The 55402-nt window shown below is 69.7% G+C and carries 56 protein-coding genes, 1 tRNA gene and 1 pseudogene (2 of these 58 cut by a window edge); 28 read left to right on the forward strand and 30 right to left on the reverse strand.

Features of this window, described 5'->3' with window-relative positions:
- The 4 genes from CK206_RS17210 to glmU form a co-directional block, all read right to left on the reverse strand.
- Positions 1–136, reverse strand: the 5' portion of a protein-coding gene (locus CK206_RS17210) for a 50S ribosomal protein L25/general stress protein Ctc (RefSeq protein ID WP_069389953.1). Its footprint begins 497 nt before the window's first position; 136 of the gene's 633 nt are visible here — the first part of the coding sequence; it begins with the start codon at positions 134–136; its stop codon lies beyond the left edge, outside the window.
- A 274-nt stretch (positions 137–410) separates the two neighbouring features.
- The gene (arsC, locus tag CK206_RS17215) at positions 411–770 is read right to left on the reverse strand and encodes an arsenate reductase (glutaredoxin) (RefSeq protein ID WP_096907123.1); all 360 of its coding nucleotides are present in this window, start codon (positions 768–770) and stop codon (positions 411–413) included.
- A gap of 1 nt (position 771) precedes the next feature.
- Positions 772–1749, reverse strand: coding sequence for a ribose-phosphate diphosphokinase (locus CK206_RS17220; RefSeq protein ID WP_067713365.1), 978 nt, complete (start codon positions 1747–1749; stop codon positions 772–774).
- Positions 1746–3242 carry a bifunctional UDP-N-acetylglucosamine diphosphorylase/glucosamine-1-phosphate N-acetyltransferase GlmU gene (gene glmU, locus CK206_RS17225; protein WP_096907124.1) on the reverse strand — a complete coding sequence of 499 codons (1497 nt, stop codon included), beginning with the start codon at positions 3240–3242 and terminating at the stop codon, positions 1746–1748. The genes CK206_RS17220 and glmU overlap by 4 nt, the downstream gene beginning before the upstream one ends.
- Positions 3243–3412: 170 nt before the next feature.
- Between glmU and CK206_RS17230 the strand changes: the two genes are divergently transcribed.
- On the forward strand, positions 3413–4696 hold the full coding sequence (locus tag CK206_RS17230) for an MFS transporter (RefSeq protein ID WP_096907533.1): 1284 nt from the start codon (positions 3413–3415) through the stop codon (positions 4694–4696).
- Here the strand turns inward: CK206_RS17230 and CK206_RS17235 are convergent.
- Positions 4693–5304: a flavodoxin family protein gene (locus tag CK206_RS17235; protein ID WP_096907125.1), complete on the reverse strand. Its 612-nt coding sequence runs from the start codon at positions 5302–5304 to the stop codon at positions 4693–4695. The two genes, CK206_RS17230 and CK206_RS17235, sit on opposite strands and share 4 nt — an antisense overlap.
- 133 nt (positions 5305–5437) lie before the next feature.
- Between CK206_RS17235 and CK206_RS17240 the strand changes: the two genes are divergently transcribed.
- Positions 5438–7243, forward strand: coding sequence for a thiamine pyrophosphate-requiring protein (locus tag CK206_RS17240; protein ID WP_096907126.1), 1806 nt, complete (start codon positions 5438–5440; stop codon positions 7241–7243).
- Positions 7240–7410, forward strand: a complete 171-nt coding sequence (locus tag CK206_RS19930) for a hypothetical protein (RefSeq protein ID WP_159147944.1) — start codon at positions 7240–7242, stop codon at positions 7408–7410. Before CK206_RS17240 ends, CK206_RS19930 begins: the two co-directional genes overlap by 4 nt.
- Position 7411: 1 nt before the next feature.
- Here CK206_RS19930 and CK206_RS17245 read toward each other — a convergent pair.
- Positions 7412–7483, reverse strand: a tRNA-Gln gene (locus CK206_RS17245).
- Between the two features lie 204 nt (positions 7484–7687).
- On the opposite strand from CK206_RS17245, the gene CK206_RS17250 reads away from it, so the two are divergent.
- Entirely contained in the window at positions 7688–8359 is a 672-nt protein-coding gene (locus tag CK206_RS17250) for a TetR/AcrR family transcriptional regulator (protein ID WP_096907127.1), read from the forward strand.
- Between the two features lie 145 nt (positions 8360–8504).
- Here CK206_RS17250 and CK206_RS17255 read toward each other — a convergent pair whose 3' ends face one another.
- Positions 8505–9071 (reverse strand): HdeD family acid-resistance protein, encoded by a 567-nt coding sequence (locus CK206_RS17255; protein ID WP_096907128.1) that lies wholly within the window; start codon positions 9069–9071, stop codon positions 8505–8507.
- 117 nt (positions 9072–9188) lie between these two features.
- Between CK206_RS17255 and CK206_RS17260 the strand changes: the two genes are divergently transcribed.
- Positions 9189–9851 carry a TetR/AcrR family transcriptional regulator gene (locus CK206_RS17260; RefSeq protein WP_096907129.1) on the forward strand — a complete coding sequence of 221 codons (663 nt, stop codon included), beginning with the start codon at positions 9189–9191 and terminating at the stop codon, positions 9849–9851.
- A 40-nt stretch (positions 9852–9891) separates the two neighbouring features.
- On the opposite strand, the gene CK206_RS17265 is transcribed toward CK206_RS17260, so the two are convergent.
- From CK206_RS17265 to CK206_RS17285, 5 genes are read right to left on the reverse strand one after another with little or no spacing between them, the layout of a single operon-like run.
- Positions 9892–10464 carry a trans-aconitate 2-methyltransferase gene (locus CK206_RS17265; protein ID WP_096907130.1) on the reverse strand — a complete coding sequence of 191 codons (573 nt, stop codon included), beginning with the start codon at positions 10462–10464 and terminating at the stop codon, positions 9892–9894.
- Positions 10461–11252: a PIG-L deacetylase family protein gene (locus CK206_RS17270; protein ID WP_096907131.1), complete on the reverse strand. Its 792-nt coding sequence runs from the start codon at positions 11250–11252 to the stop codon at positions 10461–10463. The genes CK206_RS17265 and CK206_RS17270 overlap by 4 nt, the downstream gene beginning before the upstream one ends.
- Complete coding sequence (locus tag CK206_RS17275) at positions 11249–12283, reverse strand: acyl-CoA dehydrogenase family protein (protein ID WP_371607020.1); 1035 nt, start codon at positions 12281–12283, stop codon at positions 11249–11251. Before CK206_RS17275 ends, CK206_RS17270 begins: the two co-directional genes overlap by 4 nt.
- 27 nt (positions 12284–12310) lie before the next feature.
- Positions 12311–13060, reverse strand: a complete 750-nt coding sequence (locus tag CK206_RS17280; protein WP_096907132.1) for a glycosyltransferase family 2 protein — start codon at positions 13058–13060, stop codon at positions 12311–12313.
- 6 nt (positions 13061–13066) lie between these two features.
- On the reverse strand, positions 13067–13798 hold the full coding sequence (locus CK206_RS17285; RefSeq protein WP_096907133.1) for a vitamin K epoxide reductase family protein: 732 nt from the start codon (positions 13796–13798) through the stop codon (positions 13067–13069).
- A gap of 129 nt (positions 13799–13927) precedes the next feature.
- Between CK206_RS17285 and mfd the strand changes: the two genes are divergently transcribed.
- The 4 genes from mfd (at position 13928) to CK206_RS20185 (ending at position 20917) form a co-directional block, all read left to right on the forward strand.
- Entirely contained in the window at positions 13928–17596 is a 3669-nt protein-coding gene (gene mfd / locus CK206_RS17290; protein WP_096907134.1) for a transcription-repair coupling factor, read from the forward strand.
- Positions 17593–18555 (forward strand): MazG nucleotide pyrophosphohydrolase domain-containing protein, encoded by a 963-nt coding sequence (locus CK206_RS17295; RefSeq protein WP_096907135.1) that lies wholly within the window; start codon positions 17593–17595, stop codon positions 18553–18555. The genes mfd and CK206_RS17295 overlap by 4 nt, the downstream gene beginning before the upstream one ends.
- A 478-nt stretch (positions 18556–19033) precedes the next feature.
- Positions 19034–20767: a sodium:solute symporter family protein gene (locus tag CK206_RS17300; protein WP_096907136.1), complete on the forward strand. Its 1734-nt coding sequence runs from the start codon at positions 19034–19036 to the stop codon at positions 20765–20767.
- Between the two features lie 18 nt (positions 20768–20785).
- Entirely contained in the window at positions 20786–20917 is a 132-nt protein-coding gene (locus CK206_RS20185; protein WP_096907137.1) for a putative transporter small subunit, read from the forward strand.
- Positions 20918–21069: 152 nt separating this feature from the next.
- Here CK206_RS20185 and CK206_RS17310 read toward each other — a convergent pair whose 3' ends face one another.
- The 9 genes from CK206_RS17310 to CK206_RS17350 all read right to left on the reverse strand — a co-directional run bounded on the left by CK206_RS17310 (position 21070) and on the right by CK206_RS17350 (position 29597).
- Entirely contained in the window at positions 21070–22398 is a 1329-nt protein-coding gene (locus CK206_RS17310; protein ID WP_096907138.1) for an alpha-hydroxy-acid oxidizing protein, read from the reverse strand.
- Between the two features lie 58 nt (positions 22399–22456).
- Positions 22457–23095 carry a GNAT family N-acetyltransferase gene (locus tag CK206_RS17315; protein ID WP_096907139.1) on the reverse strand — a complete coding sequence of 213 codons (639 nt, stop codon included), beginning with the start codon at positions 23093–23095 and terminating at the stop codon, positions 22457–22459.
- Positions 23096–23140: 45 nt separating this feature from the next.
- A complete protein-coding gene (locus CK206_RS17320) occupies positions 23141–23803 on the reverse strand; it encodes a CueP family metal-binding protein (protein WP_173674811.1) in 663 nt (220 codons plus the stop codon).
- Positions 23804–23893: 90 nt separating this feature from the next.
- Positions 23894–24577, reverse strand: coding sequence for a DUF305 domain-containing protein (locus CK206_RS17325; RefSeq protein WP_096907140.1), 684 nt, complete (start codon positions 24575–24577; stop codon positions 23894–23896).
- A 35-nt stretch (positions 24578–24612) separates the two neighbouring features.
- On the reverse strand, positions 24613–25053 hold the full coding sequence (locus CK206_RS17330) for a hypothetical protein (protein ID WP_096907141.1): 441 nt from the start codon (positions 25051–25053) through the stop codon (positions 24613–24615).
- Entirely contained in the window at positions 25050–25748 is a 699-nt protein-coding gene (locus CK206_RS17335; protein WP_096907142.1) for a hypothetical protein, read from the reverse strand. Before CK206_RS17335 ends, CK206_RS17330 begins: the two co-directional genes overlap by 4 nt.
- A 71-nt stretch (positions 25749–25819) precedes the next feature.
- Positions 25820–27814, reverse strand: coding sequence for a cation-translocating P-type ATPase (locus CK206_RS17340; protein WP_096907536.1), 1995 nt, complete (start codon positions 27812–27814; stop codon positions 25820–25822).
- A complete protein-coding gene (locus CK206_RS17345; protein WP_096907143.1) occupies positions 27811–28152 on the reverse strand; it encodes a helix-turn-helix transcriptional regulator in 342 nt (113 codons plus the stop codon). Before CK206_RS17345 ends, CK206_RS17340 begins: the two co-directional genes overlap by 4 nt.
- 215 nt (positions 28153–28367) lie before the next feature.
- Positions 28368–29597, reverse strand: a complete 1230-nt coding sequence (locus tag CK206_RS17350; protein ID WP_096907144.1) for an oxygenase MpaB family protein — start codon at positions 29595–29597, stop codon at positions 28368–28370.
- 45 nt (positions 29598–29642) lie between these two features.
- Between CK206_RS17350 and CK206_RS17355 the strand changes: the two genes are divergently transcribed.
- The 4 genes from CK206_RS17355 to CK206_RS17370 all read left to right on the forward strand — a co-directional run bounded on the left by CK206_RS17355 (position 29643) and on the right by CK206_RS17370 (position 35016).
- Positions 29643–30236 (forward strand): TetR/AcrR family transcriptional regulator, encoded by a 594-nt coding sequence (locus CK206_RS17355; RefSeq protein ID WP_241261671.1) that lies wholly within the window; start codon positions 29643–29645, stop codon positions 30234–30236.
- A gap of 122 nt (positions 30237–30358) precedes the next feature.
- A complete protein-coding gene (locus tag CK206_RS17360) occupies positions 30359–31108 on the forward strand; it encodes a lytic transglycosylase domain-containing protein (RefSeq protein WP_096907146.1) in 750 nt (249 codons plus the stop codon).
- 204 nt (positions 31109–31312) lie between these two features.
- Entirely contained in the window at positions 31313–33154 is a 1842-nt protein-coding gene (locus CK206_RS17365; RefSeq protein ID WP_096907147.1) for an ABC transporter ATP-binding protein, read from the forward strand.
- Positions 33151–35016 carry an ABC transporter ATP-binding protein gene (locus CK206_RS17370; protein ID WP_254050641.1) on the forward strand — a complete coding sequence of 622 codons (1866 nt, stop codon included), beginning with the start codon at positions 33151–33153 and terminating at the stop codon, positions 35014–35016. Before CK206_RS17365 ends, CK206_RS17370 begins: the two co-directional genes overlap by 4 nt.
- Positions 35017–35102: 86 nt before the next feature.
- Here the strand turns inward: CK206_RS17370 and CK206_RS17375 are convergent, their stop codons facing one another.
- A complete protein-coding gene (locus CK206_RS17375; protein WP_143337766.1) occupies positions 35103–35804 on the reverse strand; it encodes a hypothetical protein in 702 nt (233 codons plus the stop codon).
- Between the two features lie 57 nt (positions 35805–35861).
- Here CK206_RS17375 and CK206_RS17380 point away from each other — a divergent pair, with 57 nt between their 5' ends.
- The 3 genes from CK206_RS17380 (at position 35862) to CK206_RS17390 (ending at position 39533) form a co-directional block, all read left to right on the forward strand.
- Positions 35862–37115 (forward strand): alpha/beta fold hydrolase, encoded by a 1254-nt coding sequence (locus CK206_RS17380; RefSeq protein ID WP_096907149.1) that lies wholly within the window; start codon positions 35862–35864, stop codon positions 37113–37115.
- Positions 37116–37149: 34 nt separating this feature from the next.
- Complete coding sequence (locus CK206_RS17385; RefSeq protein WP_096907150.1) at positions 37150–37665, forward strand: hypothetical protein; 516 nt, start codon at positions 37150–37152, stop codon at positions 37663–37665.
- 263 nt (positions 37666–37928) lie between these two features.
- Positions 37929–39533 carry an ABC transporter substrate-binding protein gene (locus CK206_RS17390; RefSeq protein ID WP_096907151.1) on the forward strand — a complete coding sequence of 535 codons (1605 nt, stop codon included), beginning with the start codon at positions 37929–37931 and terminating at the stop codon, positions 39531–39533.
- A gap of 43 nt (positions 39534–39576) precedes the next feature.
- On the opposite strand, the gene CK206_RS20625 is transcribed toward CK206_RS17390, so the two are convergent.
- Entirely contained in the window at positions 39577–39705 is a 129-nt protein-coding gene (locus tag CK206_RS20625) for a hypothetical protein (RefSeq protein WP_256385636.1), read from the reverse strand.
- Positions 39706–39836: 131 nt separating this feature from the next.
- Between CK206_RS20625 and CK206_RS17395 the strand changes: the two genes are divergently transcribed.
- On the forward strand, positions 39837–40025 hold the full coding sequence (locus tag CK206_RS17395) for a hypothetical protein (RefSeq protein WP_096907152.1): 189 nt from the start codon (positions 39837–39839) through the stop codon (positions 40023–40025).
- Positions 40022–40423, forward strand: a complete 402-nt coding sequence (locus CK206_RS20630; protein WP_007633541.1) for a helix-turn-helix domain-containing protein — start codon at positions 40022–40024, stop codon at positions 40421–40423. The genes CK206_RS17395 and CK206_RS20630 overlap by 4 nt, the downstream gene beginning before the upstream one ends.
- Positions 40424–40637: 214 nt before the next feature.
- Here CK206_RS20630 and CK206_RS17405 read toward each other — a convergent pair whose 3' ends face one another.
- The 3 genes from CK206_RS17405 to CK206_RS17415 form a co-directional block, all read right to left on the reverse strand.
- On the reverse strand, positions 40638–42539 hold the full coding sequence (locus tag CK206_RS17405) for a cation-translocating P-type ATPase (RefSeq protein WP_031265396.1): 1902 nt from the start codon (positions 42537–42539) through the stop codon (positions 40638–40640).
- Positions 42536–42895, reverse strand: coding sequence for a helix-turn-helix transcriptional regulator (locus CK206_RS17410; RefSeq protein ID WP_007633539.1), 360 nt, complete (start codon positions 42893–42895; stop codon positions 42536–42538). The genes CK206_RS17405 and CK206_RS17410 overlap by 4 nt, the downstream gene beginning before the upstream one ends.
- 89 nt (positions 42896–42984) lie before the next feature.
- On the reverse strand, positions 42985–43338 hold the full coding sequence (locus CK206_RS17415) for a hypothetical protein (protein ID WP_017838553.1): 354 nt from the start codon (positions 43336–43338) through the stop codon (positions 42985–42987).
- Positions 43339–43607: 269 nt separating this feature from the next.
- Here CK206_RS17415 and CK206_RS17420 point away from each other — a divergent pair, with 269 nt between their 5' ends.
- From CK206_RS17420 to CK206_RS17430, 3 genes are all read left to right on the forward strand, one after another.
- Positions 43608–44390 (forward strand): recombinase family protein, encoded by a 783-nt coding sequence (locus CK206_RS17420; protein WP_096907153.1) that lies wholly within the window; start codon positions 43608–43610, stop codon positions 44388–44390.
- 68 nt (positions 44391–44458) lie between these two features.
- Positions 44459–44737 (forward strand): putative quinol monooxygenase, encoded by a 279-nt coding sequence (locus CK206_RS17425; protein WP_031265402.1) that lies wholly within the window; start codon positions 44459–44461, stop codon positions 44735–44737.
- 6 nt (positions 44738–44743) lie between these two features.
- Positions 44744–44989, forward strand: a complete 246-nt coding sequence (locus CK206_RS17430) for a hypothetical protein (RefSeq protein ID WP_017838556.1) — start codon at positions 44744–44746, stop codon at positions 44987–44989.
- An 87-nt stretch (positions 44990–45076) separates the two neighbouring features.
- Here the strand turns inward: CK206_RS17430 and CK206_RS17435 are convergent, their stop codons facing one another.
- Positions 45077–45610: a hypothetical protein gene (locus CK206_RS17435; protein ID WP_017838557.1), complete on the reverse strand. Its 534-nt coding sequence runs from the start codon at positions 45608–45610 to the stop codon at positions 45077–45079.
- A gap of 260 nt (positions 45611–45870) precedes the next feature.
- Between CK206_RS17435 and CK206_RS20190 the strand changes: the two genes are divergently transcribed.
- The 3 genes from CK206_RS20190 to CK206_RS17450 all read left to right on the forward strand — a co-directional run bounded on the left by CK206_RS20190 (position 45871) and on the right by CK206_RS17450 (position 48712).
- Positions 45871–46314, forward strand: coding sequence for a hypothetical protein (locus tag CK206_RS20190; RefSeq protein WP_096907154.1), 444 nt, complete (start codon positions 45871–45873; stop codon positions 46312–46314).
- Positions 46315–46887: 573 nt separating this feature from the next.
- Positions 46888–47268, forward strand: coding sequence for a hypothetical protein (locus tag CK206_RS17445; protein ID WP_017838560.1), 381 nt, complete (start codon positions 46888–46890; stop codon positions 47266–47268).
- 133 nt (positions 47269–47401) lie between these two features.
- Positions 47402–48712: a DUF4185 domain-containing protein gene (locus CK206_RS17450; RefSeq protein ID WP_216824148.1), complete on the forward strand. Its 1311-nt coding sequence runs from the start codon at positions 47402–47404 to the stop codon at positions 48710–48712.
- 431 nt (positions 48713–49143) lie between these two features.
- On the opposite strand, the gene CK206_RS19735 is transcribed toward CK206_RS17450, so the two are convergent.
- From CK206_RS19735 to CK206_RS17460, 3 genes are all read right to left on the reverse strand, one after another.
- On the reverse strand, positions 49144–49584 hold the full coding sequence (locus CK206_RS19735; RefSeq protein ID WP_143337767.1) for a hypothetical protein: 441 nt from the start codon (positions 49582–49584) through the stop codon (positions 49144–49146).
- A gap of 854 nt (positions 49585–50438) precedes the next feature.
- Positions 50439–51410, reverse strand: a complete 972-nt coding sequence (locus tag CK206_RS20825; RefSeq protein ID WP_096907155.1) for a hypothetical protein — start codon at positions 51408–51410, stop codon at positions 50439–50441.
- 631 nt (positions 51411–52041) lie between these two features.
- Positions 52042–52392, reverse strand: a complete 351-nt coding sequence (locus CK206_RS17460) for a helix-turn-helix transcriptional regulator (RefSeq protein ID WP_159981198.1) — start codon at positions 52390–52392, stop codon at positions 52042–52044.
- A 100-nt stretch (positions 52393–52492) separates the two neighbouring features.
- On the opposite strand from CK206_RS17460, the gene arsB reads away from it, so the two are divergent.
- The 4 genes and pseudogenes from arsB to CK206_RS17475 form a co-directional block, all read left to right on the forward strand.
- Positions 52493–53620 (forward strand): ACR3 family arsenite efflux transporter, encoded by a 1128-nt coding sequence (arsB, locus tag CK206_RS17465; RefSeq protein WP_096907157.1) that lies wholly within the window; start codon positions 52493–52495, stop codon positions 53618–53620.
- A pseudogene (locus CK206_RS20830) lies at positions 53617–54000 on the forward strand (low molecular weight phosphatase family protein); the annotation flags it as partial. The gene arsB and the pseudogene CK206_RS20830, both read left to right, overlap by 4 nt.
- Before the next feature lie 42 nt (positions 54001–54042).
- Positions 54043–54441: an arsenate reductase ArsC gene (locus CK206_RS20835; protein WP_371607113.1), complete on the forward strand. Its 399-nt coding sequence runs from the start codon at positions 54043–54045 to the stop codon at positions 54439–54441.
- Positions 54438–55402, forward strand: the 5' portion of a protein-coding gene (locus CK206_RS17475) for an FAD-dependent oxidoreductase (RefSeq protein WP_096907159.1). It continues 370 nt past the right edge of the window; the window shows 965 of its 1335 coding nt (coding positions 1–965); it begins with the start codon at positions 54438–54440; the stop codon falls past the right edge of the window. The genes CK206_RS20835 and CK206_RS17475 overlap by 4 nt, the downstream gene beginning before the upstream one ends.

Consider the following 55402-nt stretch of genomic DNA (forward strand, 5'->3'; position numbering starts at 1 on the left):
GCAGCAGGTGGCGGGGCTCGGTGTGGTGGCCGTACAGCACCGCGGGGACCTTGCCCTCACGACGGGCGCGGCGGGCGGAGCCCTTGCCGAACTCGGTGCGGGTGGAGGTCTTGAGGTTGTTGATTTCCTTGGCCATGATCGCCTTTTCGTCGGGTGGGAGAGCGGGACGCCCTGCGGGTGATGACCTCCTCGGCGATCGAGACGATCGCCGGGCCGGTCCACCGGGACCACGCCGACAATGATCGCGTCGATAACGGAGTAACCCGGGTTGATGCGGGTCCTCCCTCGCCGAGATGACCCGACCAGCCTAGCGCCGAGGGGTGCGGGGCCCAAAATCGCGTCGAGCCCGCCGCTCTCGGATGAGAGCGCAGCGGGCTCGACGCAGGCGACGCGCCGTCAGCGGCGGGACGTCAGAGGATCTCCTCGACCGCCGCCGTGGGACGCGCGAGGCGGGTGCCCTTGTCGGTGACGACGAAGGGCCGCTCGATGAGCCGGGGGTGGGCGACCATCGCGGCGAGCAGGTCGTCATCGGAGGCGTCGATGAGGCCGAGCTCGGTGAACTCGGCCTCCTTGACGCGCACCGCCTCCCGCACCGTCAGACCGGCGTCGGAGATGAGGGTGCGCAGCTGCTCGACGTCCGGGGGAGTGTCGAGATACTTGATGACGGTCGGCTCCGCACCCCGCTCGCGGAGCAGCTCCAGCGCCTGCCGGGACTTGGAGCAGCGGGGGTTGTGGTAGATCGTGGCGCGCCCCGCCGGGTCCGCGGTCATGTCAGGCGTTCCCGTTGAAGAGGCTGGTCACCGACCCGTTCTCGAAGACCTCGTGGATGGTCCGGGCCAGCAGCGGCGCGATGGACAGCACGGTGAGGTTCTCGAACCGCTTCTCCGGCGGGATCGGCAGCGTGTCGGTGGTGATGACCTCCTTGGCCCCGCAGTTGGCGAGACGCTCGGCGGCCGGATCGGAGAAGATGCCGTGGGTGGTGGCGATGATGACGTCCCCGGCACCGGCGTCCTTGAGGACCTTGACGGCGCCGGCGATGGTGCCACCGGTGTCGATCATGTCGTCCATCAGGACGCAGGTCTTGCCCTCCACGTCACCGACCACGCGGTTGGACTTCACCTGGTTGGGCACGTTGGGATCGCGGGTCTTGTGGACGAACGCGAGCGGCGCGCCGTCGAGGGCATCGGCCCACTTCTCGCCCACCTTGACGCGGCCGGCGTCGGGGGAGACCACGACGATGTTGTCCGTCCCGTAGTGCTGCCGGACGTAGTCCGAGAGCTGGCCCTGGGCGTGCATGTGGTCCACGGGACCGTCGAAGAAGCCCTGGATCTGGTCGGTGTGCAGGTCGACCGTGATGATGCGGTCCGCGCCGGCGGCCTTGAGCAGGTCCGCGATGAGACGGGCCGAGATCGGCTCGCGGCCGCGGTGCTTCTTGTCCTGCCGCGCGTACGGGTAGAACGGCAGGACAGCGGTGATCCGCTTGGCGCTTCCCCGCTTGAGCGCGTCGATCATGATGAGCTGCTCCATGATCCACTTGTTCAGCGGCGCCGGGGCACTCTGCAGCACGAACGCGTCACAGCCGCGGACGGACTCCTCGAAGCGGACGAAGATCTCGCCGTTGGCGAAGTCCCTGGCGGTCTGGGGGGTGACCTCGACGCCCAGTTCGGCGGCGACCTGGTCGGAGAGTTCGGGGTGCGCGCGCCCCGCGAAAAACATCAGGTTCTTCTGGTTGTCGATCCACTCGCTCACTGCGTGAGTCCGTCCTTCTGGGAGTCGTTCCGGGCACGACGGGCGGCCTCTGCAGAACCGGAATCGGGCCGGTTCTCGATCACCCAGTCGTCGATGTTCCTCTGCCGTCCGCCCGAGACCGCGAGGGCTCCGGGTGGGACGTCGTCCTTGATCACGGTACCCGCGCCCGAATAGGCCCCGTCTCCGACGGTCACAGGTGCGACGAACATGGTGTCCGAACCGGTGCGGCAGTGATCGCCGATCACTGTACGGTTCTTGTTCACCCCGTCGTAATTGACGAACACGCTCGACGCCCCGATGTTGGTGTGCTCGCCGATCGTCGCGTCGCCCACGTAGGTCAGGTGCGGCACCTTGGTGTTCGCCCCGATCGTCGACTTCTTGACCTCGACGAACGTGCCGATCTTGCTCCGCTCGCCCAGGTCCGCCTCGGGCCGCAGGTAGGCGAACGGGCCCACCTCCGCGCCAGCCCCGATTGTGGCGCGCACCGCATGTGAACGCACGACCGTGGCGCCGTCGCCGACCACGGTGTCCTGCAGCGTGGTGTCCGGCCCGACGGTCGCACCGTCGCCGATCTCGGTGGCGCCCGTCAGGTGGGTGCCCGGCAGGATCGTCACGTCGCGGCCAGTGGCCACGCCGACGTCGAGCCACGTGCTGGACGGGTCGACGATCGTCGCGCCGCCCCGCATCGCCGACTCGCACAGGCGACGGTTCATCTCGCCGGACAGGGCCGCGAGCTGCACGCGATCATTGACGCCGGCGACCAGATCGGGGTCCTCGACACGGTGCCCGCGGATGAGGCCGTTGTCGCGTCGCGCGAGCTGGATGACGTCCGTGAGGTACAGCTCGCCCTGCGAATTGTCCGTGCTCAGCTGCCCGAGCTTGTCCCGCAGGACGAGGGCGTCGAAGGCGTAGATGCCGGAGTTGACCTCGTCGATCGCCCGCTCGTCCTCCGAGGCGTCCTTGTGCTCGACGATCCGCAGCACCTCGCCGTCGTCGTTCCTCACGATGCGGCCGTAGCCCGTGGGGTCGGGCGCCGTCGACGTCAGGACGGTGACCGCGGCGCGCGGTCGCAGGTCGTGGCGCGTCACGACCTCGCGCAGGGTGTCGGCGTCGAGCAGGGGGATGTCCGAGGTGGTGACGAGCACGGTGCCGGAGAAGTCGGCGGGCAGTCCCGACATCCCGGCAGCGACGGCGTCGCCCGTCCCGTTCTGCTCCTCCTGCACCGCGGTGGAGACCGGCACGCCGAGCTCGGCCGACAACTCGTCGACCGCCGCCGAGACCTGGTCGCGCTGATGGCCGACGACCACGACGATCGCGTCCGGTTCGAGCCCCGCCGCGGCGTGCAGTGCGTGGCCGAGCATCGTCCGCCCGCACACTCGGTGCAGCATCTTGGGCGTGGCGCTCTTCATGCGGGTGCCGGAGCCGGCGGCCAGGACGATGACCGCGGTCTGCGTGTGTTCGGGCGCTGAACGGTCGGTCTCGGGTGTGGTCATCAAGTCTCCTCGGGCGTGGCAGCGCCGTGTGGGGGATGGGCGTAGTGCAACGTTAGGTCAACTTTGCGTCAACTCACTGTCAAAGTAGCGCGGACCCCTATGCGGGATCGAGTGTGACTCCGACGATTCGAACCGTCTTGAGGCGGAGTAGCCTGCCCCGCGTGTCAGTCCTGAGGCGCCAGTTGGCGGATACGCGGCCACTGCGGCAGCCGGACTTCCGCAGGCTGTGGCTCGCCAACATCGTCACGGTCATCGGGGCGCAGTTGTCGATCGTCGCGGTGCCGCAGCAGGTCTTCGAGATCACCCGCAGCTCTGCGTATGTGGGGCTCACCGGCGTGTTCGCGCTGGTGCCGCTCGTGGTGTTCGGCCTGTGGGGCGGTGCGCTGGCCGACGCCCTCGACCGGCGTCGCCTGCTCATGGTCACCACCACCGGGCTGATCGTGACCTCACTGCTGTTCTGGGCGCAGGCCGCGGCGGGCAACCGGAACGTGTGGGTGGTGATGGTGCTCCTGTCCGTGCAGCAGGCGTTCTTCGCGGTCAACCAGCCCACCCGCTCGGCGATCATCCCGAGGATCGTCCCGTCCGACCAGCTTGCCTCCGCCTCGGCCCTGAACATGACCGTGATGCAGTTCGGGGCGATCGTCGGGCCCCTGTCCGCGGGCATCCTCATCCCGGTCCTGGGGCTGTCGACGATGTACCTGTTCACCGCCGTCGCGCTGCTGGCCACCCTGTACGCGGTGTTCCGGCTCCCGCCGCAGCCGGTGGCGGGGGAGCGGGGGTCGGTGGGGCCGCGGTCGGTGATCGACGGGTTCGCCTACCTGGCCACCCGCCGCATCCTCCTGGCCTCGTTCCTGGTGGACATCATCGCGATGGTCTTCGGCATGCCGCGGGCCCTGTTCCCGCAGATCGCCACCGAGTCCTTCGGCGACCCCGCGACGGGCGGGACCGCCCTCGGTCTGTTGTTCGCCGCGATGAGCGTGGGCGCCGTGGCCGGCGGGGTGTTCTCCGGGTGGATCCCTCGCGTGCGCCGGCAGGGCCTGGCGGTGCTGGTGTGCGTGGCGCTGTGGGGCGCGGCGATGGTCGCGTTCGGGGTGTTCGTGGGCGCGGCCTCGCCCGGCGGCTCCGCGTGGTGGCTGTGGCTGGCGCTCGCCGCGCTGGCGTTCGGCGGAGCCGTCGACATGATCTCGGCCGCGTTCCGCCAGGCGATCCTGCTGGATTCGGCCACCGACGAGATGCGCGGCCGTCTGCAGGGCGTGTTCATCGTGGTCGTGGCCGGTGGCCCGAGGATCGGCGACGTCGCGCACGGCGTGGCGGCGGCCTCGGTCGGCACGGCGGTCGCCGCGTCGGGTGGTGGCGTGCTGGTGGTGATCGGCGTGGTGATCTGCGCGATCGCCTTCCCGGCGTTCCTGCGCTACACCGTCCGCAGCGCGGTCGAGCGGAGCACCAAGGGTTAGACCGCCGGGTACTGCTCGCGGCGCAGGAACCGCGCCAGGTGCACCGCGTTGGACGACAGCGTGGTGATGGTCGAGGCCACGGCCGACGGCGTGGAGTCGAGGTCCTTGTAGTCCACCGGGTTCATGGCCTCGTTGTTCCAGTAGGTGCAGCCCTGCGCCGGGATCGTGAACCCGATGTCGTTCAGGCCCTGGAACATGTCGGCGACGATCTTGTGCGCGCCGTCCTCGTTGCCCACCACCGCGACCACGGCGACCTTGCCGAACATCGCGGGACGGCCCTCGTCGTCGGCGGCCGACAGCTGCGCGTCGAGACGCTCCAGCACCCGCTGCGCGATGCTGGACGGATTGCCGAGCCACGTCGGCGTGGACAACACGAGGACGTCGGCGGTTCGGACCTTCTCGAGGATGGCGGGCCACTCGTCGCCGTCGCCCATGTCGTCGTCGACCCCCGGACGGACGTCGAAGTCCGCGACCCGGACGGTCTCCCCGGTCACGCCGTGACCGGCGAGTTCGTCGAGGACCTGCCGGGCGATGAGGTCGCTGCTCGACTCGGCGGGCGAGGCCTTGAGCGAGCACACCAGGGCGAGTGCCTTGAGATCGGTGTCCATGCCCGGACGATAGGACCACCCCACCCGCCGGACAACCGGTTCCGCGGGCCCGGGCCACCATGACCGGTGGAGGGCCGCGGGTGCGCCCCCTACGGTGGGGCCACTACGGCTGACGAGCGGAAGGGGCACGCGTATGACCACGGACAGGACGGTGGCCGACCTCGTCGTCGAACGACTGGTGGCCTGGGACGTCGAACGGATCTACGGCTACGCCGGGGACGGCAACAACCCACTGCTCGGCGCGTTGCAGCGCGCCGAGATCGCCCCGACGTTCGGGCGGGCCCGCCACGAGGAGTCGGCGGCGTTCATGGCGGTGGCCGACGCCAAGTACTCGGGCGCGGTCGGGGTGATGACCTCCACGCAGGGCCCCGGCGCGATGCACCTGCTCAACGGCCTGTACGACGCCAAACTCGACAGCGTGCCCGTGGTGGCGCTCGTCGCGCAGCAGCACACCAGCGTGCTCGGGTCGGGCTACCAGCAGGAGATCAACCTCGGCAACGTCTTCGCCGACGTGGCCGGGCCGTACCTGCAGACGGTGTCGTCGGCCGAGCAGGCGCCCATGGTGATCGACCGGGCGTTCCGCTCCGCGCTGACGCACCGGACCCCCGTCGTCGTCATCCTTCCCCACGACGTGCAGAACGCCGAGGCCCCGGAGCTGGGCGAGGACCTCGACCAGGAGCACGGGGTGGTGGTCACCGCCCCCGAATGGACCCACGGGGTCACCGTCCCGCGCGATGACGACGTGGCGCGCGCCGTGGAGGTGCTCGACGCGGGGGAGCGGATCGCGATCCTCGCGGGGCGCGGCGTCGCCGGTGCGCAGGCGGAATTGATGGAGCTCGCCGAGCGCCTGGACGCCGGCGTGACGATGAGCCTGTTGGGTAAGCCCTACGTGGACGAGTCCTCGCCGTTGGTGGGCGGGACCATGGGCCATCTGGGGACGACGGCGAGCGCGCGCATCCTCCAGAACTGCGACACCCTCCTCATCGTCGGATCGAACGACCCCTGGACCGAGTTCTACCCGGAGCCCGGGCGGGCGCGGGCCGTGCAGATCGACCTGGACCCGGTGCACCTGGCCAACCGGTATCCGATCGAGGTCGGCATGGTGGGCGACGCCGCGGCCGCACTGCGAGAGCTCACCGGACGCGTGGCCGACCGCGACCGCTCCGCCTGGCGCGGCGACGTGGAGACGTGGGTGGGGCAGTGGTGGGAGATCTCCCGCATGCGCTGCGAGGTGCCTGCCCGGGGGCTCAATCCCGAGCTGGTCGCGCGGCGACTGGGCGAGCGCCTGCCCCACGACGCACGTCTCGCCGTGGACGTGGGCAGCAGCGTCTACCACTACGTCCGACAGATCAGCCTGCCGACGACCGTCCCTGCGCACCTGTCGAGCACGCTGGCATCGATGGGCTGCGGGATCCCGTACGCGATCGCCGCCAAGGCCACCGCGCCCGCCAAGCCCGTCGCGGTCCTGGCCGGCGACGGGGCAATCCAGATGCTGGGGATCAACGAGCTCATCACCGTCTCCGAGGCGTGGCCGAGCTGGGAGGACCCGACGATGGTGATCGTGGTGCTCAGCAACCGGGACCTGGCGGAGGTGAGCTGGGAGCAGCGCGAGAGCGAGGCCCAGCCGCGGTTCGCCCGGTCGCAGGACGTGCCGCCGTTCGACGTGGCCGGCTACGCCGAACTGCTGGGGCTGCGCGGGGTGCGCGTCGAGGACCCCGAGCAGCTCGTGCCCGCCTTGGAGGAGGCGTTCCTGGCGGACCGGCCGACCGTGATCGACGCGATCACCGACCCGGACATTCCGTTGCTGCCGCCGTTCCCGCACGGTAGGGAGATGGTGGAGTCGATGCGTACGGGCCTGCGCGCGGAGGGTGTTGCCGGAGAGCACGCCCTCGAGCTGCTGGAGGCCTACGCCCGGATGGAAGAGGAGCGATTCACGTGACCGGAATGAACGGACCCGGGCAGCCCGGGCAGGACCCGGCCTTCCAGCCCGATGCCGAGGTGGAGAAGAAGCCGCGGCGTGCACGGCAACCGGCGTTGGCGGTGTTCGCGATCATCGCGATCCTGTTGCTGGTGCTGGCCGTGGGGATCTTCGGCGGGATCTTCTGAGCTCCCCCGCCAGGACTCGAACCTGAAATGCCTGAACCAAAATCAGGAGTGTTGCCGATTACACCACGGGGGAACGGCCCGCGAACGGGCCGTCACCAGTCTGGCACATGAGATCGGGCCCATCGGTGCGCACCTGCGCACCGATGGGCCCTGGCCGCCGTGAGCAGCAGTGTTGCCGCCGGTCGGGGGGAGCGGAATTCGCGCGTGGCTATCCTCGGGGTATCAGAAAAAGGGGTGGGGCATGACGGGCGCGGGCGTACCGACACCGAGGACCAGGATGTCCGCCGCCAAGCGGCGGCAGCAGCTGGTGGAGGTCGGCCGACGGATCTTCGCCGAGAACGGCTACGACGCCGCGACGGTGGAGGACATCGCCGCCGCGGCGGGGGTGTCCAAGCCGGTGGTCTACGAGCACTTCGGAGGCAAGGAGGGGCTCTACGCGGTCGTGTGCGACCGCGAGCTCGCCTACCTCGGCGCGGAGATCACCGAGGCGCTGCAGGGCGAGGGGTCGCGGCGGCGCATCGAGCGCGCGGCGATGGCGCTGCTGCGCTACGTCGAGGAGCGCACGGACGGCTTCCGCATCCTTGTGCGCGAATCGTCCCCGGTGGGTGGGGGCTCGTATTCGACCCTGCTCAACGACGCCACCGCCAGCGTGACCTACATCCTCGAGGAGGAGTTCGTCGCCCGCGGGTTCGACCCCATCACCACCAGTGTGTACGCGCAGGCCCTGGTCGGGATGGTCTCCGGGACCGCCCAGTGGTGGCTCGACGCCCGCACGCCGCCCAAGGAAGAGGTCGCCGCGCACATCGTCAACCTCTGTTTCAACGGGCTCTCGCACCTCGATCCCTCGCCGACGCTGGAGGTCGACGTCCTCGAGAAGTACAGCGTGCCGAGCCACCCCGGTGGCACGCCGCAGGGGCGCGACATGCGCCCGGGGCCCGGAAGCCCGTAGTAGGTCGCTCCCCGTCGCGCGAGGCCGGGCCCAGCACGGTCGGGCGACGGACTCGGTCACCTGGCGGGGCACGGTCACGGTGCAGGAGGGCCGGGCGTCGCACTCGCGACGCCCGGCCCTTGCCGGGGGATGAGGGTGGCGCGGTTCAGGCTGCCACGGCCACCCGGCGCTCGAGCCGGTCGGAGTCGGCGCGGAGTCGGAACGCCACGGCGGCCATGACCGCGCCGACGGCGAGACCGAACCAGCCGGCGAAGGTGACGAACGTGTCTACCGCTGCGGGGCCCACGACGCCCAGCCCGAGTCCCACCACCGCCAGGACCACGCCGAGCGTCACCATGACCCACGAGTCGGGGATCTCGGAGCGCAGGGTCTGGGCTCCGTAGGCGACGAGGGCGCCGGAGGCCACCAGCCAGGCGGCGAACAGCAGGATCAACGCGGTGGTCGAGATGCCGGGCCAGAACAGGACGACCAGCCCGAGAATCATGAATCCGGCGCCGGCGAGGATGAGGCCACCGCGGCCGGGGGTCCGTTCCGGAAGTGCCACTCCGGTCGTCATGGTCATGGCGCCGTCACCGATGGCGAAGGCCGCCACGAGGAACACCGCGAGCGTCATGCCCGTGGTGGGGGAGGCCAGTGCGGTCGCGCCCAGGGCGATCGCCAGTGCTCCGCGGATGAGTTGGACCCACCAGTTCCGGGTCAGTGATTCGATCATTTCTCCACCTTTCCTGCGCTGGCGTCTGCCGTCGCGCGGTACTGTAGTGATCACTACGGTAAGTCTGATCCGGGGCGATTCGCAATGAGTCGCCGGACACAGGGAGCGGGGGAGCGGATGGCGGGGAAGCCGACGGGGTCCACTGGCAGGCGCACCCGTGCCAAGGGCCGGGAGTCCCGGCGCCGGATCATCGAGGCGGCCGCCGAGGTGGCCGGTGAACGCGGGTATGAGGGGACCTCGATCGCGCAGGTCAGTAAGGCGAGCGGGCTCCCGGCGAGCTCGATCTACTGGCATTTCGCGGACAAGGACGCGCTGCTGGCGGCGGTTGTCGAGGAGAGCGTCGAGCTGTGGCTGGGCCAGGTCACCCGCGGGGAGGGCGAAGCCCTGCGGGAGCGCGTGACCGCCTTCTGCCTGGGCGTGGCCCGGACGTTCCGCGAGTCCCCGGACTTCCTCCGGCTGGGCCTGATGCTGGCGCTGGAGCAGCGTCCCGTGGAGCCGGCCGCCCGGGGAATCTATCTGCGTCTGCGCGGGGACGCCCTGGAGCGCATCGCGGCGGAGTTCCGGCGGGTCCGTCCGCGGCTACCCGAGGCGGATGCCCGGGTGCTCGCCACCTATGCACTCGCCGGCGGCGACGGGATTTTCCTCGCGTCCCTGACCGGGGACGCCGACGTGACCGAACTGTTCCGGCTCCATACCGAGGCGATAGTGCACCTCGTCACTCGGGCCGAGGCGGAGGCTGAGGCGTCGGCGTCCGAGTCGGCTTCGAAACCGCAGCCGTAGTCGACGCCGGAGACGCAGGCGGACTAGTTGCAGCCGGCCATCAGGTGCGACGGAAGACCTCGAGGACGAAACCCTCCTCGCGGTGGTGGACGAGCCGCGTGAGGTCGACGCGGCGTGCGAGTGCGGCGTGGACGTCCTCGCCGTGGCAGGCGTGGTCGTCCGACCGCCCCAGCCAGTGGCAGGCCGCGACGGTCCCGCCGGGTTCGGCCAGCCGCAGCAGCGCCGTGAGTAGGTCGTCGAGCCCGTCGACCGGCGTGTAGTAGAGGAACTCCGAGAGCACCAACAGGTCGCAGGACCGCCCGGGCCACGGGTCCGACGCGTCGGCGGTGCGCACGTGCACGTGGTCCAACCCCGCGCGGTCGATGCGCGCGCGGGCCTGCCCGGCGGCGGTGTCGACGACGTCCACCGCGTGCACCTCGTCGCACCGCCCGGCGAGCATCTCGGTGAGCACCCCCACCGAGCAGGCGGGCTCGAAGCACACGCGGTACCGCTGTTCGGGGAGAGAGGCGACGAGGAGCCCGTAGCGCCGCAGTTCGTACCACGAGCCGGCGAAGTCCCAGGGGTCTGCCGACCCGGAGTACATCTCCTCGAAGTAGTGGCCCGGGGTGCTCACCAGAACACCGTCTCGGAGCGCGTGACCAGGCGGTCGAGGATCCAGTCGGGCAGGATCGCCTCGTCCCCCGGCCGATCGGACAGCGGAGCGACCTGGGTGACGAACTCCGCCACCGCCGCCTGCTTGGCGGCGAGCTCGGCGTCGGTGAGCACGACGCGACGCCGCCGGTCCCAGGGCACGCGCCGATCGCCGGGCTCGGCCCAGTGCCAGGTCCACACCGGGTACTCCGCCAGTCGCGCTCCGGTGGCGGCGCAGGACCGGGCGGCCGCGCGTCCGGAGGCCTCGTGATCGGGGTGGCCGTCGCCGCGCCACGTGCTGAGCACCACGCAGTCCTCGCCGGGGACGTCACCGATCGCCTCGGCGAGCGCGTCGGCCAGACGCGTCTCGTGCCCGTGAACGCCGCCGTCTGGCAGGCCGACCCGCACCGGCTCGGGAAGGCCCAGCGCCGCGCAGGCGCGCCGGCTCTCGGAGATCCGCAGCGCGGCGAGCCGCGCGGGCGTCACCGTGGGGGAGTCGGGGTGCGAGGCGTCGCCGTCGGTGACGGCCACGATCACCACCTCCACCCCGGCTGCGGCGAACCGGGCGGCGGTGACGCCCACGCCGAGGATCTCGTCGTCGGGATGCGGCGCGACCACGACCACCCGCCGGACCCCGGACGGTACGGTCAGCTCCGGGTCGGCGGCACGCCCGCCGAACCAGGCGTCCCAGGCGGCGCGGGGAGTGCCGCGGTCGTCGAGCCCGATGCCGGTCCAGTGGGTGGAACCGCCCTCGGCGGGATCGGTGGTCATCGCGCCCACCCGCCGTGGGTGCTGGCGGTGGCGCCCAGCCCGGCGAGGTCACGCTCGGCGTGGAACTGCCGGATGTACACCTCGGCGTCGAGGACGTTCTGCCCGTGGCGCGGGTCCATCGCGAGCGGTCCCGGGCCGAGCGCCCGGCCGACGCGTCGGATGGTCTCGTCCACCGCGGCCTCGACCATCGCCCGCACGCGCACGGCCCGGTGGCGCGCGACGGTGAGGTCGGCGCCGGGTCCGTCGCGATCGACTTCCGCGGCGGCGGCGTCCAGCGCCCACGACGCCCCTCCCAGGGCCACGTCCACGGCGCCGAGGTGGGCCAGCGCGTGGGGGTCGACGTCGGGCCGGGTCGCCCGCGCGATCAGGGGCCGGGCCACGGCGATCCCGGCGCCCAGCCAGCAGGCGGCAACCCCGATCCCACCGTGCCAGAACCCGGCCCGCTCGAGGTAGGAGCGGTGGTCCCCGACGGAGCGGGCCGGCACGTCGGTGAATTCGACGGAGGTGGTACGGCTGCCCGCCATCCCCGGGTGCGCCCAGCCGCCCGCCCGGGGCGCGACACCGGGCTGGCGCAGGTCGACGGCGAAGAGGCGCGGCTCGTCGTCGTCGAACGCGGTGACCAGGGCGTGCGTGCACACGTCGCCGCCGGAGCACCAGGCCTTGACCCCGTCGAGCACCCACCCGCCGCCCGAGTCTCCGCCCGAGCCCCCGCCCGAGCCCCCGCCCACGCGCCGGGCGCGGAGCACGGGCATCGGCGGTTCGGCAGCCCACACGCCCCACAGTTCGTCGCGCCCCACGCGGGTGCCGGAGATCTCGGCGAGGATCGCGTCGGCGTCGGCGTGGGCCTCGACCAGGCGGCCGGCGGAGACGTCCCGGGTGCACATCGCGGTGAGCTCGGACCATCTCGTCCGGGTGTCGCCGCGGGCGGGCAGGGGCAGGTCGGCGCGGCCGGCGCGGACCCATTCGCGGGCCAGGTCGGCGGACGAAGCGGCGTCCGGGGAGCCGCCGGGGGGCACGTCAGTGTTGCTCACGGGGCCTCCTTGCTCGCGGACACGCGGTCATGACGCGGTGGTCCCTGCGCTGGCGGCGCGTTCGGTGGCGGCGCGTTCGGTCGCGGCGCTCTCCGTGGCGGCGAGGTGACCGGCGAAGCCACCGGGGGCGCGCGCGGTCCGGCGGGCCGAGGTCATCACCGGCGCGGCGGTGGACCACGCGACCGTCAGCCCGGCCGCCTGCGCGCGCCGGACCAGCTGGACGTCCTCGTGCACGGGGAGCGGGTCGAAGCCGCCGAGCTGCCGGTAGGCGCGGGCGGAGATGCCGATGTTGGCGCCGTGGATGTGCCGGTGGCCGGGACCCGGGTGGTAGCCCTCGAGGTAGCTCAGCCGGGTGGCGGGGGTCCAGTCCGACCAGTCGTCGACCGCGATCAGGCCCGCCACCACGTCGGCGCCGGAGCGGGCGACCGCCAGCTGGTCGGTGAGCCACGTGCGGGGCACGCGGGAGTCGGCGTCGGTGGTCGCGTACCAGCGCCGCGAGGGGGACGGCACGGAGCCGGGCGACGACGATGGGGGCCGCCGCAGCGAGTCGAACCCGCGCGCGCGGGCGATGCCGACGTTGCGGGCGCTCGTCCGCACGATCCGGGCCCGCCCCCGCGCGATCTCCTCGGTGGCATCGCGGCAGGAGTCCAGCACGACCGTCACGGTCACCGGGACCGGGGTGGCGGCGATGCAGTCCTCGAGCGCGTCGAGGCAGCCCGCCAGCAGGTCCTGCTCATCGTGGGCGGGGATCACGACGTCGACCCCGGTGTACTCCACGGCCGGTCAGAGGTTGGCGAAGAAGTCGGCCCAGTAGAAGTCCCAGAACGCCCACAGGATGACCCCGGCCACCGCGAGGTACCAGACCACCACGGGCACCAGGTGCCACCGCTGCAGTGCGCGCACCCACCGCGCCCGGGTGAGCTTGGCCAGCACGTGCAGCAGCGTGTACCAGAACATGGGGATGGTGGCCGCCCACACGACCATGCACCACGGGCACAGCACCTGGATCTGGAAGATCGACTGGTAGGCCAGCCAGTGGACGAATCCGGCGGCGAACGTCAGCCCGAGCAGCGCGCCCACCCAGTACCAGCGCGGGAACCGCACACCCGTGGCGGCGGCGACGCCGATCGCGATCACGATGCCGAACCCGATCAGCCCGATGAACGGGTTGGGGAACCCGAACGCCGCCCCCTGCTCGGAGTTGATGACGCTCTTGCAGCTCATGAGGATGGAGAAGTTGCACGCCGGCGTGTAGTCCGGGTTCTCCAGCAGCCGGATCTTGTCCAGGCTGAGCTGGAACGACGCGACCAGCGCGAGGGCCGAACCGAGGGTGAGGAGCACGCCGATCCACCGGTCGGTGAACACGCGCGCGCCGATCGTGTCGTGGGCGGCGTCGTCGGCGGTGGCCGGGGCGGGGGAGATCGTCACCGGGCCCGCGGGGGCGCCCTGGGTGTCGCCGTGCCCGGGGGCGACGGGCCGGGGGTCGACGTGCTCGGCGTCTGTGGTCTCGCGCATACGCACAGGCTACCGGGGCGGGCGCGCGGTTAGAGTGGTGGATCTGCGGCCCTTCAGGTGTGCGTCCCACCACCCGTGCGACCCGCACACCCCCGCTCGACGAACCCCCTACCCGGAGGATCCACACGCGTGACCACCACCGCCACCGCCACCACTCCCGCGACCGCCGCACTGTCCGGTCTGGCGGGTGCGGTCCTGGCCAACCCGGCGCTGGCCGACCTGCGCGACGGTCTGGACCGGGACATGGCGGTGGTCCGCGCGCCCGAGGCGCTGCGGCCGTTCCTCGTCGCCGCGGTGGCGCAGCGCGCCCCCTTGTTGGTGGTGACGGCCACGGAACGCGAGAGTGAGGAACTGGCCGACGAGCTGTCGGGGCTGTACGACGACGAGGTCGCGCAGTTCCCGAGCTGGGAGACCTTGCCCCACGAGCGTCTCTCGCCGGCGGCGGACACGATCGGTCGCCGGCTCGAGGTGCTGAACTCGGTGTTGTCGGGGCGGCCGCCGGGGATCGTCGTGGCGGCGGCGCGGTCGGTGGTGCAGCCGATCTCGCCCGGCGCGGCCCGCCGGGAGCCGGTGCGGCTGGCCAGGGGCGCCGAGCTGGACCCCACCGACCTCCTGGTTCGGCTGGCCGAGTTCGCCTACCTGCGCGAGGACATGGTGGCCCGGCGCGGTGACGTGGCGGTGCGCGGCGGCATCGTGGACGTCTTCCCGACCACCGCCGATCACCCGCTGCGCATCGAGTTCGACGGGGACACGATCGCCGAGATCCGCGAGTTCTCCGTGGCCGACCAGCGCTCCCTGCCCGACGGCGAGGTGGAGTCCGCGGTGCTGTTCCCGTGCCGCGAGCTCCTGCTGGACGACGCCGTGCGGGCCAGGGCGGGGGAGCTGGCGGCCGAGCACCGCGCCAACCCGACGCTCGCCGAGCTGCTCGACTCGCTGGCCGAGGGCATCCCGCGCGACGGCATGGAGGCCCTGACCTCGGTGCTCGTGCCGGAGGACATGACGACCCTGCCGATGCTCATGCCCGCCGACACCCGCGTGGTGGTGTGCGACCCGGACAAGGTTCGCCGCCGCGCCGCCGACCTGGCCTCCGCCGGCCGGGAGTTCCTCGAGGCCTCGTGGACCGCGGCCACCATGGGCGGCGACGCCCCCGTGGACAGCGAGACGCTGGACCTGTCCGGCTCGGGCTACCGCACCTTCTCGGCCGTCCGCTCCGAGGCCACCGAGGCGGGCCGTGCGTGGTGGCAGCTCGTCCCGCCCGGGTTCCTCACCGACCCCGAGGACGGCGCGGTCATCACCGTCCCCGCCGGTGACCCGCCCGCCCCCCGCGGCAAGGACTCCGAGATGGAGGCCATGTTCGTCCGGCTCCGCGCCCTCGTCGGCGGCGGCGGACGGGCCGCGATGGTCGTGCCCGGCCACGGCACCGTCGCCCGAATCCTGGAACGCCTGTCCGAGACCGAGGTCCCCGCCACGGCCGCGACGGCGGGATCCGCACCGGCCTCCGGGCTCGTGTCGGTCTATGAGGCGGTCCTGCACGGCGGGTTCTCGCTCACCGAGGGCGCCGCCGGGGTGGCGGACGACCTCGTCGTCGTCTCCGAGACGGACCTCACCGGCAACCGCCTCGGCTCCACCACCCGCCCCAAGGCCCGCCACTCCAAGCGCCGCAACCAGGTCGACCCGCTGGCACTGAAGGCCGGCGACTGGGTGGTGCACGACCAGCACGGCATCGGCAAGTTCGTCGAGATGGTCGAGCGGCAGGTCCGCGGCGGCGACGGCTCCTCCCGGCGCGAGTACCTGGTGATCGAGTATGCGCCCGGCAAGCGGGGCGCGGCCGGCGACCGGCTCTACGTGCCCATGGAGTCGCTCGGGCAGCTCAGCCGCTACGTCGGCGGCGAGGCCCCGACGCTGTCCAAGATAGGCGGCGCCGACTGGCAGAACACCAAGCGCAAGGCCCGCAAGGCCGTCCGCGAGATCGCGACCGAGCTGGTCCAGCTGTACGCCAAGCGGCAGTCCGCGCCCGGGCGCGCCTTCGGCCCCGACACCCCGTGGCAGCGCGAGATGGAGGACGCGTTCCCCTTCACCGAGACCGTCGACCAGCTCACGGCGATCGAGGACGTCAAGGGCGACATGGAGAAGACCGCCCCCATGGACCGCGTGGTGGTGGGCGACGTCGGCTACGGCAAGACCGAGGTCGCCGTGCGCGCCGCGTTCAAGGCCGTGCAGGACGGCACCCAGGTCGCGGTGCTGGTGCCGACCACGCTGCTCGCGCAGCAGCACCTGGCCACGTTCGCCGAGCGGATGACCGGTTTCCCCGTGACGATCCGTGGACTGAGCCGTTTCACCTCCGACGCCGAGGCCAGGAAGATCCTCGCCGGGTTGGCGGACGGGACAGTGGACGTGGTGATCGGGACACACCGGCTGCTCGCCACGGGCGTGAGGTGGAAGAACCTCGGCCTGGTGATCGTGGACGAGGAGCAGCGCTTCGGCGTGGAGCACAAAGAGCACATCACCTCCCTGCGCACCCACGTGGACGTGCTCACCATGTCCGCCACCCCGATCCCGCGCACCCTGGAGATGTCGCTGGCGGGCATCCGCGAGATGAGCCAGATCCTCACCCCGCCCGAGGAGCGCCTGCCGGTCCTGACGTACGTGGGCGCGCACTCGGACAAGCACGTCGCCGCCGCCATCCGGCGCGAGCTGCTGCGCGAGGGGCAGATCTTCTACGTCCACAACCGCGTGCGGACCATCGACTCCACCGCCGCGAAGATCCGCGACCTGGTGCCCGAGGCGCGCGTCGTGGTGGCGCACGGGCAGATGGGGGAGGAGCAGCTCGAGCAGACGGTCGGCGGCTTCTGGAACCGCGACTATGACGTGCTGGTGTGTACGACCATCGTCGAGACGGGCCTGGACATCTCCAACGCCAACACGCTCATCGTGGACCGCTCCGACCAGCTTGGCCTGTCGCAGATGCACCAGCTGCGAGGCCGCGTGGGCCGGTCGCGTGAGCGCGGGTACGCCTACTTCCTCTACGACCCGGAGAAGCCGCTCACCGAGACCGCGTACGACCGGCTCGCGACGATCGCGCAGAACAACGACCTCGGCGCCGGCATGGCCGTGGCGATGAAGGACCTCGAGCTGCGCGGCGCCGGCAACGTTCTGGGTGCCGAGCAGTCGGGGCACATCGCGGGCGTCGGGTTCGACCTCTACATCCGTCTCGTGGGCGAGGCGGTGGAGGCCTACCGCGCGATCGCCGACGGGGAGAAGGTCGAGGTCGAGGAGGAGGTCGGCGAGATCCGCATCGAGCTGCCCGTCGACGCGTACATCCCCGTGGAGTACGTCGACGGCGACAGGCTGCGGCTGGAGGCGTACCGCAAGCTGTCGCAGGCTAGGGAGGCCGCCGATATCGACGCGGTGGTCGAGGAGCTGCTCGACCGCTACGGGCCGCTTCCCGCCGAGGCCCGCCGCGTGGTGTCCGTCTCGCGGCTGCGGTTGGTCGCGCAGAAATACCGGGTCCGCGAGATCGTCCTGGCCGGCTCGCGCCTGCGCGTGGGGCCGCTCGACCTGCTGGACTCGCAGCAGATGCGGCTCAAGCGCATGTACCCGGCCGCGCAGTACCGGGCCACGCAGAAGACCGTGCTGCTCCCGCTGCCCAAGGCCGCAGGCGCGCGTGCGGGTGCCGGCGGGGAGAAGGCGCGCGACGACGAGATGCTGCAGTACGCCGCCGACTTCCTCACCGCGATGGCCGGGGATCCGGAGGGGTCGAACCCGGTGATCCAGCCGGAGACGGTGCCCGCGCGATGAGCCCGGGCGGCGGGCGGCCCGACTCAGACGCGGACCCGGGCGGCGGGGGCGGGCACGGAAGCCCCGGCGGCGCCCGCGGCCCCAGTGGCCCCAGCGGCCCCGGCGGCGCCCGCGATCCCCGCCGAGAAGAGGATTTCGCACGAGTCCACTCGACCGATACGAGCGAAACCCTCTTCTCGACGGGCGCCGGGGACCGGCTGGCCGAAGCCATCGAGGTGATGGCCCGCATCCGCCGCGACGGCGAGTGGGAGTCCGCCCAGACCCACGCCTCCCTCCTGCCGTATCTGCTCGAGGAGTCGTGGGAGCTGGTCGACGCAGTGGCGGACGGCGACCGCGACGAGCTGGTCTCGGAGCTCGGCGACCTGCTGCTCCAGGTGCTGTTCCATGCCGCGATCGGGGCCGAGCGGGACGAGTCGCCGTTCGACGTGCAGGACGTGGCCGGGGCGTTGCTCGACAAGCTCCGACGCCGGGCGCCGTACTGGTTCACCGACGGGCCCGGTCGTGGGCCCGGGGCCCTCGATGCCGCCGAGCAGGACCGACTGTGGCAGGAGGCCAAAGCCGCCGAGCGCGCCGGTCGCCTACCGCGCGGTGTGGTCGAGGGAATCTCCTGGGACATGCCCGCACTGGCACTGGGGCAGAAGGTTCTCGAGCGCGCCCGGTCGGCCGGGATCCCCGACGATCTCGTGCCCGATCGGATGCGGGTCGTCCACGTCGGTGCCGGGGGGTTGTTCCGCGCCGCCGCCAGCGACACCGCTGCCGACGCCGACGCTGCCGCCCACGCCGCCGACGAGGCCTCCGACGCCGACGGCTCCGGCTCGGCGGAGGTCGAGTACCGACGGGTGGTCCGCGAGTTCGCCGAGACCGTCAGGGCCGCGGAGTCGCGGCTGCCCGTGCCCGCGGCCGAGGCCGGCGCGGATGAGTGGCGTGCCGCGTGGCACCGCCGCACCGACCGGCACTGATCCACACCTCGGAACACCCGCCTCCCGCACGCCGCCGACCAGCCCGCCGCCGACCCGCCCACGGGTGCGCCCGGCCGAGGGGTGGTCCTCGCAGTCACCTGCTGAGGGATGTGAGCCCACTCTTAAGTTGACGGCGCTCAGTCCGCGGAGCGCACGCTCGCCGGGGTCGACCGCTGCCGCTTGATCTTGGGCCATCGGCGCAGGCAGGACCCGCAATGTTTGCATCCGTTCGCAACTTTCTGGGGTCGGTGATCTGGCAACGTTCATCCACAACATTCCCTGAGCATCGGCCTCGGCCCCGAGGCCCGTTTGGGGTTTTCCTCCATCTTGTGGCCGGGTCGCAGGCCGTCGAACGGTGGGGAGCGGGCTCCATTTTGGACCTCCCGACAATGCCTCTTACCTTGGTGATTCTCAGTTTCCCGTCAGGGTTCTCTATGCTGGGCCCGTTGTTCTGACAATAAGAGAGAGAAAGGCAGATATGGATTTGCTCGGCTCTCCCGCGCTGAGTGCGACTGCGCTTGTATTGCTACTGCTGCTGTTCTACGGCGGCACCATGGTCATGTCCATGCGGATCGCGCGCAAGGACGAGAACGCTGACAACTACATGACGGCCGGTCACCGGATCGGATTCGGCATCTCGGCGGCGTCGATGACGGCCACCTGGATCTGGGCCTCGTCGATGTACGCCTCGGTCAACTCCGGCTACCTCTACGGTGTGTCGGGACCGATCCACTACGGGCTCTGGGGTGCCCTGATGATCCTGTTCATCTACCCCTTCGGTCGACGCATCCGTAAGGTCGCGCCCCAGGCTCACACCCTGGCCGAGGTCATGTTCGCGCGCCACGGGCGCTCCTCCCAGCTGATGCTGGCCGGCTCCAACATCCTGGGCTCGGTCATCTCGCTGACGTCGAACTTCATCGCCGGTGGCGCCCTGATCGCCATGCTCAGCCCGTTCAGCTTCATGCAGGGCATCGTCGTGATCGCCGCCGGTGTGCTGCTCTACACACTGTGGTCCGGCTTCCGCGCCTCGGTGCTCACGGACTTCGCCCAGGTGCTGGCCATGCTCGGCGCGGTCATCATCATCGTGCCGTCGATGTTCTTCTTCCTCGGCGGTGTCGAGGTGTTCTCGAGCGGTGCGGCCAACCTCACCCCGCAGCAGAGCAACTTTTTCTCCTCGGACGCGTTCCTCAACCAGGGCGCGCCCTACATCGCTGCCGTGCTGGCCTACGCGATCGGCAACCAGACCATCGCCCAGCGCCTGTTCGCGGTGCGCGAGGACCTGATCAAGCCGACGTTCATCACGGCGACGATCGGCTACGGCGCCACGATCATCGGCATCGGCATGGTGGGCGTGCTCGCCCTGTACGCGGGTATCGATCCCGTGGACGGCGACCCCAACAACATCCTGCCGCAGGTGGCCGCGGAGTACCTGCCGGGCGTCCTGGTCGCGGTGTTCTTCATCATGATCATCGGTTCGCTGTCGTCGACCGCGGACTCCGACCTGTCGGCCATGTCGTCGATCGCCATGACCGACGTCTACGGGCAGAGCCTGCGCAGCAAGGGCAAGGTGCCCAACCCGCGCACGATGCTCATCGTGGGCCGGCTCACGATGGTCGTCGCCACCGCTGCGGCGCTGGTGTTCGCCAACATCCGCTTCAACATCCTCGACCTGTTGGTCTTCGTGGGTGCCCTGTGGGGTGCCCTGGTGTTCCCGGTGATCGCGAGCTTCTACTGGAAGAAGGTCACCAACATGGCCTTCACCGTGTCCGTGCTCGCGGCGCTCGCGGTGTTCCTGCCGACCCGTTTCGGTGCCATCCCGGACAGCGGCGTGCTCGCGTACGGCATCGAGGCGCTGGCAGTGGTCGGCGTGGGCGTGGTGCTCGGGCTGATGGTCTTCGGGTTCTTCGGCCTGCGCCCGGCGCTGGTCGTCGGCGCGATAGCAGCCCTGGGCAGTGCGCCGTTCATCTTCGGCTTCCTGCGTGACTACGACACCCTGACCGCCTCGCTCGTGGCGTACGCGGTGAGCACGATCGTCTGTGCCGCGATGTCCTTCCGTAGCTCGATGGACTTCGACTTCGCCAAGATCGCCGCCCGCACCGCCGACTACGACACGGCGGAGTCGGCGGAGGCCCTCGAGGCGCAGTCCGACGACGACGGCCGCGACCAGAACGTCCGAACCGATGACGACGACGACGACCTCGTCCGCGTCTAGGAAGGAAGGCAGCTGACAATGACACCGATCCTTCTCACGATCTACGTCCTGATCTGGCCCGTCATCGTGGCCGGCGTCCTCGCCGTCCTCGTCCGTGGCTTCGTCAAGGAGGCCGCCGAGGCCAGGCGCGAAGGCGACCCGATCATCTAGGTCGCCACAGAGCTGGCACGTTGCAGAGCTGGCCAGCCACGGAGCTGGCCCGTTGCAGAGCAGAGCCCCCGGTAGGCAGTCGCCGACCGGGGGCTCTGCTCATGCCCGAACCACGACCACGCCGAGAGCGAGCCCCGGGCCGGGCGCGAGTCTCAGGCCAGGAGTGAGGCGTCTACCTCGTCCCACGAGCTGGCGCCGCTCAGCGACATGGTGAGGTCGATCTCGGCGAGCAGGTTGTCGAGCACCTCGCCGACGCCGTGTTCGCCGGCGATGGCCAGGCCGTAGACGTGGGGCCGGCCGATCGTCACCGCGTTCGCGCCGCACGCCATGGCCTTGACGACGTCGGTGCCGTTGCGGATGCCGGAGTCGAGCAGCAGTGTCGGCTCCGGGCCGACCGCCTCGCGGATCGCCACGAGGGAGTCGAGGGTGCCGATCGACCCGTCGACCTGGCGGCCGCCGTGGTTGGACACCATGACCGCGTCGACACCGGCATCGAACGCCTGCCGGGCGTCATCGGGGTGCAGGACGCCCTTGAGGACGATCGGCAGCCTCGTCCGGTCCCGCAGGGTCGCCAGGTGGTCCCAGCTCAGTGCCGGGTTGGAGAACGTGTCGAGGAACGTCTGCACGGCGGCGCGGGTCTCGGGGGCGCGCAGATTCTCCCGCGTCGAGCCCGGGTGGTTGCGCGCCATCTCGAGCAGCGTCAGCGCCGCCTGCGGGGTGACCTTGACGGCAGCGGCATCGGCATCGGCATCGGCGCCCGCCGCGGCCTCGCGCTCGACCCGCTCGGCGACCAACTGCCGGAAACGCGGGTCCGAGGTGTACTGCGCTATCCCGACGCCGCGGGTGAACGGCAGCGAACCGAGGTCGAGGTCCCACGGCCGCCAGCCCAGCGTGGTGGTGTCGAGCGTGACGACCAGGGCCCCGGCGTCGATCGCCTCGGCGCGGGCGATGAAGCTGTCGACCAGCTGCTCGTCGCTGCTCCAGTACAGCTGGAACCAGCGGGGGCTGTCCTGCATCGCCGCGGCCGTGGCCTCCATGGGCGAGGAACCCTGCGAAGAGAAGATGTACGGAAGTCCGCGCCGGGCGGCGGCCCGGCCGACCATGACGTCGGCGTCGCGACGGATGAGTCCGGCGGCGCCGATCGGAGCCACCAGGACGGGCGCGGGGAGCGTCTGCCCGAGCACCGTGGTGGAGATGTCGCGCCGGGAGGTGTTGCGGAGCATGCGCGGCACCAGTCGCCGGCGGTCGAAGGCCTCGCGGTTGGCGGCCATCGTCTGCCCCGAGCCGGCGCCTCCGTAGACGTAGGCCCAGGCCTTCTTGCCGCCGGGTCGTCGCAGGAGCGCGCGGCGGGCGGCGGCTTCGAGCTTCTCGGCGCCGGTCGGTACCGCGGGGGTGATCCCGGAGACGCCGGAGCGGTAGATGATGTTCTGGCGCGCGCGGCCGAGGGTGCCTGTGATGGGGGTCACGAAGTCTGCCGTCATAGCCGTGAGCGTACTGAGGCCTTCATCGCGTGCGCGGAGGAGGTGCCGCCCGGCGGGTCTACTCCGCGCGTCCGTCGGGCCGGTCGGACCGGTCCGCGCTGTCGACGAGCCGACGGACCATGGCGGTCGAGGACTGTCCGGGAAGCGTCGGCACGGAGCCCACTGCCTCGAACCCGAACCGCTCGTAGAGGCGACGGCTCGCCGGGGTGGTGGATTCGAGGAACGCCAGCGGGTTCGCGGAGTGGTCGACGACCCTCAGGCGGTGCGCCAGCAGTGCCGATCCGACGCCCTTGCCGCGGGCCTGGGGACCGGTGCCGATGTCGCGGATGTACCAGTGCGGTTCGGTGGGCCGATAGGCCTCGATCTGGAGAGTGTGCCGTGCGCCGCGGCCCAGGGGGAGCCGGCCCAGCGTCCACAGGGCCGCACCGGAGATCGCTCGCCGGGCGGTGCCCAGAGCGCCGGGCGCGGCAGGGGGCTGCCACAGGACGGCGCCGACGACGCGGCCGTCGTCCATCGCGATGTCGGCCCACTGGGGGTGTCGCCGCACCCGGCGGAGGTAGTACAAGGTGAGTTTGGTGTGCCGGGTCTCGTCCTCGGGCAGCGTGACCGACCATGCGGGGTCGTCGCGGAACGCCTCGCTGAGGATGCGGGCGATCGCGGGTGCGTCGGCGCGCGTGGCGGTTCGGACGGTGACCATGGGCGGGGCTCCTGGCGGGTGCGGGTCGGGTGCGGCGTCGGGCTCTTACGTCAGGTGCGCCGTGGTCAGGCAGGTGAGGTCGTCGTCGCCGGTGGCGATCGGCACCGTCGAGGACTTTCCGTCGTGCTCGACGGTGAGGGTGCCGGTGAGGTCGCGGGTGAGCCACAGGCCGACAAATCCGTTGTTGTAGGCCGTGCGGGTCTCGTCGACGACCGTCCGCCCCGTCTCGTCGGTCACGGTGATGTCGACGGGCTCGCCGGCCATCTCGCCGAGGCAGGTCGTCAGACTGTGGAAGAGACAGTCATGGGTCTGGTCCTCGTAGGGCGCGACGGACAGGTAGAACTGCTCGTCCGGCATCGGCAGGGTCGCGATGGAGCCGGCGGCGGTGTCGGTGAGGACGAGCTCGGTCGGCTGGACCGAGGCGAGGAGGGTGTCGGGGCGCTCGGCGACGGGCATGGTGTCGAGCCGCTCGATCACCCCGCGGGCGTCCATGTCGGTCAGGCCGTACCGGTCGAGGACCTCGGTCGCCGCGGCCTGGCTCGACTCGCTCTGGTTCTGCCCGCTGTGGTTCTGCCCGCTCTGGTTCTGCCCGCTGGGGCTCTGGTCCGCCTGGCCGGGTGGGGTGGCGCCGCAGGCGGTGAGGGTGAGCCAGCTCGCGGTGAGGGCCGCGGCCAGGGCCCGGCGACGCAGTCGAGGGGTGGTGGTCATTGCTGGGCGGGCTCCTTGTCGGGTATCACGCTGTCGGGTATCACGCTGCCGGGTGCCGCGTGGCCTGTCAGGCCTCACAATGCGCAGGCCTCACATCGCGGCGAGCATCTCACGCATGCGCGCGATCTCCTGCTGCTGGGTGTCGATGATCGACCGGGCCAGGTCGACGGTCGGCTGATAGGTACCGTCCGATACCTCCCCCTGTGCCATGTCGATGGCGCCCTCGTGGTGGGCGATCATCTGCTCCAGGTACAACCGCGCGGCGTCGGTGCCCTCGGCGTCGAACAACTGCTGGAGCTCGTCGGCGGAGAGCATGCCGTCCATCATCGACATGTCGTTGCCCATCACGGGCATGCCGCCGCCCCCGTGACCCCGGTGGTCGTCGCGCGGTCCGGGCGGCTGGCCCCATTGATCGAGCCACGCTTCCATCTGATCGATCTCGGGGTTCTGTCCGGCCTTGATCTCCTCGGCGAGGGCGGTAACGTCGGCGGGCACGTCGGGCTTGGCGAGCATGATGTCGCTCATCTCGATCGCCTGCTCGTGGTGCGGGATCATCATCCGCACGAACATCACGTCGGCGGCCGAGCGCTCACCCTCATCGGCGGGAGCGTCGGCGCCGGGTTCGGGCGGAGCGTTCGTGCCGGACTCCGCGCTGGCGTCGGCGGCGGTGCCGGCCGGGGCGGTTGCGGTGTCGTCTCCGCCCCCGGCGCAGGCGGTCAGGGCCAGCGCGGACGCGGCCACCGCGGCGGAGACCAGGAGCTTCGTGCGGGTCATGGCGGGTGTCCTCTCCTCGGGGATCGGTACCGTGCTCAGCCCAGGGTATGCAGAACCGCGAGTCCGAGCGCCCCGCACGCGGCGGCGACGAGCAGGGAGGCGAGCGTGCCGATGATGAACCGCTCGCTCACCGCCGGGTTCTCGCGGATCTCGGGGTAGCGGCCGAGGGCCTTGATGGCCACGACCACCGCGGCGAGTTCGAAGCGTCCGGCGAGGATGGCGGCGGTGAGGCCGACGCGTTCGAGGATGCCGATCCACATCCCGCCGCGCAGGACCTCGCGGACCGCGGGGGCGGGGTCGTCGCGTCGGCGCATCACCGGGGTCCGCGCGTCGCCGCTGACCTCGACGGTCGGGGGTTCTGGCACCCGCGCCGAGCGCAGGACGAGCGACGCGATGGGCGAGCCGAGTGCGACGGAGGCGATCAGGCTCAGCGCCACGACGATCGCGACGAGGATCCAGTCGGGCCAGCTGCTCATCGGTCGGCCTTCCCACGCCCGCCGTCCGCGGCCTTCCCGCGCTGGCCGCTCGCCGGGCTGCCGGACTCGCCCACGGCCGCGTCGTGCGCGCCGGCGAGCAGCCGGTCGAGCACCGGGTACGCGGCGCGCTCTTCGCGGATCTCCGACAGCCGCAGCGCCCCGGTGACCGAGGCGGGCGTGATGCCCAGCTCCTCGGCGGCCGCCACCTGAGTGGGGGAGCGATCGACGGCGTCCACCACCCGCCACTGCGGCTCGGTGCGTCCGAGCACGAGTGGCGCGACCAGTGCCCACACCGCCTCGCAGTCGGCGGCCCACGCCGTCGCCGAGCCGCGGTCGTCCCGCGATCCGGGGTCGCCCGGCACCCGTATGGCCACCGAGCCGGGGAGGCCCTTCGCGGCGTCGACGGCGTCGCGGGCGGCGAGGTAGGCGTCCCCACGTCCGGCTCTGGTCCCGGAGGAGTAGGACTCGTCGTCGACGTCTCCCGCCCCGACACCGCAGTGCCAGTCACCTTCGCGCAGGGCGACGAGCAGCGCCGACCGCACCGCGGCAGGGTCGTCGAGCAGGCCCTGGACCTCGTCTCCGGCCGTGCGCTCGAACGCGGCCGCGGTCGGGATGTCCGCCAGTGCGTCGATCAGGGCGGGTACCCGGTCGGCGCTGCTGCGGCTGCGGCGTTGGTCGATGGTCACCACGTACATGAGGCGATCGTGCCACACACCGCCGACATAAGGTGAAAACACCTAAAACCGGCAAATTAGCCGTTATCGGCTCATTTGACGATCTGAGGCGTTCGGGCCTCACGCACGGGCGCCGTCGCCGCAGGTGTCGACGGCGTCCGCGCCGCCCGCAGCCCGTTGAGGATCACGATGACCTCGGCGATCTCGTGGACGAGGACCACCGCGGCGAGCCCGAGAACCCCGGTGATCGCCAGCGGGACCAGGGTCGTGATGAGGATCAGTGAGAGGACGATGTTCTGGTTGATGATCCGGCTGCCCCGGCGGGCATGCGCGAGGGCCCGGGGGAGGAGCCGCAGGTCGGTGCCGGTGAAGGCCACGTCCGCGGACTCGATGGCGGCGTCGGATCCGGTCGCGCCCATCGCGATTCCGACGTCCGCGGTGGCCAGTGCCGGGGCGTCATTGATGCCGTCGCCGATCATCGCCGTGCGCCGGGTGCGGGCGAGCTCGGCGATCGCGTCGGCCTTGTCGCCGGGCGAGAGGTCGGCGCGGATGTCACCGATGCCGGCCTGCGCGCCGAGCGCGGCCGCCGTGCGCGGGTTGTCGCCGGTCAGCATGCTCACGCCGATGTGGTGGTCGGTCAGGGTGGCGACGACGACGAGGACCTCCGGCCGCAGTTCGTCGCGGATGCCGATGGCGCCGATCGGGCGGCCGTCGCGGTGGACCACCACCACGGTCATGCCCTCGTGCTCCAGGGCCGTGATCTGCCCGGTGAGCTGTCCGGCGGCGAGCCGGCGTGGTGAGCCCACGGTGACGAGGTGTCCGTCGACGGTGCCGCAGATCCCGTGCCCGGCGGCCTCCTCGACGTGCTCGGCGTCTGTGGTTCCCGGCCCGGAGACCCGCTGGCCTGCCGGGTCCTGCCGGGCGGCTCCGGCGAGGGCGGCGGAGGTGATGGCGGCCGCCAGCGGGTGGGTGCTGTGGCGCTCGACGGCCGCGGCCAGGGAGAGCACCTCGGACTCGCTGGTGCCCGGGGTGGTGAGGACTCGGACGACCGACGGTTCGTTGCGGGTGAGGGTCCCGGTCTTGTCCACCGCGAGGTGACGGATGGTGCCGAGCCGTTCGAACGCCGCCCCGGACTTCACGATGACACCGAACCGGCTGGCCGCGCCGATCGCGGAAACCACGGTGACGGGCACCGAGATCGCCAGGGCGCAGGGCGAGGCGGCGACCAGGACGATCAGCGCGCGGGTGATCCACAGCTCCGGGTCGCCGAGCAGCGAGCCGATGCCCGCGACGAGCAGGGCCAGCACGAGCACCCCGGGGATCAGCGGTCGGGCGATCCGGTCGGCCAGGCGGGACCGGTCGCCCTTCTCGGTCTGGGCGCGCTCGACGAGGTCGACGATCGTGGTGAGTGTGTTGTCGGTGCCCGGGGCGGTGGCGGTGAGGTCGAGGAGGCCGGAGGTGTTGATCGACCCGGCGAGGACGCGGTCGCCGGGCGCCACCTCGACGGGCATCGACTCGCCCGTGACCGCGGAGGTGTCGACGCTGCTGCGGCCGTGGGCCACGATCCCGTCGGTGGCGACGCGCTCGCCCGGCGCCACGACGAGCGTCTCTCCGACCCGGAGTTCGGCGGTCGGGATCTCGGTGGTGTCGGCGCCCCGGCGGACGGTGGCGGTGTCCGGGACCAGGCGTAGGAGAGAACGCAGGCCGGAGCGGGCGCGGTCCATCGCCTTGTCCTCGAGCGCCTCGGCGATGGAGTAGAGGAAGGCCAGGGCGGCGGCCTCCTCGACGTAGCCGAGGATCACGGCGCCCACGGCGCTGATGGTCATGAGCAGCCCGATGCCGAGCCGGCCGCTGGTGAGCAACCCGCGGATCGCGCCCGGTGCGAACGTCGAGCCGCCGAGGATGAGGCCGATCCAAAACAGGGTCTGGCCGGCCGGTCCGGCGCCCGACCATTCCGCGGCCAGGCCCGAGACGAACGCGACGCCGGACGCGGCCGGGATGAGGATCGCCGGGTCCCGCCACCACGGCCGGTCCTGCTCCTCGGGCTCGTCGGGCGAGGTCGCCTCGCACCCGCACGCGGACGTCATGATGCCGCGCAGGTGGGGCAGTCGGAGACCGCGCACTCGGCGTCGCGGTCCACGGCGAGCGTGACGTCGAGCAGCGCGGTGAGTGCGGCCTCGAGGTGTGGGTCGGCGATCTCGTAGCGCATCTGCCGACCCTCGGCCGCGGCCACGACGATCCCGCAGTCCCGCAGGCACCCGAGGTGGTTGGAGACGTTGGGCCGGGTCAGTTCGAGTTCGCGGGCGAGGTCGGCCGGGTACCGGGGCCCCTCGAGCAGGCACAGCAGGATCCGGGACCGGGTGGGGTCGGCCATCGCCCGGCCGAGCCGATGCATCATGTCGAGGCGGGTGGCACGTGTCAGCATGCGCTGAACTGTACAGCGCGCGCTGAACTGACGCTGAGCCACCAGGCGGCTGTCTGACCTCCTCGCCGCCATAGCCCGCCGACAAGAGGAATTCGTGCACCCGTCTCTCGGGCGATACGCGCGAAATCCTCTGCTCGGCAGGCAGGCAGGAAGGCAGGCAGGCGGGAGGGCAGGCGGGCGCGGGTCGGGGCGGGCCCCTCGGGGGGAGTCCGGCGTCAGGTGGTGGCGGGGCGGCCGATGTCGGGCCGGGAGTCGCCGAAGGTCTCCTTGCGCTCGCGGGCCCGGACCTTCTCGCCCCACGACTCGAGCCGGGCCCGGCCCCACGGCGTGCGGTAGCGCAGGGTGTTGAGCGGGACGAGGTAGGCGTGCGCCCACGGCGGGCGGACCGGCAGGCCGAACTCCCGCATCGATTCCGGGCCGAGGAGCACGGTGAGCATGCTCAAAAGCCGCTCATGACCCACCCGGGCGCGTAGGCGGGGCAGCGGCCCGCTGCGGTGGCGGCGTCGTTGGGACTCCACCAGTGCCTGCGTGAGCTTCGGCCCGGCCTCGGAGATGCCGGCCTGGGACAGCAGGATGTGGTAGTTGACGCGGTGGCGTTCGCGCTCACCCTCGACCAGGTAGTGGTCGGCCACGCCCATGAGCCAGCCGACGTAGCGCCACATGTGCATCACCGCGTCCGAGTCCCTGCGGCTCACAGGCACGCCGAGGGTGCGCACCCCGAGCAGGACCACGGCGTCGAACAGGCCGAGGGTCGAGGCCAGGTCGCTCTGGTTGATGGGCAGGCCCCAGCGCTGGCTGTCCCAGCGCGGCTCCATGGCGTTGTTGACCACCGCGTGCATGGCCCGCACGTGGCCGGTCAGTCGCCACGCCTCACCGCCCGGCCGCAGCCCGTCCGGGATGGACAGCGACATGGTCCAGTGGCTGGTCTCGGCCAGGCGGCGCAGCGTGGTCTCGCCGGTCAGGCCGCCGGTCGCCACCAGCAGGTCGGTGGGTCCGCCGAACCGGTAGCCGCCGATGAGGGACAGCTGTAGCAGGATGTCGGCGGCGTTCTGGCCGAAGCGCAGATAGGCCTTCTGTCCTCGTTCGACCTTGTCCCAGTCGACCCAGTCCGGGGTGCCCTCGAGGTGCGCGATGTAGTCCCGCAGGATCTGAGGCGCGTCGTCGGGCAGGCCGGCCGAGCCGGAGTGCAGCGCCTCATCGAGCTGGCGGCGGGTCACCGCGCCGGGCTCGCCGGACCGCAGCCGCATGGCGCGGGCGAGCTGATCGCCTAGATCGTCGCGTTCGAAGTAGTCGCGGCCGATCCGGTCCATGAGCTTCTCATCGAGGTGGCCCACGCCGGCGATGGGCTTGAGGGCGCGTCCGAGGCGACGGCCACGCTCCTCACCCTCGCGGAAGCGCTGGGGGTACGGCATCACGGATGCTGTCTTTTCGGACGTAGCAGTCATGCCATGACTATGACGCGAGTTTTTACTCGCATACAATTCGCGTTTATGAGAAGGGTGCCCAAGCAGGCCAGATCCCGCGCGATGGTGGAGCGAATCGTGGAGGCTGCTCGCGTTGTGCTCGTGCGCGACGGCTACGAGTCGTTCACCACCAACCGCGTCGCCGACGAGGCGGAGGTCAGCCCCGGCTCGCTGTACCAGTACTTCCCGGACAAGTCCGCGCTGGTCGCGGTGGTCATGGACCGGTGGTCGGCCGAGATCTCCGACCGGGTCGCGGCATCGCTCTCGGCCACGGGCCCGGTCGACGTGAAGAGCCCGGCGACGGCCCGGTCGATCGCCGACGCCCTGCTCACCGCGCTCGAGGCCGACGCCGGACTGCTGCGCATCATGTGGGAGGAACTGCCCGCGGTACGACACCGGGCGGCGCAGCACGCCCTCGAGCAGCGGGTCCGCGAACTCCTGGCGGTCTACCTCGCGGCCGCCGGCGCCACGAGCGGGGACCCGGCGGCCCGGGCGTGGGTGATCGTCATGGCGGTGGAGAACATCGCCGTGCGGTGGGTGCTGGACCGTCCCGCCATCAGCCGGGACGCGCTGCTCGACGAGCTCACCGCGCTGGCCGGGGGATTCGGTGGGCGCGGCTGACACGGTCGCCCGCCGCTTACCTCGGCGCCCGCGGCTGCCCGGACGCGCGCGGCGCCGGCCCGCCGGGAATCGGGGGATACCCCGACGCGCTGCCGGGCCCCGCTCGGGCAGACTTGAGCGCGATGCCCACCCTGACCCCCCGCGCCACCGCGAGTCTCGCGGGCCTGGTCGCCGTTGCCGTGTTGTCGTCGTCGTGTTCCTACGGGCCCACCCGCGAGGCGCCGACCCCCATCCCCCCGGGCATCCCGCCCGCCGCCGGGGCCCCGGTGCCGAGCGTCGACATCAACGCGCCCGGCCGCACCTCCGACCAGCTGCGCGAGTGGGCGGCGGGCCTCAACGAGCCGATGAACATCCCCGTCGCCGCACTCGCTGCCTACGGCAACGCCGCCGAGACCATGCGGCAGACCCGTCCCGAGTGCAACCTCGCCTGGACGACGCTCGCCGGGATCGGGCACGTGGAGACGCGGCACGGCCGGTACCGCGGGGCGTCATTGAGTGACGACGGCTACGCGCTCCCGCCGATCATCGGCATCAAACTCGACGGCTCGCCCGGCTTCGCCGACATCCCCGACACCGACGGCGGCGAGCTGGACGGTGACACCGAGAACGACCGGGCCGTCGGGCCGATGCAGTTCATCCCCGAATCGTGGCGCAAGTACGGCGTCGACGCCAACGGAGACGGGCGCGCCGATCCGAACCAGATCGACGACGCCGCCGTGTCCGCCGCGCGCCTGCTGTGCACGAACGGGGGAGACCTCTCTCAGGCCGAGAACTGGCAGCGGGCCGTGCTGTCCTATAACGCGTCGCGCGAATACGTCATGGACGTGCGCGACGCGGCGGCCGCCTACTCGGTGGGGACGACCGCGCCGTAGGCGGGCTACGTAGGCGGGCGTCGTAGGGGGACGCCACGCTGAATGCTGCCTCACCCATTGGGATGCGCTTGACCTACGGGGCCCCGCAGGTGAGGCGCAATCCGACAGGTGAGGTGTGGGCGCCGCTGCGCGGGCCCCGCGAACTACGCTGCTGAGTCGGCCGAGTTTGCAGGCGAGATCACCAACGGCGGGAGTCCCACACCCATGTCAGCACCGACGTCGACGCGCCGGCAGCCCGCGGGCGCCCCGACCACGGCGGATGCGCCGACCACCGCCAACGGGCTCCTGCTCCGCGCGGTCCGGCGCCGCCGGCACCTGGTGGTCCCCGGCCTGGTGCTCATGACCCTGTGGCAGCTGTGTGAGGCGCTGGTGCCCATCGCGATCGGCGTGATCGTCGACGTCGCGATCATCCCGCTCGACCGGTGGGCCCTGCTGTGGTCGGTCGTCGGGCTCATCGCGCTGTTCACCGTGCTCAGCCTCGGCTACCGGTTCGGCGCCCGGATGAGCAATCGGGCCCTGCAGGAGGAGGCGCACGACCTGCGGGTCGAGGTGACGCGGGTCCCGTTGACCCGGCGGCGCGCGATGGACGGTGCGAGCTCCGGTGACGTGCTCTCGGTGTGCTCGGCCGACGCCGACGTCGCCGCGCTGGTATTCCGGCAGATCGCGCTCGGCGGGTCCGCGGTGATCAGCATCGTGGGGATCTCGGTCTACCTGTTGTGGACCGACTGGCTGGTCGGGCTCATCGTGCTCATCGGCGTCCCGCTCAGCCTCGTGCTGGTCGCCCTGCCCAGCCGCACCATCTCCCGGCACAGCACCGCCCAGCAGGCCGCGATCGGGCGGGCGAGCAGCCGCGCGACCGACATCATGGCGGGCCTGCGCGTGCTCAAGGCCGGCGGCGGGGAGCGCTGGGCCGCTGAGCAGTACCGCACGGCGTCCGAGGAGGCGGCCGCGGCGGGGATCGTCACCGCCGAGCGGACGGGGCGGGTCCAGGGGATCGGCTCGCTCGGGATGGCCGTGGTCCTGGCGCTGGTGCTGCTGGCCGCCGGCTACCGCGTCCTGGCCGGCGAGATGGAGATCGGCACGCTCGTCTCCGTGGTGGGCGTGGCCGTCTTCTTCGAGGAGCCGGTCCGGATGATCACCCAGATGGTGTCGATCTCCGCCCGGTCCCACGGCGCGGCGCAGCGGCTCGTCGACCTGCTGGGGTCGGCGCCGGTCGACGACTCCGGCGACGAGGTCCCCGCGGGGGCGCGGTTGGAGGTACGCGGGCTGGCGCTGCCCGATGGTCGCTCCCTCGACCTGGAGGTCGCCGAGGGGGCGGTCGTCGCGCTCGTGGCCGATCAGCCCGCCGCCGCGAACGCCATCACCCTGGCGATCGCCGGGCACGGCGACGGGGCCGACGCCGTCCTGGTGGGCGGGCACCGACGCAGTCACCTGGCACCCGCCATCGCCGAGCATCTCGTCGCCGCGCCGCACCGAGTGGACCTGTTCGTCGGCACCATCCGTTCCAACATCGCGATGAAGCACGTCGGCGCGGGGGACGACGACGAGCTCGGTGGCCCGGGGGGCGGCGGTTCGGGACATGGCGGCCCGGGGGACGACGACGAGCACGGTGACCCCGCCGCCGGTGGCGTGGCCGCCACCCCGATCTCGCATGAGGTCCTGCGGGCCTCGGCGGTCGCGGAGATCATCGAGCACCTGCCCGACGGGCTCGACTACGCGGTGCAGGAAGGCGGCCGGAACCTCTCCGGCGGTCAGCGGCAGCGGATCGCGCTCGCCCGCGCCCTTCACGCGGACCCGGACGTGCTGGTGCTCCACGAACCGACCAGTGCGGTCGACGCCGTCACCGAGTGGGAGATCGCCCAGGCCGTCCGCCGACTGCGGACGAGTCGGCCGCGGCAGGCCACGCTGATCGTCACGTCGTCGCCGCCGTTCCTCGCGACCGCCGATCGGGTGGTCCACCTGCCCCGCAGCGGCGAGGCGCGCACGGGCACCCACCTGGAACTGCGCGAGGCATCAGCCTCCTACCGGACGGCGGTCGACCGATGAGCACCACCGAGACGGGGACGACCCGCGGGATGACGAACACCGCCACCGCCACCGCCACCGCCACCGCCACCGCCACCGCCGGCACCGCCGCGGACGGCCCGGACGCGGCGGGCTCGTCAGGCGCGCTGCCGCTGGCGACGGGCCGCGAGTCCCTCGCCGTCCTGTGGCCGCTGCTCCGGCAGCGGCGCGGATACCTGGCGCTGGTGTGCCTGGCCGGGCTGATCGGGTCCGTGGCTGGCCTCGTCGCACCGTGGGTGATCGGCCGGCTCGTCGACGACCTGCCCGGCAGCGAGGACTACACAGCGGTGTGGATCGGCGCGGGCGCCATCGCCGTGGCCGGCATCGTGGGCGCCGGCTGCACCTGGGCCGGGCAGGCGTGGCTCGCCCGGCTCACCGAACCGACCGTCGCCCGCCTGCGCGAGATGGTGATGGACTGCTCCCTGCGCCTCGGCGCCGCTCAGATGGAGACGACCGAGACCGGCGACCTCGTCTCCCGCGTCGCCGAGGACGCCCGCGAGATCAGCCAGGCCGCCACTGCCGTCATCCCGCTGGTCGTGCAGTCGGCGTTCACGGTGATCGTGTCCGGGGTCGGGCTCGCGACGGTCGACTGGCGGCTCGGGCTGGTGGGGCTGCTCGCGCTGCCGATGTACTGGACGACCCTGCGCTGGTACCTGCCCCGGTCCGGCCCCATCTATGCCGCCGAGCGCGCCGCCTTCGGCACCCGGGCCAGCCGTCTCCTCGGGGGCATCTCCGGGTCCCGCACCCTGCACGCCTACGACGCCCAGGACTCCGAGCTGGAGCGGATCACCGCCGCCTCCGCCCGCGCCCGCGACCTGTCCATCGAGGTGTTCCACTTCGTCACCCGAGCCTTCAGCCGCAACAACCGCGCCGAGGTCACCGTCCTCGGGCTGCTGCTGGTCGTGGGGTTCTTCCTCGTGGACTCCGGCGCCATCACCGCCGGCGCCGTGACCACGGCCGCGTTGCTGTTCCATCGGCTGTTCAACCCGATCGGTGCGCTGGTCGGCATGGTCGATCAGGTCCAGTCCGCCGGTGCCTCGCTGGTGCGGATGGTCGGGGTCATCACCATGCCCGTGCCCGAGAGCACCGCTACGCTGCACTCCACCGCCGCCGGGCCCGGCCCGCTCGAGCTCACCGGCATCACCCATACCTATGGCGAGGGCGCTCCGGCGCTCATCGACGTGGACCTCACGGTCGCGCCGGGCGAGGTGGTCGCGGTGGTCGGGTCCACGGGCGCCGGCAAGAGCACCCTGGCGCTGGTCGCCGCCGGCTCGGTGGTGCCGACGCGGGGGAGTGCGCGACTGGGCGGGGTCCGGCTGACCGACGTCGACCCGGTAGCGCTGAGGCAGCACGTCACGATGGTCTCGCAGGAGGTGCACACCTTCGCCGCCACCGTGGCCGAGAACGTCCGCGCGCCCCGGCCTGAGGCCGGTCTCGCCGAGGTGCGCGCCGCACTCCGGACCGTCGGCGCGGACTGGGTCGACGACCTGCCCGACGGCGTCGACACTCTCATCGGTGAGGGTGGACATGCGCTCGATCCCATGCAGAGCCAGAAGATCGCCCTGGCCCGCGTCGAGTTGGCCGGCCCGGACGTGGTGATCCTCGATGAGGCCACCGCCGAGGCCGGGTCCGCCGGAGCCCGTCGCCTCGACGCGGCTGCCGCTGCGGTGCTCCGCGACCGGGCGGGTCTGGTGGTGGCGCACCGGCTGAGCCAGGCCGCGGCCGCCGACCGCATCCTGGTGATGGACCACGGCCGGATCGTCGAATCCGGCACGCACGACGAGCTGCTCCGGGCGGACGGGCGGTACGCCGAGCTCAGCCGGGCGTGGTTCGGGGGCGCGTGACGTAGGCGTGCGTCGGTGGCGTCAGCGACAACGACGACAACAACAGCGACGACGACGAGGGCGATCGTTCGAACCGGTCGGCGTCCTCAGAGCCCGCGGCACAGCGCGAGGAGCCGCCGGGCGGTGAGGACGGCGAACACCGACCAGGGCAGCAGCGAGGCGAGGGCAAAGGCGAGTCCGATCGTCCCGACGTTCGACGGCACCGCCATGAGGACCGCGGCCGCGAGACCCCACACCGCGGTGGCGCGACTGAACACGGTGCTGCGGTAGATGAGGATGCCGAAGATGAGCAGGGCGGCGAAGTTGAGGACGTAGTAGACGTCGAAGGCGGTGCCCGTCCACGTGGCGAGCATGCCCTCCCCGGTCGCCAGCAGCGCAGCCCCCTCAGCGGGGCCGGCCTCCGCGTAGGCGCGGGCCAAGTGGAGCATCTCGATCGGGCGGGGAGAGGACATGTAGGCCGCCATTCCGATCCCGCCCAGCCCCAGCGCGATCACGACCGCGGACCGGCTGACCCGCCACAGCACGACCGCCAGAGCGGCGTAGAGCAGGAGGGTCAGCAGGTTGCTCACCGGGTAAAGCAGGTCCAGCATGAGCAGCCCCGCGACGGGATTGTCGGCGAGCACGAGGAAGAAGCCCTCGACGGTGTCCGGGAAAGGCCAGAGGAGGTAGACGATGATCTGCACCGCGATGAGCGCCACGCTGGCCAACGCCGCCCACGCACCGGTCCGGACGAGACCACGCCAGCTCCGGACGTCCGCGCGGACTGCGGCATCGTCGATCGGCGTCATCGCGGACATCCACTCTGTCGGACTCGTATTGTGTGAAGTGTAGGCGGAGGAGTCATCGTGACCAGTCGCACGCGGGAACCGAAAGGCCGGGCCCACGCCTGGGTTACCGCGGCCGCCGTGGTCGTCGCCGTCGTCGTCTTCCTCCCCGTCCTCCTGTTGCCCCTCACCACCTCGGTCCCGATCTGGGCGTGGCTTCCACTGCTCGTGGTCGGCGTGGCCGCGCTGATCTGGCTCGTCATCGGGCGCCGGCGGCGATGGGTCAGGCCGGCCGCGGTGGCAGTGGTGGCCCTTGCCGCGATCGGGGCGGTCGTCGCCTCGCAGACGCTGGCGGTGACGCCGCCGATCACCGGGCCGGACGGCGAGCGGGTGCCCGGCAGTATCGCGTCGATGGAGCAGGTGGACCTGGGCGGCAGCGAGCAGTGGATCACCATCCGCGGCCATGACGAGTCCAATCCGGTCCTGCTCAACCTCGGGATGGGCGGGCCCGGGGGCGGGGGGTTCTTCAATTCGAGCGAGTTCCGGCCGCTGGAGGAGCACTTCACGGTGGTGAACTGGGACGAGCCGGGCACCGGCAAGTCCTATGGCGCCGTGCCGTTCGACGAACTCGACCGGGAGCGGTTCGTGGACGACGCCACCGCCCTCACCAATCATCTCCGCGAGCGATTCGGGCAGGACAAGATCTACATCTACGGGGTGTCGTGGTCGAGCATCATCGGCATCTGGCTGGTGCAGGAGCATCCCGAGCTCTTCCACGCCTTCATCAGCAGCGGTCAGATGGTCAACACAGGCGAGAACGACCGGATGGGCTACGAGCTGGCGTTGGCGCACCTGGAGGAACAGGGGGAGACCGGGCGCGCGGAGAAGCTCCGCGAGAACGGGCCGCCGCCGTACCGCGGCGACGCTGTGGTGTGGCCGTACGTGGACTTTCTCGATGTGCTCAACGAGATCATGGGGGTTCCCCGCTACACGGTGGTCGTGCCGCTGCTCGGGTTCCTCGTGCCCGAGTACGGCTACGTCGACACGATCAATCACACCCGCGGCTTGATCGACTCGTTCAACGCCGTCTATCCGCAACTGGAGGACCTGGACTTCGTCGAACAGGCCCCGTCGCTGGAGGTGCCGGTGTTCTTCTTCGTCGGCCGCGACGACGTCAATGCGATGCCGAGCCTGGTGGAGGAGTATGTCGACGTGCTCGAGGCGCCGGAGAAGGAACTGATCTGGCTCGAGGGTGGGCACGGTCTGGGCAGCGCCGAGAACAAGGACCTGTTCGTCGACGTGATGCTCGCTCAGGTGCGGCCGCTGTCGCGGTGAGACCTGCAACGAATCGAGAGAAAGGAGCGCCTCGGTGAGAACCAGACGCCCATGGGCCACGTATTCACTCACCGCCGGGATCGCGTTCTGGACCGTCATGGCGTTCGGGGGCAGCGTCGGCCTGGCGTCCTCGCCCGACGGGTCGGCGATGGGCTTCGACACCGCGTGGTTGCAGGACACGCCCTTCAGCGACTACCTCCTCCCGGGCGTGATCCTCGGACTCCTCGGCGTGGGCGGGGCCGCCGCCACCGGGCTTCTGGTCCGTGGGCTGCGCGCACCGGGGCGGCGGGGGAGGCGTCAGGGCGCACCCTCCGCCTGGCAGTGGTACTTCGCGCTGATCGTGGTGCTCGGGCAGTTCGGATGGATCGCGGGCGAGGTCGTCCTGATGTGGACCGTCGTGTCGACGCTGCCGTCTGACCAGAGAACGTTCTTCTACGGGTTCTGGTGGGTGTTCGGGGTGCTGAGCACGGCGAATCTACTCCTGGCGTTCGCGCCGTCGACGCGGCGGATCCTCGGGGCCGCCGGGGCCGCCGGGCCGTCGTTGCGCTGAGGTGAACGAGCACGCCGGGGACCGCTGACCGGCGGCCGCCCGTGGCCTGCCTCGGCCCGCCGGGTGCTTCAAGCGCTGCGCCCTATCACTCTGGCGGCTCTGCTCCCGGCGGTATCTCTCCCACCGGGAATGCCGGTCCGTGTGCCCCACGGGTTCGGTCATTCACGCCCGGTGTGTGTTGGACGTCACCTAGGTTCCTGAGAAAGTGACACGTGTCACTTGGTTGCACTTCGAGTGCCAATCGCAACCCCTCAGGAGACCCGATGAGACGCATCCCCACCGCTGCCGCCGCCATGGCGATCACTGCACTCTCTCTGTCCGCGTGCGGTACGAGCGAGGCCGACCCGGACGCCACGGGAGAGCAGGCCTCGCTGACCATGCCCGCCGACGAGTCCCGGTGCACGGAGGACAAGGCCGGGGGCACCATCACGATGGGCACCTACGTGATGCTGCCGTCGTTCTCGCCCGGACAAGGGCAGGTGGGCGTGCGGGGTGGCGCGGAGTCGGCGGCCGTCTACGACCGCCTCATGCGCTGGAACGCTCGGACCGAGACCTTCGAGCCCAAGCTCGCCGAGTCGCTCGAGAGCTCGGAGAACCACACCGTGTGGACGCTGACCCTGCGCGACGGCGTGACGTTCTCCAACGGTGACCCGCTCACCGCACAGGACGTGGCCTTCACGATGGACCTGCACAAGGATCCGGCCACGCGCTCGACCGCCATGACCGACGTGCAGCAGATCGAGCGGACCCGGGTGGTGGATCCGCTGACCATCGAGTTCACGCTCGCCGAGCCCTGGTCCACGTTCCCGGTGCTGCTCGCCGGTTCCGCGGGCGAGGTGATCCCCGAGAAGGCGTACGAGGCGGCGGGCCCGGAGAGGTGGGCGCGCGAGCCGGTGGGCGCCGGCGCGTTCACGGTGGCCGACTACGTCCCCAACCAGGAGATCGTGCTGAAGCCGAACCCGACCTACTACGGCGGCCCGGTGTGCCCGACGCTGCAGTTCATCCAGATCCCCGGTTCGCAGGCCACGTTCGAGGCGTTCCAGAACGGAGAGGTCGAGGTGGGCTTCCTTCGTGGGTCCAAGTTCGCCGACATGGCCCGCGAGGCCGACGCCCGGGGGTATGAGGAGATCACCAGCGCCGGCCGGCTGGTCTACATGAACAACGGGGCCGCGGGGTACGACGGGATCCTCACCGATCAGCGCGCCCGTCAGGCCGTGACGCACGCGATCGACAGGGAGCTGCTGCTCGGCCGGTTGGGCGACGACACCGCCCAGGCCACGTCGGCGCTGCTGGCCGACTCTTCGCGGTTCTATGCCGGGCAGGAGGGGCCCGCGCTGGACGCCGCCCGCGCCACCGAGCTGGTGGCGGAGGTGAAGCAGGACATGGGCTGGGACGGCTCGCTCACTCTGCTCGTGTCCGACGTGCCGGAGAACCGGGAGGCGGGGATCGTCCTCAAGGCGATGCTCGACGCGGTCGGCTTCGATGTGACGGTGGAGGTCGCCCCGGCCTCCACGGCGAGCGCCCGCCAGTTCACGGGCGACTACGAGATGGCGATCGGCGGCCTGGCGACCTCGGATGCCGACCCGGCGTCGACCCTGGCCAGCTCGCTGATTCCGGGCGGTGCCCTCAACGTTTCGGGCGTGGACGATCCCGCGTTCGCGGACGCCCTCTCTGCGCTCAAGGCCGCCCCGGACGTCGAGTCGCAGAAGCAGGCGTACGCCGAGCTGCAGGAGGTCCACAATGAGGTGGCGCCGTATGCGGTCTTCGGTAACGGCGTCGAGCTGGTGACGATCGACGAGTCGGTCAAGGGCATCAGTCCGACGATCTCGTCGACGATGCTCTTCGACGGTGCGTTCATCGAGGAGTAGCCAACCGTGCCGGGGCGGGGCCGGTCGACGCGACCGGCCCGCCCTAGCCGAGCTCGTCCGCCAATCGGACGGCGGGGATCCAGTCGATACCGAACACCCGGGCCACCTCGGAGAAGGTGGAGGCATCCGCATCGGTGCTGGTCGCCGAGGCGATGAGACGGGATAGCATCACCGTCCCCGCTCGCTCTTCGATCGTGCCGGCCGCCGCCAGAAGCGTTATGTGACTATTTTAGAACTGTTGGGTGCTTGCAGATCTGCGTACCCGGCAGGAGCGGTGCCCGCACAGTCGTAGCACCGGGCACGATGGCGACCATGTACCTCATCGGGACCGGGCCGAGTGAGTTGCACGCTCACATCGACCTCGACCGTCGCCTGCAAAACCTCGGATTCCTCGACGGGGCCGAGGCGTCCGTGGTGTCGGCCGCCCAGGAGGACGGGCACTGGTCGGTCGTAGCTGAGATCCGACCCGACACGGAGGGGGAGGGGCAATGACGCCAACTGAGGCGAGGTCACTGGGGCGGGCCATCCGCACCGTTCGTCTGGAAGCCGGGCTGACGCAGCTCAGGCTGGCGCTCGCCGTCGGCGTAAGCGGGAGCCACATGAGCATTTGTGAACGGGGCCAGGTCCCCGCCGCCCGAGGCCGTCCGGCTCACCCTCCGACAATGAACCGCGAGCAGTTCGCAGCCATCGCCGATGCTCTGGGTTGCACCGCTGCGTACATCGCCGACCGCGCAGCCCTGTCGGCCACCACTCGAGTGAGTCTCGGCCTTCAACCGCTCGGCCCCTCCCGCACTCTCGTTGCGGGGATCGCATACGACCTCACCGACGCCGAAGCAGACAGGGCCGCCGACTTCATCTCCGGTCTCATCGCCGCCCGCGACCTGCACTGACAACCGGTGTCGGAGGCCCCGGCTACGGTGCCGGCGTGGACGAGCTGGTGGACCGAATCCGACACGCGGCCGACCAGACAGGCGAGGCGCACTTCCTCGAGCTGCTGCGCTGGCACCGCGTCGTCGCCGGCCTCGGCGAACCCGACTGGGGCGCCCGCGGCGCCTACCGGATCGCCATAGCACATGTCGGAGTTATAGCACTCGATGATCCCTCCTACTTCCTCGTCCTGGCGGCGCGGAGCCCGTTGAGGATCACTATCACCTCGGCGATCTCGTGCACGAGCACCACCGCTGCGAGGCCGAGTACGCCGAACAGGGCCAGCGGCAGCAGCGCGGTAATGATCAGCAGGGACAGGATGATGTTCTGGTTGATGATGTGCCTGCCGCGGCGGGCGTGGTCGAACGCGCGCGGGAGGAGTCGCAGGTCGTGGCCGGTGAAGGCGACGTCGGCGGACTCGATCGCGGCGTCGGAGCCGGTCGCGCCCATGGCGATGCCGATGTCCGCGGCGGCCAGGGCGGGGGCGTCGTTGATGCCGTCGCCGATCATCGCGACCGAGCCGTGCCTGCTCAGCTCGCTGATGGCGGCGGCCTTGTCCTCGGGACGCAGCTCCGCGCGCACGTTTTCGATCCCTGCCTGCGCGGCCAGCGCGCGGGCGGTGCGGGCGTTGTCGCCGGTGAGCATGGTCACCCCGACGCCCTGGGCCGCGAGGGTGCGCACGACCTCGGGAACCTCGGGGCGCAGCTCGTCACGGACCCCGATCGCGGCGACCGGGACCCCGTCGCGGTGCACGATCACGACGGTCATGCCCTGCTCCTCCAGTCCCGCGACCTGGTCCTTAAGCGTCCCCGCGTCCAGCCAGCGAGGGCTGCCGACGGTGACCCGGGCCCCGTCGAGGGTGCCTTCGATGCCGTGCCCGGCCTGCTCGGTGACCTCCAGGGCGGCGGGAGCTCCGGGCGAGGCGGCGGTGATCGCGGCGGCCAGCGGGTGGGTGCTGTGCTGCTCCAGCGACGCCGCCCACGCCAACGCCTGCGCCTCGTCCACGCCGTCCGTGGTGAGCACGGCGGTGACGGCGGGCTCGTTGCGGGTGAGGGTGCCGGTCTTGTCGACGGCGACGTGGCGGATCACGCCGAACCGTTCGAAGACCGCGCCGGACTTGATGATCACGCCGAATCTGCTCGCCGAGCCGATCGCGGCGACGACGGTCAGCGGGACCGAGATCGCCAGCGCGCACGGCGACGCGGCGACGAGCACCACGAGGGCGCGGGTGATCCACAGCTCGGGGTCGCCCAGCAGCGAGCCGATGACCGCGACAAGAGCGGCGAGGATCAGCACGCCAGGCACGAGCGGCCGGGCGATGCGGTCGGCCAGGCGGGCGCGGTCGCCCTTCTCGGCCTGCGCCTGCTCGACCAGCTCCACGATCGTGGTCAGCGAGTTGTCCGTGCCCGCCGCGGTCGTCTCGACCTCCAGGGCACCGGCGGTGTTGATCGCCCCGGCCGACACCGCGTCGCCGGGCTCGACCTCGACCGGGATCGACTCGCCGGTGATCGCGGAGGTGTCCAGGCTCGACCGGCCCGTGCGGACGATGCCGTCGGTCGCGATCCGCTCACCGGGGCGCACCAGCATGAGCAGCCCGACCTGGAGGTCCTTCGCGGCGACCTCCGCGGGCGCGCCGTCCCGCCGGATGGTCGCGGTCTCCGGGACGAGCTTGAGGAGAGCCCTCAGCCCGCCGCGGGCGCGGTCCATGGCCTTGTCCTCCAGCGCTTCGGCGATGGAGTACAGGAACGCCAAGGCGGCGGCCTCCTCGACGTAGCCGAGAATCACCGCGCCGACCGCGCTGATCGTCATCAGCAGGCCGATGCCCAGCTTGCCCTTGAACAGCTTGCGGATCGCGCCGGGCGTGAACGTCGACGCGCCCAGCAGCAGGCCGATCCAGAACGCCACCAGCGCCGGGACCTCTGCCCCTGTCCATTCCAGGACCAGGCCCGTGCCGAAGGCGACGCCGGAGAGCACCGGGACCATGATCCCGCGGTCACGCCACCACGGACGCTCCCGCTCCTCCTCGGCCTCCTCGCCGACCCGGGTCTCCGGCTCGTCGCAGCCGCACGCCGCGCTCACGCGCCCGCTCCCGTCCCGCAGCAGCCCGGCACAGTGCACTCGGCGTCCACGCACGGCGCGTGCTCGTCCACGGCCAGCGTCACGTCCACCAGCGCCGTGAGCGCCGCCGCGAGGTGCGGGTCGGCGATCTCGTAGCGCGTCTGCCGACCCTCGGGCTCGGCGACCACGATCCCGCAGTCGCGCAGGCACGTCAGGTGGTTCGACACGTTCGAGCGCGTCAGCTCCAGCTCGCGCGAGAGCACGGCCGGGTAGCTCGGCCCGTCCAGCAGGGTCATCAGGATCCGGGAGCGCGTCGGGTCCGCCATGGCCCGGCCCAGCCGGTTCATGACGTCGAGGCGAGAAGCAATAGTCAGCATGCACTGAACTATACAGTAGTGGCTGACCTATTGTCACTCTGGGGAGTTCTGCCGCACGCGCTCCGCGCGCTTGCCCTCGGGAGCTGGGGTCACCTCCGCCAGCGGGGCCATGACGGCATCCCGCGGCCCTTCCACGTCTCCGCGAGGCCGACGACCCAGCGGGCGGAGGCGAAGAGGGCGTAGCCGGCCCCGGCGAGGCCAGCGCCGACTACGAGCCACCGCCCGATGCCGAGCCACACGCTCCCGTCCACGTCCAGCGCCCACTGAGCACCCGTGATGAGGCCCGCTGCGGCCATCCAGACGCCCGCGACCAGCATCGCGAGCGGCACGAGCGCGAGGAGCATCGCGGCGGCGGCGCTCCAGAGCTGGCGCGCCTCAACCTTCGCTGTCGCGGCGATGATCCGCTCGGCCCGCTCGTTCGCGGCGTCGAGGTTCGCCGTCATCGTGGTCGAGGCATCCCCGGCGGGCCCTCCTGACGGCCCCGCCATGACCCCTAGCGCCCCGATAGGGCGGTGTTCCCTACAGAATCCCTGGCCCGAGCTGCCCGCAGCCTTACAGGGAGAGCAGGCTGTACATCTGGGGTACACCCGTGTGGGACGACAACCCGCCAACCATTGTTGCTGTGTCGCAGGGTCTAGTTCGACACATATGACACGTCTTCCCGTGGGGTCTAAGATCTATTGATACATATTCCGGGCGGAAGGGTCTCCTCATGGCTGATCGAATCGGGACGCTCTTGAACCGTTCGGGTGATGGTGGCGAGGAGGTGCTCATCGTCAGCCGCGGGAAGGAGCGGACTCGGTTCCGGCGTCGGGACGAGTTGGGTTGGAACTTTCGGGTGGAGTCGACGGACTCGGAGAACGTCGTCGAGGTAACGCCAAAACCGAAGCCGGCTTCGAAGCCGGCTCGCCGGGCCTCGCGTCCTCGTGGGCAGCGAGTGGCGTACGTGCGGGTGTCGGCCGCGGATCAGAATGAGGCGCGTCAGCTCGAGGCGGTGGGGGAGTGCGATCAGGTCTACGTGGAGAAGCAGTCGGCTCGCTCGCGCGCCGATCGCGTGAAGCTCGAAGAGTGCATCAGGTACCTGCGAGACGGGGACGAGCTGGTTGTCGCCTCGATGGACCGTCTCGCCCGTTCCCTGGTTGATCTCAAGCAGATCGTCGGCGAGATCACCGCGAAGGGCGCGAGTGTGGAGTTCGTTCACGAGCGGGCCACCTATGCCGCCGGCGCCCAGGATCCTCGAGCGGATCTGATGCTGTCGCTGCTGGGGGCGTTCGCCGAGTTCGAGCGGGCCATTATTCGTGAACGCCAGGCTGAAGGCATCGCCATCGCCAAGACGAAGGGAAAGTACAAAGGGCGCAAACGCGTCCTGACCGACGAACAAATCGGCAAGGCCCGCGCCCGCATCGAGGCGGGGGAGGGGCCGTCGGCGATCGCCCGCGATCTCGGAGTCGGCCGGTCCACGCTGTACCGCGCCCTGCAACGTCGGCCTTCGTAGCCATCGATGATCGGCCTGTCTGCGCTGTTCAGGGACCAACCTGCAAGGAAGTGTCCGAGACTGGATCGGTGAGCGAAGTTCATCTCGAAGGCCGACTAATCTGTCGCGACGAGCGCGAAGCCACCCTTGTCGCTACCCACCTACCGCGTCATGTCGAGCTGACGCGAGCCGAGCCGGGCTGCAGGTCATTCTTAGTGATCCCGACCGAGGACAGTCTGGTCTGGCGTGTCGAGGAGGTCTTTGACGACGCCGCTTCGTTCCGCAGGCATCAGGACCGAGTTCAAGGCAGCCAGTGGGGTGCAGTTACGGCAAGCATCGAGCGTGACTACTCCGTCACGGGACTCTGATCGGACATGACGATTTTCGCGGCAGACGGTGCGATTGCAGCGGTCCCCCTGGCCTACGACATCATGTGGCTGCTCGCCGGCTTGGCGTGGCTGCTGATCCCGGTCCCGATCGCCGTCACGGAGCGGCGGCGGGGAGCGTCGTGGCCCGAGTCGTTTTTATGGTTCGTGGTGCCGTTGCTGCTGCCGGTCGTGGGGTTGATCCTCTGGGCTCTTCACCGAATCGCCGGCGCGAGGCGGGCGACCTCGCGGTAAGCACCGCGCCATCAGGGGGTACGAGGCCTGGGCCCGGTGTCGGAACTGGCCGAGTTAGGCATCCGAGTCAGCCTTCGAGAGGTAGCACTACTCACTGGGGCACGCGGCGTCGAATTCCTCCTGAGTGACAGAGGTCAGGCCATCGTCGATGCCGGTCACGACGGCGCCCGCCCGTGCGGCCATGAGTTCGTCGTACGTGACGGCCGCGCTGGAGAAGTACTTCTCAGGCCTAATGAAGGCGGGGCCTCCCTTGTCTTCGGGCCGCGCCGAGACGATGAAGAAGTGTGAAGGATCCTCCGGCAGGTCGAGCTGTTGATCCACCGCCCAAGGGGAAGGGGCCTGATCGCGAATCACGAATGATCCACCGACGGGTTCGTCGAGGGTGTAAGAGCCGATGACGGGATTCTCTTCGTCGCCTGCGAGGCCCTCGCGTCCGGCGACGATATCGACTCGTTCTGTCGAGTTCTCACAGGTGTTGACGTGAAACGACAGGTTGCCATTTCCGTCGTGGGACACACCCGTTCGCCCGCTCAGTTCGACGTTCACGTAGTTCCCACATGAGGTAAGCATGATCGCGGAGCTGGCCACCAGGAGCGTCGTGAGGGCCGGGTTTCGTTGCATCTGTCGATCCTGCCGCATCACCGCCGTAGTACACATAGGCAACGGCGAGGCCGCGTCGTCCCAGAACCCAGAACCCAGGAACTGGAACAGTCACCTACTCGTGCACCAGCCCCGGGCGCGCGAGGTCTCCCGTTTCAGTGCACGGCCTCCCGCACAGATTTTCGTGACGGCCCATTCTTCCGCTCGTCGGACGCTCGGGCTCGGCGAGGCTTGGTGGATGAGGCCCTACCGCGCGATTGTCGATGAGCTGCAAGCCTCTAATGAAGGCGGGCAACTATGGTGATCGGATGGCCAGCGGAGATGCCGATGCGGGCTCGGCGGCCGCTGGCCGATCGGGCGAGAGCGTTCTTCGTGGGTTGCTAGTTTCCCTCCTGCCGGCGGTCGGCCTGCTCGTGGGCCTCGTTGTCGGTTGGTACACGGTTACCTGGGCGGTCCAGACTTTCCGCGGCGTGTTCGCGGTTCCAGAACTGTCGGCGGTGCCGACGCAGGATCGAGCGCCTGGAGTGCCCGGTCCGACGGTGGGTTATTGGCTTTCGTGGGCAGTTCCCGTTGTAGCGGTGTACGCGGCCAGCGGGCTGCTGTTGTGGAGGTGGCGGCGCGGACGGCTCCTGACCGGATCGGCCGTAGCCGGCTTCAGTGTCGTGGTCTTGCTGATCGTGCCCGTGTGGGTATCTATCGAGGTTGGCGGTTTCGCGCCCAGCTGAGCTCACCCGGTACAGCCTGGACCATCGCCTTCGGCTGGTAGGAGGTGAAAATGACGGTGGTCACCTTCTTCGTCATCCTCGACGCCAGCGGTGCCGGTCCAGTCTGCTTCGTCCCGGACCGGCCTATTGATGAAAGAAACCGCGCAACGTCCCAAAACCAAGGAACTGGGACGGCCTACGCAGTTCTTAGGAATCGGGGGCGGGGGAGAGAGAGGAGACGCCCGCCGGTGGAGATGTTGGGGGCACGGCTCTCTTCGAGAAGTGCACGTTGGCGCGGCTACGCTCGGCGCATGTCCGATGCTCCACTTTCCCGAGTCAGCGTCCGGTTCGTGGCCGAGGACGGCCACGTCACGACTCTGGTGGTGGGCGACGCCATCGAGTGGCACCTACGCTTTCAGGCCTGAGGCGGTGCAACTGGCCATCCGACCGGTCACCGGTTCACCTGGATGGGTGCACCCTCAAGTTCCCAGTAGCGCTGAGCGCCTGAGAACGCCAGCTTGCTCCGTTGTTAACGCATACGACTTCTGCGACGATAACCGGGTTGAGACCGTCCCTCCCAGCAAGGAATTGATTATGCGCCGCACCCTTGCCACGCTCGCCGCCGTCACATTGGCCACTGCATCAATGCTTGTCGGTGTGGGACAAGCGAACGCTCAGGACGCCTGGCCCGTTGATCCCGGGCAGGGATCTCCCGTCCGGCCAGTCGACGTGACCAGCTTTGCGCTCACCCCTGACCGTCTGGAGTTCTACAATCCCTTCATCGGCCTGCCGAGAATCATCTCGCCGTTTGGCACGACCACGAAGATCGTGTGTACCGGGTTCCGCGGGTACGACAACTGCTGGCAGGCCGACCAAGCCGGGAACCCACACAAGCTGCGCCCCATTCTGGGCCTTGGATCGTCTACTCCAGCGTCCAACGTCTTCCTGTACCCGGGCATGATCCCCGGACTCTAACGAGATTCACCTCCTTCGTGAACTAATCGTTCAGTTTCGTGTCGTACCCGCATGGCACGGTGGATGTGAACGACGCAAACTGACGTTGCTCACTTCGTCGCCAAGGCGACTTCTCGACACAGGAGGCATGACGATGGCACGACTGGTCAAAGAGCTGACAGGCCCGAACGAAACTGGGCGTTGGGGCGCCTCAGCAACCGATCTCGGGTTCCCGGCGATCACCAACCACGGGTACACGATCACGATCTTCGGCGACACCTTCGTCGACCACGTCGGCGGCAGCGGCTGGAGGTCTCCAGTCGGGTTTCGCCAGTCCAACCCAGACATTGAGAACGGCATCCGTTGGGACAACGCCATCGGCGGCGCCTACGCCAAAGAGATGATCAACTATCAGCACCGCGGAACGGTCCATGCTGGCGAGCTCCCGGACGGCTTCACCAACATTCCGAACGACCTGATCCACCTGCCCGACGGCCGGTACATGATGACAACTTTCGCGATCCGGTCCTGGGATCCGATCTCGCCCGGCGGGAGCTGGGCGACCTTCCACTCGCGCATGTGGACCTCGACCGAAGCCCACGCCGAGAACTGGGAACGCACGTGGGATCTGGAGGTCAATCGCGAGAACTTCGACTTCCCTAACGTGGGGGAGTGGAGTCACTTCCAGAACAACACGATGCTCATGCTCCCCGGCGAACCTTGGGTTTACATCTACGGCACCAACGAGGGCCGTTGGAACGGCGGCGGCATCCATCTCGTGCGCGTGGACTGGCGCAGCATGTGGAACCGTTCAACCTATGAGTTCTGGGGTCGAGACGGCGGCGGAACATGGGCATGGCGCCGCGGTGGTTTCACGACCCCGATCCTCACCCCCACGGTTCCTAACAACGCCATCGGCGAGCTCTCCGCTCAAGTCATCGACGGACGAGTCGTGCTCTCGTACTGCGACGGCATCCTTGGCGCCGTCACCCGGACCGCTCCTCGCCCGGAAGGCCTATGGACGATGCCCGCCATTCAGGTCACCGGAGTCGAGCAGCCAGCCCTTTACGCGCCGGCGATCCATCCGTACAGCAACTTGGGCCGTGCGCAAATGCTGCTGTCAGCGTGGCCGCAGGTGAATGGCCAGACGCTCTACTACGGCACGAGGCAATGGGAGGTCAGCCTCTTCGGTGGAGGGTCCGGCTCCCTGAGTTCCTCTCCGACGGCGCGGGCAGCGACCGAGAACCTGTCCTCCGAGTCCAGTCACGTGACCGAGGAGTACACGGGGGACCTGGCGCCTGACGTCTCTCAGCTCCCCGTGGCCGAGCAGGTCGCGGTTCTCGCGGACGCAGTCGACGCCGAGGTCGATCATGATTGGCTCCGCTCTGCCTTACAAGGAGAACTCGAGGACGATCGCACAACCCCGGCCGATCACGAAAACTATGACCCGATGACCGCGGAGTAGGCCCTTCTCGAGCGGACTCCTCGGCGGTGCGCCCCTTGGCCCGGGCGTCCCGGGCGGTGTCGCTTTTCCGCAATGTCTGTCGGATCAATTAGTGGCCGCCCAGAACGGGTGCAGTTCTGGGCGGCAGCAATGCCAGCGTTGCGTCCGTCGTCACCGCACTCAGATCCACAGCATCCGGGAACAGGAAACGTTACGTGTTTCCGGCGTTCCCCGACCCAAGTCCGAACGGATGGGGGAGTCGCCGTCGGCGAGCACGCTCCAGCCGCCACGCAGCCAACCAAGTAGGGGAGCCGTTACTCCTCGGGCTCCTGCGCTGGCGCCGCGACGTCGTTGGCCTCGCGGGCTTCGCCCTGAACGGCCACGGCGCATACCCAGACGCCCTCGCCGAACTGCCCACCAACTGCCCTGAATAGCGTACACAGAACGGTTAACTATCTGTCCACCCTAAACCAGTAGGTGCCGTCCACGATTTCTGAATTTGCCAAGTTGATGCCCGGCTCTCCAATTGTGAAAGCTGCAAGTTCGCTTGCATACCTCGCTAAGTGGTCGGTGTGCGCCTTGATAACGGAGGCGTCAATTCGAAGAGCAATAGCAAATTTCAATTCGCCAAAACTATATTTGATCCATGCGCTGCCATCGCCAAGTACTCCAGCGTCGCGTACGCCTACGCACCAGCATTCGGTTAATGTGTTAGTGCGAATCTCGTTCAGCAAGTAACAAAGGAAGCGCGACGGCATATCTCGGTTGGCGTCGTCGCAGTACCGCGACTGCAATTCGCGATGGCATTGGGTGATGAATGGAAAAGCCCGCGAGTGCTCATTTTCTGAAAACGTGTCAGTCCAGTGGTTCTCGGTTGGCCCGTCTTGGTTCATAACTTTGCCGCTCTAATGTAATGGTAACTTTAGGATTCAATATCTGTCGCACAAAAGCGTAACCTGGGCAACGCCGGTGTCGGGGCATCGCTCAACTGCGATGCCCCGACGGGTTACCTAGTTAGTTGTACGGTGGCGGAGTATCGTCAGGATGTGGAGGGACTGCGTAGCCTACCCAAATCGGACACAGTTGGTCGCTAGGCGGCGTATTCTCACAGTAGATACTGAGATTGCCTAGCATCTCGCTGCCAGGCGGGGTGTTCTGGGTGGTTGATCGCACTTCGATAGAGCGAACCCGCTTACTTTCCCATTGACTGCAATCGACGGGAATTGAGTTAATGACACGACATGTCAAGCGGTCGAACCAGTTTGTGAATACTCCAGCGGTGGGATTCGACTGAGACTCGTTACAGCCCCCCGCGTTTCCTACCGTCGCCTTCCATATGTTTCTGTTCCATACCCAGTGCTTACCCCGTGCCTTATCGTAGCCAAACGGTTGGTCTCCCGTTGCCCCATCGAACCAGTACCCTCGTCGGAGAATACTGGATGAGTATGTTCCACCTTGGGGCGTTTTCCAAGTGTCACACCTAGCAATTCGGCTCGTGGCCATTTGCTCTCCCGTGTACGACCACGGAGGCGCAGCGGCTGCCACCATTTGTGGTGGTTCCTCGTTTATCGTATCGGGATCTGACGGAGTTACGTTGCCTTCATCGCCCACTGTCCCACTTGGTTGTATAGCCTCGGTGGACGTCTGGGCGATAGCTTCGGGTCCTGTCGCTGCCACCGATAAAATGAGTGCCGCTATCGAGGCGATGACGAGAGGAAGGCGGGCTCTCCGTCCAATTTGCTTGGTTTTACCTGCCTCGTACATATGCTTCTCCGTCCGTCCCGAATCGACCGATTGCGTTTTGGAAGACCTGCTCTTGTGGTTCGCCAGGGATTCGTAGTCTTGGCGCCGCCTGTTGTCCCCGCGCTAGTACGGAAATGTCGGAGTCTGGGATGTTGTTTCCTGCAGGAAGTCCCATCAGTCCAGTCTCGAATCCGTACGCTCCCCAAATCGCCATCATCTCTCTCGTCAGGTCGTGCCCGCCAGTTGGCTGAGCCCAATAGACAGACCCGTTCTCGAAGTGGTTAAAACGAGCTGCTCCGTTCGGGGTGGATAGTTCGTCGGTCGTGGGGTATCCGAGGTAGCTGGCTTCCCATTCGAGTTCTCCCCAGCGTGCGCCGATTTGTCCGCCAATCTGGTGGGCTCCTGTGTTGGGGTGCCAGTAGATGCTGGAGTCGTGTTGGAATGCTTGTCGTTTCCCGATTCCGTCGGGGTTGGTGATTTCGTCGGTGATCGGGTAGCCGAGTGGTCCGGGGTCGTATCCGAATTGGGCCCATTTGCTTCCGATGGCGCCGCCGACCGGGTGGGCGTCGGTGTCGGGGTGCCAGTAGATGGTGGCGTCGCCTTGGAATGAGGTGCGCTTTCCGATGCCGTCAGCGTTGGTGAGTTCGTCTGATGTCGGCGGGCCGAGGAACCCTCCCGGGCCACCGAGCTGGTGGTACTTGTCCAGGATGCGGCCGCAGACGGTGAAGTTGCGACCGAAGTTCGGGTTCCAGAAGGCTGCGCAGGCCGTTGTGTGGAACCTCGGTGAGGGGGTTGCCTGGTCTCGGGGCTGCTCGGGTGGCGTGTCCTGAGACGGAGGGCCTGCGGCGGGGGAGGAGGGGCTCGGATTCGTGGACGGTGCAGTCGGCACCGGTGGTGACGTCGTTGCCGGTGCCTCACTGCGGGCGGTGGTGGCTGGTTGAGCCCCTGCCACCAGGGTTGGGGCCGCGATCACCATGGTGGCTGTGGCCGCTGTTGCGACGAGCCGCAGCAAGCGGGGGACTTCTTGGTCGCGATCTCATGCGAGACCTCCTGAGGGGCGGAAAACTGTACGGGGAGAATCAAACTCCGATGTGACGCCGCTCACATTGAACTTTCGTGTTCCCATCCGCCCCAGGAGTATCACCGCTGGTGAACGGTCGTAACAATGTTGGTTCGAGTCACAATCGATATCGCCCAGAGACCAAAGTTCCCGCATTGCTACGGGTCTGGCGCCGCATAGGAGGGGCTCGGCGGCATCGTTTCGCGCCGAGTGGTACCTCGACGTTGCACGACTCGGTGGCGCTCTTCTACACCGCGGCCCGACGCCGATCGCGCACAGCAGTCGCTGATTCCGCAGGCCCGGCCGGAGATCGCAGAACTACACAGGAGAGACGCTCATGCAGGGATGATTCATCTGACGCTATACGCAAACTACAACTTTACATAAGACCTGGTTACCGGCCGTGGTGTACGTGCCATAGATGGGTAGGCATCCAGCCACCTGAATTCTGGCAGCGACTCACTTTCGCGGGCTGCAGCTGCGTGGTCCGCGTAGCGACTCCGGCCGGATTGCCTACTGGTGAAACGGCTACCGCTCCAGGTGAGCTTCAGGCCAGGTCTAGGAAGCGGCGCAGGTCTTTGAACGTCTCGTGGACGACTGAGTAGTGCGCCCACTTGCCACGCTGCTGCCGGGTCAGGAGGCCTGCGTCGACGAGTTTCTTGAGGTGGTGGCTGATCGTGGGCTGGCTGATGTCGACCACGTCGAGTAAGTCGCACGCGCACACCGACTCGCAGCCTTGCCCGGCGATGTGGGACAGCAGTCGCAGGCGTGTCGGGTCCGCCAGTGCTTTGAGCGTGCGCGCCATCTGATCTGCGGTCTCGGCGGTGATCGGAGCTGATGACAGGGGGCAGCACTCGTTCTGCGTCCGAGTCGGAAGGACGTCGTTTCCTGCAGTCATTTCTTCGCTCACCCCGCCTCAAACAATACATTGACACATGCCGATATGTGGGCATAGCCTCCAGCATAGACGTTCATCGATATGAGGGAGTTTCGTGCCAATGAGCACCACCACCGCCCGGGCTGTTGCGCCGGTCGCCAAGGAGATGTCGTTCCTCGACCGCTACCTGGCCGCCTGGATCCTCGTGGCCATGGCCGCCGGCCTGCTGCTGGGACGCTTCGTCCCGGGCTTGGACACCGCCCTGGACTCGGTGAAGATCGGCGGGATATCCGTGCCGATCGCGATCGGCCTGCTGGTGATGATGTATCCCGTCCTGGCCAAGGTGCGCTACGACGAGACCCACAGGGTGACCGGCGACCGGAAGCTCCTCACGCTATCGTTGATCCTGAACTGGATCCTCGGGCCGGCATTCATGTTCGCGTTGGCGTGGATCTTCCTGCCGGATCTGCCGGAGTTCCGTACCGGGTTGATCATCGTGGGACTCGCCCGGTGCATCGCGATGGTGTTCATCTGGAACGACCTGGCGTGCGGGGACCGGGAGGCCGCCGCGGTGCTGGTGGCGATCAACTCGGTGTTCCAGGTCGTGGCGTTCGGCGCCCTGGGCTGGTTCTACCTGCAGCTGCTCCCCTCCTGGCTCGGACTGGAGACCACCTCAGCGCAGTTCTCCGTGTGGTCCATCGTGATCTCCGTGCTGGTCTTCCTCGGCATCCCCCTGCTGGCCGGTTTCCTCACCCGAGTGCTGGGGGAGAGGGCGAAAGGACGGCACTGGTACGAGGAGACCTTCCTCCCCCGGATCGGCCCGTGGGCCCTGTACGGGTTGCTGTTCACCATCGTGTTGCTGTTCGCGATGCAGGGCGAGGCGATCACCTCGCAGCCGCTGGACGTGGCCCGGATGGCCGCGCCGCTACTGCTGTACTTCGTCCTGATGTTCTTCTTCAGCTGGTTCGTCTCCAAGGCGGTGGGGCTGAACTACGCCAAGTCGACCAGCGTCGCCTTCACCGCCTCGGGCAACAACTTCGAACTCGCGATCGCAGTGTCGATCGGCACCTTCGGTATCGCCTCGGGCCAGGCCCTGGCGGGTGTGGTCGGCCCGCTGATCGAGGTTCCTGTTCTGATCGGGCTCGTCTACGTCGCGCTCTGGGCCGGACCGAAACTGTTCCCGGGAGACCCAACCCTCCCGCCATCTCGCACGGACCCGGCCCGCAACACCGAAGGAGCCCGGCCATGACCAACACTCCCAGCGTCTTGTTCGTGTGCGTCAAGAACGGCGGCAAGTCCCAGATGGCAGCAGCGCTCATGCGCCTGCACACCGGGGAGGCGATCGAGGTCCACTCCGCGGGCACCCGGCCCGGTTCCGCGGTCAACGCCCTAGCCGCGGGATCGGTCGCCGAGCTCAGCGCCGACATGTCCGGCCAGACCCCCACGGCCATCGATCCCGACCTGCTCCGGCGGGTGGACCGGGTGATCGTTCTGGGCGATGAAGCCCAGGTCGAGCCGGTCGACGGGATGGCGGGCACGATCGAGGTGTGGAACACCGACGAGCCCTCCGCCCGTGGGATCGAGGGGATGGAGCGAATGCGTCTGGTGCGCGATGACATCGACCGCAGAGTTCGCGACCTGCACACCGAGATCGCAGGCGGTAAGCCGCGCGTGCTGTTTGTCTGCGTGCACAACGCCGGGCGCTCCCAGATGGCTGCCGGTTACCTCTCGCATTTGGCGGGGGACCGGATCGAGGTCCTCTCGGCTGGTTCGCAGCCGGCCGATCAGCTCAATCCCGTCGCGGTGGAGGTGATGGCAGAGGAGGGCATCGACATCACCACCGCCACACCGAAGGTGCTGACCACCGACGCGGTCAAGGCCGCCGACGTGGTCATCACGATGGGCTGCGGAGACACCTGCCCGGTCTTCCCGGGAAAGCGGTACGAGGACTGGGAACTGGCCGATCCAGCCGGTCAGGGCAAGGATGCTGTCCGCCCGATCCGCGACGACATCAAACGGCGCATCACCCACCTGATCGCCGAACTGGCACCGAAGGAGAACGCCCAGTGAGCACGACACTCAACGAACTTCCGGTAGTAGTCATCGGCGCCGGGCCGGTGGGGCTGGCCACGGCCGCGCACCTGCGGGAACGGGGTCTGACGCCGTTAGTGCTCGAGGCCGGCGCCACCATCGGCGCCGCTATCGAGCAGTGGGGGCACACCCGCCTGTTCTCGCCCTGGCAGTACGACATCGACGCCGCCGCCCGACGCCTACTCGAGCCCACCGGCTGGACCGAGCCCGACCCGGACGCTCTGCCCACGGGGCACGAGCTGATCGAGAAATACCTGGCCCCGCTCGCCAAGCTCCTGGGTAGCGATGTCATCCGTACCGGCGCCCGCGTGGTGGCGGTTTCCAGGGAAGGATTCGACAAGACCCGCTCGGCGGGCCGCGAGCAGACCCCGTTCCTGGTCCGAGTCCAGGCCGCTGATGGCGCCGTGACCGAGGTGCGGGCCCGCGGCGTCATCGACGCCTCCGGAACCTGGGGCCAGCCCAATCCGCTCGGCCGCTCCGGTCTGCCCGCCCCCGGTGAGAACGCGGCGATCGACAAGGGCCTGATCACCGCGCCGCTTCCGGCCGTGACCGGGTCAGAGCGCGACCGGTTCGCCGGACGTCATGTCCTGGTCGTGGGGGCAGGACACTCGGCCGCCAACACCCTGCTCGACCTCGTTGACCTCGCGAAGCAGGATCCTGCAACGCGGATCAGCTGGGCGGTGCGCACCCCCGAGGTGTCGAGCGTCTACGGAGGCGAGGACCGCGATGAACTGGCGGCCCGAGGAGCGCTCGGCACCCGCCTGCGCGAAGCCGTCGAGTCTGGAGTGATCGAGGTGCACACCTCCTTCACCATCACCGAGTTCACCCCGACGACCGACAATCTGACCGTGCACGCCAGCACCCCACAGGGTCCCTCCCGACTGGAGGTGGACCTGCTCGTTCCGGCCACGGGATTCCGTCCCGGCCTGTCCATCCTGTC

The sequence above is a fragment of the Dietzia sp. WMMA184 genome, from assembly GCF_002441635.1.
Classification (GTDB): Bacteria; Actinomycetota; Actinomycetes; order Mycobacteriales; family Mycobacteriaceae; genus Dietzia; species Dietzia kunjamensis.

What these genes read in the sequence shown, in the direction of transcription:
- CK206_RS17235 (WP_096907125.1), bottom strand. Translation starts at nt 5,304, where the DNA reads ATGGACACCGATCTCAAGGCACTCGCCCTGGTGTGCTCGCTCAAGGCC.
- CK206_RS17300 (WP_096907136.1), top strand. Translation starts at nt 19,034, where the DNA reads ATGGATTTGCTCGGCTCTCCCGCGCTGAGTGCGACTGCGCTTGTATTG.
- CK206_RS17345 (WP_096907143.1), bottom strand. Translation starts at nt 28,152, where the DNA reads ATGCTGACACGTGCCACCCGCCTCGACATGATGCATCGGCTCGGCCGG.
- CK206_RS17375 (WP_143337766.1), bottom strand. Translation starts at nt 35,804, where the DNA reads ATGACGCCGATCGACGATGCCGCAGTCCGCGCGGACGTCCGGAGCTGG.
- CK206_RS20190 (WP_096907154.1), top strand. Translation starts at nt 45,871, where the DNA reads ATGAAGGCGGGCAACTATGGTGATCGGATGGCCAGCGGAGATGCCGAT.
- CK206_RS17430 (WP_017838556.1), top strand. Translation starts at nt 44,744, where the DNA reads ATGACGATTTTCGCGGCAGACGGTGCGATTGCAGCGGTCCCCCTGGCC.
- CK206_RS20185 (WP_096907137.1), top strand. Translation starts at nt 20,786, where the DNA reads ATGACACCGATCCTTCTCACGATCTACGTCCTGATCTGGCCCGTCATC.
- CK206_RS17410 (WP_007633539.1), bottom strand. Translation starts at nt 42,895, where the DNA reads ATGCTGACTATTGCTTCTCGCCTCGACGTCATGAACCGGCTGGGCCGG.
- glmU (WP_096907124.1), bottom strand. Translation starts at nt 3,242, where the DNA reads ATGACCACACCCGAGACCGACCGTTCAGCGCCCGAACACACGCAGACC.
- CK206_RS17365 (WP_096907147.1), top strand. Translation starts at nt 31,313, where the DNA reads ATGTCAGCACCGACGTCGACGCGCCGGCAGCCCGCGGGCGCCCCGACC.
- CK206_RS17330 (WP_096907141.1), bottom strand. Translation starts at nt 25,053, where the DNA reads ATGAGCAGCTGGCCCGACTGGATCCTCGTCGCGATCGTCGTGGCGCTG.
- arsC (WP_096907123.1), bottom strand. Translation starts at nt 770, where the DNA reads ATGACCGCGGACCCGGCGGGGCGCGCCACGATCTACCACAACCCCCGC.
- CK206_RS17295 (WP_096907135.1), top strand. Translation starts at nt 17,593, where the DNA reads ATGAGCCCGGGCGGCGGGCGGCCCGACTCAGACGCGGACCCGGGCGGC.
- CK206_RS17240 (WP_096907126.1), top strand. Translation starts at nt 5,438, where the DNA reads ATGACCACGGACAGGACGGTGGCCGACCTCGTCGTCGAACGACTGGTG.
- CK206_RS17460 (WP_159981198.1), bottom strand. Translation starts at nt 52,392, where the DNA reads ATGACTGCAGGAAACGACGTCCTTCCGACTCGGACGCAGAACGAGTGC.
- CK206_RS17360 (WP_096907146.1), top strand. Translation starts at nt 30,359, where the DNA reads ATGCCCACCCTGACCCCCCGCGCCACCGCGAGTCTCGCGGGCCTGGTC.
- arsB (WP_096907157.1), top strand. Translation starts at nt 52,493, where the DNA reads ATGAGCACCACCACCGCCCGGGCTGTTGCGCCGGTCGCCAAGGAGATG.
- CK206_RS20825 (WP_096907155.1), bottom strand. Translation starts at nt 51,410, where the DNA reads ATGGTGATCGCGGCCCCAACCCTGGTGGCAGGGGCTCAACCAGCCACC.
- CK206_RS17255 (WP_096907128.1), bottom strand. Translation starts at nt 9,071, where the DNA reads ATGATCGAATCACTGACCCGGAACTGGTGGGTCCAACTCATCCGCGGA.
- CK206_RS17450 (WP_216824148.1), top strand. Translation starts at nt 47,402, where the DNA reads ATGGCACGACTGGTCAAAGAGCTGACAGGCCCGAACGAAACTGGGCGT.
- CK206_RS17320 (WP_173674811.1), bottom strand. Translation starts at nt 23,803, where the DNA reads ATGACCACCACCCCTCGACTGCGTCGCCGGGCCCTGGCCGCGGCCCTC.
- CK206_RS17395 (WP_096907152.1), top strand. Translation starts at nt 39,837, where the DNA reads ATGGCGACCATGTACCTCATCGGGACCGGGCCGAGTGAGTTGCACGCT.
- CK206_RS17250 (WP_096907127.1), top strand. Translation starts at nt 7,688, where the DNA reads ATGTCCGCCGCCAAGCGGCGGCAGCAGCTGGTGGAGGTCGGCCGACGG.
- CK206_RS20630 (WP_007633541.1), top strand. Translation starts at nt 40,022, where the DNA reads ATGACGCCAACTGAGGCGAGGTCACTGGGGCGGGCCATCCGCACCGTT.
- CK206_RS17355 (WP_241261671.1), top strand. Translation starts at nt 29,643, where the DNA reads ATGAGAAGGGTGCCCAAGCAGGCCAGATCCCGCGCGATGGTGGAGCGA.
- CK206_RS17445 (WP_017838560.1), top strand. Translation starts at nt 46,888, where the DNA reads ATGCGCCGCACCCTTGCCACGCTCGCCGCCGTCACATTGGCCACTGCA.
- CK206_RS17350 (WP_096907144.1), bottom strand. Translation starts at nt 29,597, where the DNA reads ATGACTGCTACGTCCGAAAAGACAGCATCCGTGATGCCGTACCCCCAG.
- CK206_RS17315 (WP_096907139.1), bottom strand. Translation starts at nt 23,095, where the DNA reads ATGGTCACCGTCCGAACCGCCACGCGCGCCGACGCACCCGCGATCGCC.
- CK206_RS17325 (WP_096907140.1), bottom strand. Translation starts at nt 24,577, where the DNA reads ATGACCCGCACGAAGCTCCTGGTCTCCGCCGCGGTGGCCGCGTCCGCG.
- CK206_RS17310 (WP_096907138.1), bottom strand. Translation starts at nt 22,398, where the DNA reads ATGACGGCAGACTTCGTGACCCCCATCACAGGCACCCTCGGCCGCGCG.
- CK206_RS17340 (WP_096907536.1), bottom strand. Translation starts at nt 27,814, where the DNA reads ATGACGTCCGCGTGCGGGTGCGAGGCGACCTCGCCCGACGAGCCCGAG.
- CK206_RS19735 (WP_143337767.1), bottom strand. Translation starts at nt 49,584, where the DNA reads ATGAACCAAGACGGGCCAACCGAGAACCACTGGACTGACACGTTTTCA.
- CK206_RS17390 (WP_096907151.1), top strand. Translation starts at nt 37,929, where the DNA reads ATGAGACGCATCCCCACCGCTGCCGCCGCCATGGCGATCACTGCACTC.
- CK206_RS17270 (WP_096907131.1), bottom strand. Translation starts at nt 11,252, where the DNA reads ATGACCACCGATCCCGCCGAGGGCGGTTCCACCCACTGGACCGGCATC.
- CK206_RS17435 (WP_017838557.1), bottom strand. Translation starts at nt 45,610, where the DNA reads ATGCAACGAAACCCGGCCCTCACGACGCTCCTGGTGGCCAGCTCCGCG.
- CK206_RS17285 (WP_096907133.1), bottom strand. Translation starts at nt 13,798, where the DNA reads ATGCGCGAGACCACAGACGCCGAGCACGTCGACCCCCGGCCCGTCGCC.
- CK206_RS17335 (WP_096907142.1), bottom strand. Translation starts at nt 25,748, where the DNA reads ATGTACGTGGTGACCATCGACCAACGCCGCAGCCGCAGCAGCGCCGAC.
- CK206_RS17415 (WP_017838553.1), bottom strand. Translation starts at nt 43,338, where the DNA reads ATGACGGCGAACCTCGACGCCGCGAACGAGCGGGCCGAGCGGATCATC.
- CK206_RS17420 (WP_096907153.1), top strand. Translation starts at nt 43,608, where the DNA reads ATGGCTGATCGAATCGGGACGCTCTTGAACCGTTCGGGTGATGGTGGC.
- CK206_RS17260 (WP_096907129.1), top strand. Translation starts at nt 9,189, where the DNA reads ATGGCGGGGAAGCCGACGGGGTCCACTGGCAGGCGCACCCGTGCCAAG.
- CK206_RS17370 (WP_254050641.1), top strand. Translation starts at nt 33,151, where the DNA reads ATGAGCACCACCGAGACGGGGACGACCCGCGGGATGACGAACACCGCC.